At 62.2% G+C, this 57,671-nt stretch carries 45 protein-coding genes and 1 other RNA gene (2 of these 46 cut by a window edge); 22 read left to right on the top strand and 24 right to left on the bottom strand.

The features are described 5' to 3' along the window. From ligA to AC07XZ_RS18185, 4 genes are all read left to right on the top strand, one after another. Positions 1–717, top strand: the 3' end of a protein-coding gene (gene ligA, locus AC07XZ_RS18170; RefSeq protein WP_102686953.1) for an NAD-dependent DNA ligase LigA. Its footprint begins 1,641 nt before the window's first position; only the last 717 of its 2,358 coding nucleotides appear in the window; the start codon falls outside the window, past its left edge; it ends in the stop codon at positions 715–717. A 153-nt stretch (positions 718–870) separates the two neighbouring features. After that, a complete protein-coding gene (locus AC07XZ_RS18175; RefSeq protein ID WP_102686954.1) occupies positions 871–2,037 on the top strand; it encodes a zinc-binding metallopeptidase family protein in 1,167 nt (388 codons plus the stop codon). A 111-nt stretch (positions 2,038–2,148) separates the two neighbouring features. Continuing rightward, positions 2,149–2,245, top strand: an RNA gene (gene ffs / locus AC07XZ_RS18180) — signal recognition particle sRNA small type. Positions 2,246–2,475: 230 nt separating this feature from the next. After that, on the top strand, positions 2,476–4,431 hold the full coding sequence (locus tag AC07XZ_RS18185) for a hypothetical protein (RefSeq protein WP_102686955.1): 1,956 nt from the start codon (positions 2,476–2,478) through the stop codon (positions 4,429–4,431). A 9-nt stretch (positions 4,432–4,440) separates the two neighbouring features. Here AC07XZ_RS18185 and AC07XZ_RS18190 read toward each other — a convergent pair whose 3' ends face one another. Further along, positions 4,441–5,190 (bottom strand): substrate-binding periplasmic protein, encoded by a 750-nt coding sequence (locus tag AC07XZ_RS18190; RefSeq protein WP_102686956.1) that lies wholly within the window; start codon positions 5,188–5,190, stop codon positions 4,441–4,443. Positions 5,191–5,335: 145 nt separating this feature from the next. Here AC07XZ_RS18190 and dnaX point away from each other — a divergent pair, with 145 nt between their 5' ends. The 5 genes from dnaX to AC07XZ_RS18215 all read left to right on the top strand — a co-directional run bounded on the left by dnaX (position 5,336) and on the right by AC07XZ_RS18215 (position 11,030). After that, positions 5,336–7,420, top strand: coding sequence for a DNA polymerase III subunit gamma/tau (dnaX, locus tag AC07XZ_RS18195; protein ID WP_085747890.1), 2,085 nt, complete (start codon positions 5,336–5,338; stop codon positions 7,418–7,420). Positions 7,421–7,487: 67 nt separating this feature from the next. After that, a complete protein-coding gene (locus tag AC07XZ_RS18200) occupies positions 7,488–7,826 on the top strand; it encodes a YbaB/EbfC family nucleoid-associated protein (RefSeq protein WP_007951650.1) in 339 nt (112 codons plus the stop codon). A 280-nt stretch (positions 7,827–8,106) separates the two neighbouring features. Next, a complete protein-coding gene (gene curA, locus AC07XZ_RS18205) occupies positions 8,107–9,141 on the top strand; it encodes an NADPH-dependent curcumin/dihydrocurcumin reductase (protein WP_102686957.1) in 1,035 nt (344 codons plus the stop codon). A 66-nt stretch (positions 9,142–9,207) separates the two neighbouring features. Then, on the top strand, positions 9,208–9,810 hold the full coding sequence (recR, locus tag AC07XZ_RS18210; protein WP_007951652.1) for a recombination mediator RecR: 603 nt from the start codon (positions 9,208–9,210) through the stop codon (positions 9,808–9,810). A 71-nt stretch (positions 9,811–9,881) separates the two neighbouring features. After that, the gene (locus tag AC07XZ_RS18215) at positions 9,882–11,030 is read left to right on the top strand and encodes an acyl-CoA dehydrogenase family protein (RefSeq protein WP_102686958.1); all 1,149 of its coding nucleotides are present in this window, start codon (positions 9,882–9,884) and stop codon (positions 11,028–11,030) included. Between the two features lie 58 nt (positions 11,031–11,088). On the opposite strand, the gene AC07XZ_RS18220 is transcribed toward AC07XZ_RS18215, so the two are convergent. Beyond that, positions 11,089–11,637 carry an adenine phosphoribosyltransferase gene (locus tag AC07XZ_RS18220; protein WP_003223345.1) on the bottom strand — a complete coding sequence of 183 codons (549 nt, stop codon included), beginning with the start codon at positions 11,635–11,637 and terminating at the stop codon, positions 11,089–11,091. Between the two features lie 78 nt (positions 11,638–11,715). Further along, on the bottom strand, positions 11,716–12,450 hold the full coding sequence (gene fnr, locus AC07XZ_RS18225; RefSeq protein WP_039770035.1) for a fumarate/nitrate reduction transcriptional regulator Fnr: 735 nt from the start codon (positions 12,448–12,450) through the stop codon (positions 11,716–11,718). 155 nt (positions 12,451–12,605) lie between these two features. Between fnr and AC07XZ_RS18230 the strand changes: the two genes are divergently transcribed. After that, a complete protein-coding gene (locus tag AC07XZ_RS18230) occupies positions 12,606–13,088 on the top strand; it encodes a hypothetical protein (protein ID WP_102686959.1) in 483 nt (160 codons plus the stop codon). Here AC07XZ_RS18230 and hemN read toward each other — a convergent pair. The 6 genes from hemN to ccoG form a co-directional block, all read right to left on the bottom strand. Then, on the bottom strand, positions 13,085–14,467 hold the full coding sequence (hemN, locus tag AC07XZ_RS18235) for an oxygen-independent coproporphyrinogen III oxidase (RefSeq protein WP_011333280.1): 1,383 nt from the start codon (positions 14,465–14,467) through the stop codon (positions 13,085–13,087). The two genes, AC07XZ_RS18230 and hemN, sit on opposite strands and share 4 nt — an antisense overlap. Before the next feature lie 82 nt (positions 14,468–14,549). Next, on the bottom strand, positions 14,550–15,233 hold the full coding sequence (locus AC07XZ_RS18240; RefSeq protein ID WP_039770036.1) for a sulfite exporter TauE/SafE family protein: 684 nt from the start codon (positions 15,231–15,233) through the stop codon (positions 14,550–14,552). Beyond that, positions 15,226–15,438 carry a cbb3-type cytochrome oxidase assembly protein CcoS gene (gene ccoS / locus AC07XZ_RS18245; protein ID WP_102686960.1) on the bottom strand — a complete coding sequence of 71 codons (213 nt, stop codon included), beginning with the start codon at positions 15,436–15,438 and terminating at the stop codon, positions 15,226–15,228. Before ccoS ends, AC07XZ_RS18240 begins: the two co-directional genes overlap by 8 nt. Before the next feature lie 22 nt (positions 15,439–15,460). Next, on the bottom strand, positions 15,461–17,911 hold the full coding sequence (locus AC07XZ_RS18250; RefSeq protein WP_102686961.1) for a heavy metal translocating P-type ATPase: 2,451 nt from the start codon (positions 17,909–17,911) through the stop codon (positions 15,461–15,463). Between the two features lie 213 nt (positions 17,912–18,124). Next, positions 18,125–18,664, bottom strand: a complete 540-nt coding sequence (locus AC07XZ_RS18255; RefSeq protein WP_102686962.1) for a FixH family protein — start codon at positions 18,662–18,664, stop codon at positions 18,125–18,127. An 11-nt stretch (positions 18,665–18,675) separates the two neighbouring features. Then, positions 18,676–20,091: a cytochrome c oxidase accessory protein CcoG gene (gene ccoG / locus AC07XZ_RS18260; protein ID WP_085747882.1), complete on the bottom strand. Its 1,416-nt coding sequence runs from the start codon at positions 20,089–20,091 to the stop codon at positions 18,676–18,678. Positions 20,092–20,632: 541 nt separating this feature from the next. Here ccoG and AC07XZ_RS18265 point away from each other — a divergent pair. Together AC07XZ_RS18265 and AC07XZ_RS18270 are read left to right on the top strand one after the other, a co-directional pair. Next, on the top strand, positions 20,633–21,628 hold the full coding sequence (locus AC07XZ_RS18265; protein ID WP_102686963.1) for a metallophosphoesterase family protein: 996 nt from the start codon (positions 20,633–20,635) through the stop codon (positions 21,626–21,628). A 68-nt stretch (positions 21,629–21,696) separates the two neighbouring features. Beyond that, a complete protein-coding gene (locus AC07XZ_RS18270) occupies positions 21,697–21,954 on the top strand; it encodes a hypothetical protein (protein WP_085747881.1) in 258 nt (85 codons plus the stop codon). 75 nt (positions 21,955–22,029) lie between these two features. On the opposite strand, the gene ccoP (AC07XZ_RS18275) is transcribed toward AC07XZ_RS18270, so the two are convergent. The 8 genes from ccoP (AC07XZ_RS18275) to ccoN (AC07XZ_RS18310) all read right to left on the bottom strand — a co-directional run bounded on the left by ccoP (AC07XZ_RS18275) (position 22,030) and on the right by ccoN (AC07XZ_RS18310) (position 28,927). Continuing rightward, the gene (gene ccoP / locus AC07XZ_RS18275) at positions 22,030–23,013 is read right to left on the bottom strand and encodes a cytochrome-c oxidase, cbb3-type subunit III (RefSeq protein WP_039770046.1); all 984 of its coding nucleotides are present in this window, start codon (positions 23,011–23,013) and stop codon (positions 22,030–22,032) included. After that, complete coding sequence (locus tag AC07XZ_RS18280; protein ID WP_003175465.1) at positions 23,010–23,195, bottom strand: CcoQ/FixQ family Cbb3-type cytochrome c oxidase assembly chaperone; 186 nt, start codon at positions 23,193–23,195, stop codon at positions 23,010–23,012. Before AC07XZ_RS18280 ends, ccoP (AC07XZ_RS18275) begins: the two co-directional genes overlap by 4 nt. A gap of 5 nt (positions 23,196–23,200) precedes the next feature. Beyond that, positions 23,201–23,809 carry a cytochrome-c oxidase, cbb3-type subunit II gene (gene ccoO / locus AC07XZ_RS18285; RefSeq protein WP_007905434.1) on the bottom strand — a complete coding sequence of 203 codons (609 nt, stop codon included), beginning with the start codon at positions 23,807–23,809 and terminating at the stop codon, positions 23,201–23,203. Further along, on the bottom strand, positions 23,809–25,251 hold the full coding sequence (gene ccoN / locus AC07XZ_RS18290) for a cytochrome-c oxidase, cbb3-type subunit I (RefSeq protein ID WP_102686964.1): 1,443 nt from the start codon (positions 25,249–25,251) through the stop codon (positions 23,809–23,811). The genes ccoO (AC07XZ_RS18285) and ccoN (AC07XZ_RS18290) overlap by 1 nt, the downstream gene beginning before the upstream one ends. A gap of 481 nt (positions 25,252–25,732) precedes the next feature. Next, positions 25,733–26,686: a cytochrome-c oxidase, cbb3-type subunit III gene (gene ccoP, locus AC07XZ_RS18295; protein WP_102686965.1), complete on the bottom strand. Its 954-nt coding sequence runs from the start codon at positions 26,684–26,686 to the stop codon at positions 25,733–25,735. Further along, complete coding sequence (locus tag AC07XZ_RS18300; protein ID WP_085613303.1) at positions 26,683–26,880, bottom strand: cbb3-type cytochrome oxidase subunit 3; 198 nt, start codon at positions 26,878–26,880, stop codon at positions 26,683–26,685. Before AC07XZ_RS18300 ends, ccoP (AC07XZ_RS18295) begins: the two co-directional genes overlap by 4 nt. Positions 26,881–26,883: 3 nt before the next feature. After that, positions 26,884–27,492: a cytochrome-c oxidase, cbb3-type subunit II gene (ccoO, locus tag AC07XZ_RS18305; protein ID WP_039770055.1), complete on the bottom strand. Its 609-nt coding sequence runs from the start codon at positions 27,490–27,492 to the stop codon at positions 26,884–26,886. Positions 27,493–27,502: 10 nt separating this feature from the next. Beyond that, positions 27,503–28,927, bottom strand: coding sequence for a cytochrome-c oxidase, cbb3-type subunit I (ccoN, locus tag AC07XZ_RS18310; protein WP_007960356.1), 1,425 nt, complete (start codon positions 28,925–28,927; stop codon positions 27,503–27,505). An 86-nt stretch (positions 28,928–29,013) separates the two neighbouring features. Here ccoN (AC07XZ_RS18310) and AC07XZ_RS18315 point away from each other — a divergent pair, with 86 nt between their 5' ends. From AC07XZ_RS18315 to AC07XZ_RS18325, 3 genes are all read left to right on the top strand, one after another. Further along, positions 29,014–29,691, top strand: coding sequence for an alpha/beta family hydrolase (locus tag AC07XZ_RS18315; protein WP_102686966.1), 678 nt, complete (start codon positions 29,014–29,016; stop codon positions 29,689–29,691). A gap of 877 nt (positions 29,692–30,568) precedes the next feature. Next, positions 30,569–30,934: a DUF6124 family protein gene (locus AC07XZ_RS18320; protein WP_085609007.1), complete on the top strand. Its 366-nt coding sequence runs from the start codon at positions 30,569–30,571 to the stop codon at positions 30,932–30,934. Positions 30,935–31,021: 87 nt separating this feature from the next. Continuing rightward, positions 31,022–31,381, top strand: coding sequence for a DUF6124 family protein (locus AC07XZ_RS18325; protein WP_011333296.1), 360 nt, complete (start codon positions 31,022–31,024; stop codon positions 31,379–31,381). A gap of 526 nt (positions 31,382–31,907) precedes the next feature. Here the strand turns inward: AC07XZ_RS18325 and AC07XZ_RS18330 are convergent. The 3 genes from AC07XZ_RS18330 to inhA form a co-directional block, all read right to left on the bottom strand. Beyond that, complete coding sequence (locus AC07XZ_RS18330) at positions 31,908–33,473, bottom strand: methyl-accepting chemotaxis protein (RefSeq protein WP_064594745.1); 1,566 nt, start codon at positions 33,471–33,473, stop codon at positions 31,908–31,910. A gap of 102 nt (positions 33,474–33,575) precedes the next feature. Further along, positions 33,576–34,367, bottom strand: a complete 792-nt coding sequence (locus AC07XZ_RS18335; protein WP_102686967.1) for a CPBP family intramembrane glutamic endopeptidase — start codon at positions 34,365–34,367, stop codon at positions 33,576–33,578. Positions 34,368–34,598: 231 nt separating this feature from the next. Further along, positions 34,599–35,285 carry an isonitrile hydratase gene (gene inhA, locus AC07XZ_RS18340; RefSeq protein ID WP_102686968.1) on the bottom strand — a complete coding sequence of 229 codons (687 nt, stop codon included), beginning with the start codon at positions 35,283–35,285 and terminating at the stop codon, positions 34,599–34,601. Between the two features lie 90 nt (positions 35,286–35,375). Between inhA and AC07XZ_RS18345 the strand changes: the two genes are divergently transcribed. Further along, entirely contained in the window at positions 35,376–36,359 is a 984-nt protein-coding gene (locus AC07XZ_RS18345; protein WP_102686969.1) for a GlxA family transcriptional regulator, read from the top strand. On the opposite strand, the gene AC07XZ_RS18350 is transcribed toward AC07XZ_RS18345, so the two are convergent. From AC07XZ_RS18350 to AC07XZ_RS18365, 4 genes are all read right to left on the bottom strand, one after another. After that, a complete protein-coding gene (locus tag AC07XZ_RS18350) occupies positions 36,328–37,227 on the bottom strand; it encodes an alpha/beta fold hydrolase (protein WP_102686970.1) in 900 nt (299 codons plus the stop codon). The genes AC07XZ_RS18345 and AC07XZ_RS18350 overlap by 32 nt on opposite strands. Positions 37,228–37,238: 11 nt before the next feature. Further along, positions 37,239–37,628, bottom strand: coding sequence for a hypothetical protein (locus tag AC07XZ_RS18355; protein ID WP_102686971.1), 390 nt, complete (start codon positions 37,626–37,628; stop codon positions 37,239–37,241). Between the two features lie 307 nt (positions 37,629–37,935). Continuing rightward, positions 37,936–39,765: a glycoside hydrolase family 15 protein gene (locus AC07XZ_RS18360; RefSeq protein WP_102686972.1), complete on the bottom strand. Its 1,830-nt coding sequence runs from the start codon at positions 39,763–39,765 to the stop codon at positions 37,936–37,938. Then, a complete protein-coding gene (locus tag AC07XZ_RS18365) occupies positions 39,758–40,558 on the bottom strand; it encodes a glucose 1-dehydrogenase (RefSeq protein ID WP_102686973.1) in 801 nt (266 codons plus the stop codon). The genes AC07XZ_RS18360 and AC07XZ_RS18365 overlap by 8 nt, the downstream gene beginning before the upstream one ends. 208 nt (positions 40,559–40,766) lie before the next feature. Between AC07XZ_RS18365 and AC07XZ_RS18370 the strand changes: the two genes are divergently transcribed. From AC07XZ_RS18370 to AC07XZ_RS18395, 6 genes are all read left to right on the top strand, one after another. Beyond that, a complete protein-coding gene (locus AC07XZ_RS18370; RefSeq protein ID WP_007956351.1) occupies positions 40,767–41,939 on the top strand; it encodes an MFS transporter in 1,173 nt (390 codons plus the stop codon). Between the two features lie 71 nt (positions 41,940–42,010). Continuing rightward, complete coding sequence (locus AC07XZ_RS18375; RefSeq protein ID WP_039770083.1) at positions 42,011–42,751, top strand: thioesterase II family protein; 741 nt, start codon at positions 42,011–42,013, stop codon at positions 42,749–42,751. A 39-nt stretch (positions 42,752–42,790) separates the two neighbouring features. Then, on the top strand, positions 42,791–43,774 hold the full coding sequence (locus AC07XZ_RS18380) for a TauD/TfdA family dioxygenase (RefSeq protein ID WP_102686974.1): 984 nt from the start codon (positions 42,791–42,793) through the stop codon (positions 43,772–43,774). 187 nt (positions 43,775–43,961) lie between these two features. Next, a complete protein-coding gene (locus tag AC07XZ_RS18385; RefSeq protein WP_102686975.1) occupies positions 43,962–47,363 on the top strand; it encodes a non-ribosomal peptide synthetase in 3,402 nt (1,133 codons plus the stop codon). After that, a complete protein-coding gene (locus tag AC07XZ_RS18390; protein ID WP_102686976.1) occupies positions 47,360–55,195 on the top strand; it encodes a non-ribosomal peptide synthetase in 7,836 nt (2,611 codons plus the stop codon). Before AC07XZ_RS18385 ends, AC07XZ_RS18390 begins: the two co-directional genes overlap by 4 nt. A gap of 13 nt (positions 55,196–55,208) precedes the next feature. Continuing rightward, positions 55,209–57,671 carry the beginning of a non-ribosomal peptide synthetase gene (locus AC07XZ_RS18395; protein ID WP_102686977.1) on the top strand. It continues 9,873 nt past the right edge of the window, so the window shows 2,463 of its 12,336 coding nt (coding positions 1–2,463); the start codon lies at positions 55,209–55,211; its stop codon lies beyond the right edge, outside the window.

Raw genomic sequence — 57,671 nt, forward strand, 5'->3', positions numbered from 1 at the left:
GCGCGTTCGCTGGGGTCGCTGGAGCGTGTTCAGCAAGCCTTGCCGCAAGTGCTGACGTACCTGCCAGACATCGGCCTGGAAGTGGCGCACGAGATTCACAGCTTCTTCGAAGATGCGCACAACCAGCAGGTGATCACCGAGCTGCTGGGCCACGGTTTGCAGATTCAGGATCAGGGCGAGCTGGGCGCCGAGTTTGCCGCCAGCACCACGCTGGGCGGCTTCCTCGACAAGCTGCACATTCCTTCGGTCGGGCCGGGCGGGGCGCAGAAGCTGGCGGACAAGTTCGAAACGCTGGAAGGCGTGATGAACGCTGACTGGCTGGACATGCGCCAGGCATTGCCGGAAAAGCAGGCCAATTCGGTTCGCGAGTTTTTCGCCTTGCCCGAGCATCGTCAACTGGCTGAAGACGCCGAGAAGCAACTGCGCGATTTCGGCATGCACTGGCAGAGCGAAAAGAAAGTCGTCGAAGGCCTGCCATTGGCCGGGGAGACCTGGGTACTGACCGGCAAGGTCGAGCTGATGAGCCGCGACGTGGCCAAGGAACACCTGGAAAGCCTCGGCGCCAAGGTCGCCGGCTCCGTGTCGGCCAAGACTCATTGCGTGGTCGCCGGGCCGGGCGCCGGGTCGAAACTGACCAAGGCCAACGAACTGGGCGTGAAGGTCATGGATGAGGAGGCGTTCATCGCGTTCCTGAAAGGACACGGTATCAGCGCCTGATGATCGTTCCCACGCTCCGCGTGGGAATGCCGCCCCGGACGCTCCGCGTCCGCTGTGACGCAGAGCGTCACGGTATGCATTCCCACGCAGAGCGTGGGAACGATCTTTGGGCGGGAATGATCTAGTCTTGGCAAGCCCAAGGGAGAGATCGCCATGTACCGCTTTTTCGAGCAGCTCAGTTCCCGCATCGTCGCGCCGTTCATGGGCGAATCCTCGCGCAACAGCAAAATCTGGCCGTGCCGTTGCGGCCAGTCGCTGTTCTTTCGCAACAGTCAGTGCCTGGCCTGCAACGCGGCGCTGGGCTATCAACCGGAATACAGTCGGCTGACCTCGCTGCAACCGGGCCCGCAGGAGGGCACCTGGACGCTGGATGTCGATCCCGAGGCCGGGCTGTTCCGGCGCTGCGCCAACCTTGATACACCGGCAGCCTGTAACTGGCTGCTGCCCGCCAATGATCACGACACCCTGTGCGCGGCCTGTGCTCTGAACCGCACCATCCCCGATCTGTCCGTCCCGGAAAACCCCGAACGCTGGCGCAAAGTGGAAATCGCCAAGCGGCGACTGGTGGCGCAACTGATCAGCCTTGGCCTGCCGGTCGTCCCGAAAACCGTCGACGAAGCCACCGGCCTGGCCTTCGATTTCATCGGCGTTGATCTGCAAGGCAACGCGCCGATGACCGGTCACGCCAACGGCCTGATCACCCTCGATATCGCAGAAGCCGACGACGCCCACCGCGAACGGGTCCGGGCGCAGATGCACGAACCCTATCGCACGCTGCTCGGGCATTTTCGCCATGAGGTCGGGCATTACTACTGGGACCGCCTGATCGACAACGGCCCGTGGCTCGGTTCATTCCGCAACCTGTTCGGCGACGAGCGCGCCAGTTATGCCGAGGCGCTGGAGCGGCATTATCAACAGGGCGCGCCGGCGGACTGGCCGCAGCATTACGTCAGCGCCTACGCCACCATGCACCCGTGGGAAGACTGGGCGGAAACCTGGGCGCATTACCTGCACATGATGGACGCGGTGGATACGGCGCTGGGCTTCGGCATGAGTGCCCGGGAGATGGACCTCGACTACCAGCCGTTTCCGTCGAGCACGCTGTACGACCCCGAGCATCCTGGCGGCGCGGCGTTCCTGTCGTTCGTCAACGCGTGGATCGAACTGGCGGGGATGCTCAACGAACTGTCGCGCAGCATGGGCCAGCCGGATTTCTATCCGTTCGTCCTGCCGCCGGCGGCGATCGCCAAGCTGCACTTCATTCATCTGGTGATCCAGCAAGAGGGCGGCCGCGCGGACGAGGTGCTGCAAGCGCAATAGCAAGTGCTTGAAGCCCTTCATATTTTTAATCTTCAACCAGCGGTTGTAACTTCGTCTCAGATAGGTACAATGGCGCGGCTCGCCGACAGGCGAGTGTCGTTATGGTGACCCTATCGGTCCCCCCGCAACGATTACCCGTGAACCTGGTCAGAGCCGGAAGGCAGCAGCCACAGCGGGAACATTGTGTGCCGGGGTGTGGCTGGTAGGGTTACCACCTTAACGAACATCGAACGCGTCGACTGAACTGCATGGGTTTCGCCCACTGCGGTTTTTTTATGCCTGCGATTTGGCGGCTCGTACCCAAACCTCCTGCTCCCGAGTGCGCCGACACGGGGTAATCATTTCCCCTGCAATCGCGCATACTCGCAGCCACCGAAATAAATGAAGAGTCTGGCCAGGATTGACCTTGCAAGGTCCGCGCCCTGGCCGCGAGGTTTTATGCTCCCGGAACATTCCGATCTATCCAGCCCTGTGTTCTTGCCCGTCACGGATGAAACCTGCGCGAACCTGTTGCAGGCAGGTGGGGCCAAAACCCTCGAAAGCCTGACCGATCCGGAGTTGGCGGCGGTGCTGGTCATCCAGAATCTGGTGCAGACGAAAGAGCAGGATCTCGGCGCCGTGGCGGCAGAGAAAATTCTGGCCAAGCTGTTGGCGTGGGCTGTGGATACTCGTCAGGCAACGACCGCGGGCCTGCTGTCGGAAGCGCAGCGACTGTTCGATCCGCGCAAACTGTATTTCGGCCTGAAGGTCCTTAACCCTCTCAACCTGCGTTTTCTGCTGGCCGAAGAAATATCGGCACGCGACTACTTGTTGCCCGATGGCCAGTGGGATTTCGAATACAAAGTCCGGCGCCATCGCAGCCATGACCCGTTCACCCAGCCTATCGTGACGCCCCGGCAGCGCGAGCGCTGGTTGAGCCCGGCGCAGGACAAACTGGTCAGAACCTTCCGCGCCAACCTGGACGAAGACCTGCACGTTCAAGGTTACGCGGGGATCGGCAAAAGCCATCTGCTGGTCGCTTTGCTGGAACATCTACGCCCGGAAAAAAACCTGTTGCTGGCGCGCACCCCGGCCAAGCTGGAAGTCCTTCGTCAGCGCATGCTGGGGCCGAGCGAGAAGAAGGCCGGCAAGACCTTCCTGGCATTTGCGCAGTCGCTGATGCTCGGGCGCAGGCCTCAGGCGGAGGCGGGGCGAATCCCGACCCGTCAGGCGCTGGCGCAGGAACTGAATATCTTCGGTTTCCGCCACCACGACGGGCCGGCGACCCTTGAGCTCTGCCTCAAAGTGATCGAGCGCTACTGCCGCTTCCGCGATCACACGTTTTCGGCGAAGCATCTGCCGCATTTCAACCAGCCACTCTCCAGCGTCGACGCTCAGGTGTTGCTGGAGTATTCGAGCCGGGTGTGGGGCTACCTCGAGCTCAATCCAGCGTGGGGCAGCCAGACCGGGTTCGAAGCGCTGCTGATGATCAAGCGCGCCTGCATCGCCGGCTGCGTGGTGCCGGCGCGCTACACGCACGTGTTGATCGATGAGAGCCAGGACATTCCCGGATCCCTGTTGCAGATCATCGAGCGCGGTCGTCAGGTGCTGATCACCCTCGGCGACGAGTACCAGCAGGCCAGCGGTGTGCCGGTCAAACGGCACCGTGAGGTTCGCCAAAGCGATATCAGCTATTCCGTGCGCTCGGGTCGCAACGTCGAACGGCTGGTCAATCCGCTGATCGCCCGGCACTCGCAGAAGGGCAAGATTCCGTTCGAAGGCGCCAGTGACGCCGATGTTGTTATCAAGGAGTACCCGGAAGGTTTCGTACCGTCCGAGGGTTGCATAGTGCTGACGGCATCGCCGTGGGACAGCATGATCTGGGCTATCCACCTGCACGACTCCAACTGCAAGTTCAGATTCCCGGACAAGCGCACCCAGGATGAACTCAAGCATTTCATGGCCACCGCCATCGAACTGTTCAAACCTGACTTCTACCGTTCCGAATTCAGCGAAAACGGCGTGCATCCGTACTTCAGCGACCTGCCTGACTGGCAGGCCGTGTGCGACGCCAATCAGTTCGACGAGTCGTTTCTACGGGTCAAGGACAAGCTGGAAAACGGCTTCATGATTGCCGACCTGACGCGCCTGAACCGAATGATCGATAACGCCGGCAACGGCTGCCTGCTGATGCTCGCGGAAGAGGCGGGAGGCATGGAGTTCGACAAGGTGCTGCTGACGCCGGGGCTGCTGACCAACGAGAAATTCAAGGATGCCTACGCGTTCGATCAACGGATCTGCGCCGTGTACATCGCCATCTCCCGGGCCAGGCTGAAGCTATACGTGCCGTACGATGTGGTCGAGTGGGTGGAGTATCACGAGTACCAGCGGTTTCGTGATACGGCGGGGCATTGAGGGTCTGGCTTACGGCTCGCCGCCCGAGCCCCCGGTATACAACCGAATAATGTCATCAATCTCCCCCGACATTTTCATCCGCAGCAACGTCCTCAATATCCGCTGCACCGGCACGTTCGGATCATTGCGCACATAGCAGCCGACCTTCTGCTCCTGCAACACCGCCACCGCCTGCAGTTGCTGCCCCGGCAGCAGGCGCTGGTTGAACCAGTCCAGGGTCCATTGATTGCTCACGGCGTAGCGGTAGCGCCCGGCCAACAGTTTGTCGAGCACCTGCTCCTGATTGCGCGCGTCTTCGCGCCAGAGTCGGTCGGCGTCGAATATCGGTTGTAGCGTGGGGTAGCTGTAGCCGAGCACGGTGCCGATCGACTGGCGGGGCAGGTGGGCCGGATCGGCGCTGGGTGGTTGGTCCTGACGGCTGATCAGCAGGTCGCGCTGGAAGAACAGCGGGAGGCTCCAGATGTAATCGCCAGACAGGTTCGGCAGCCAGGATTGTGCGGCATAGCAGCGCACGTCGACTTCGCCGTGTTCCATGGCGTTCTGTACCCGGGCGCGGGGCAGGACGTGAAATTGTGCTGGCACGCCGATCTGGGTCGCCAGGCTGAGCATCATGTCGTAGAGGATGCCCTGGGTCGGGCGGCCGCGTTCGATCTGCACCATCGGCATCGCCCAGCTGTCGGCAACGACGAAGCGCAGCGGCGGTTGCGACGCCATTGCGTTCAGGCTCAATCCCAGTAATGCCCCCACGGCCCACCGCATAAACGCTCCGGTAATTCCCGATCCCGAGCCGACAAAAGCCCTCGCTCATGCAGCTTAGCCAGAATAGACGAGCACACCGGATGCAATTTTGCCCTTGCTCCGCTAGCATTAGCCGCTTCTGCTTCCTTTGCCGCGACGGTTTTCGATGAGTTATCAGGTTCTTGCACGTAAATGGCGTCCGCGCTCGTTCCGCGAAATGGTCGGCCAGACCCATGTGCTCAAGGCTCTGATCAATGCCTTGGACAGCCAGCGGCTGCACCACGCCTACCTCTTCACGGGTACGCGGGGCGTCGGCAAGACCACGATTGCGCGGATCATTGCCAAATGCCTGAACTGTGAAACAGGTATCACTTCAAGCCCTTGTGGCGAGTGTTCGGTGTGCCGCGAGATCGATGAAGGCCGCTTCGTCGACCTGATCGAGATCGACGCCGCGAGCCGGACCAAGGTCGAGGACACCCGCGAGCTGCTCGACAACGTGCAGTACGCACCAAGCCGCGGGCGCTTCAAGGTCTACCTGATCGACGAAGTGCACATGCTCTCCAGCCATTCCTTCAATGCGCTGCTGAAAACCCTCGAAGAGCCGCCGCCCTACGTCAAGTTCATCCTGGCGACTACCGACCCGCAGAAACTTCCGGCAACGATTTTGTCGCGATGCCTGCAGTTCTCCCTGAAGAACATGACCCCGGAGCGGGTGGTCGAGCATCTGACCCACGTTCTGGGCGCCGAAAACGTCCCGTTTGAAGACGACGCCTTGTGGCTGCTCGGCCGCGCGGCCGACGGTTCGATGCGTGACGCCATGAGCCTGACCGATCAGGCCATCGCCTTCGGTGAAGGCAAGGTATTGGCCGCCGACGTGCGGGCGATGCTCGGTACGCTGGATCACGGTCAGGTCTACGACGTGCTGCATGCGCTGATCGAAGGCGACGCCAAGGCATTGCTAGAGGCCGTGCGCCATCTGGCCGAACAGGGGCCGGACTGGAACGGCGTGCTCTCGGAAATTCTCAACGTGCTGCACCGCATCGCCATCGCCCAGGCCTTGCCGGAAGGTGTCGACAACGGTCACGGCGACCGTGACCGGGTGCTGGCACTGGCCCAGGCCTTGCCGGCCGAAGACGTGCAGTTCTATTACCAGATGGGCCTGATCGGTCGCCGCGACTTGCCGCTGGCGCCGGACCCGCGAGGCGGTTTCGAAATGGTGCTGCTGCGGATGCTGGCCTTCCGGCCGGCAGACACGGCGGACGCCCCGAGGCAACCGCTAAAGCCAGTGGGGATCAGCCAGGCCACAGTTGATTCCGCAAACTCAGTGGCTGCCGCGCCGAAACCTGCGCCGGTAGTTGCTGCGGCTGTTGCGCCCGCGCCAGCGCCGGTGGTTGCACCTGCGCCGGCTCCCGAGCCTGCACCGGTTGCCCCGGTGATTGCGCCTGAAACCGTTCCTGAGCCAGAGCCCGAGCCGGTCGCCGTTGAAGAAGTCGTCGACCTGCCGTGGAACGACCCGGTAGAACCGGCGCCTGTGCAGCAGCCAGCGGTCGAGCCGGTGCTGGAAACCACCGCCGAACAACCGGATTTGCCGCCGATGCCGCTGCCGACCCCGGACAGCGTCGTGCCGGACGCCCCGGAGTGGGCCGCCGCGCCGATCCCCGAGCCGTCAGTAGCCGAGGTCGATGCCGCCACGCCGGGCATGGACATGGACGACGAGCCGCCGCTCGACGAGGACTACATCGAGCCGGACATGGATTCGGCCTACAGTTACCTCGACGATCTGGCCAGCGAACACGCCGCAGAACCGGCCCCGGAGCCCGAGCCGGAACCTGCCGCCGCGCCGGCCACCGGTCTGGCCCTGCAATGGCTGGAGCTGTTCCCGCAACTGCCGATCTCCGGCATGACCGGCAGCATCGCCGCCAACTGCACGCTGATCGCGGTCGATGGTGACAACTGGCTGATGCACCTGGACCCGGCCCACAGCGCCTTGTTCAACGCCACCCAGCAACGTCGTCTCAACGATGCGCTGAATCAGTTCCACGGGCGCACGCTGACCCTGACCATAGAGCTGATCAAGCCCGAGCAGGAAACCCCGGCCCAGGCCGCTTCCCGGCGTCGTGCCAACCGTCAGCGCGAGGCGGAGGAATCGATCCACGGCGATCCGTTCATCCAGCAGATGGTCCAGCAGTTCGGTGCGGTCGTGCGACACGATACTATTGAACCTGTCGACGCCCTGGTCAGTCAGGGCTAATAACTGAGGGCGTCCGGCCTGTATGGCCGGGCGCTGTTTTGATCCAAGTACTTTTGAGGTGATTCCCATGATGAAAGGTGGCATGGCCGGCCTGATGAAGCAGGCGCAGCAGATGCAGGAAAAAATGGCCAAGATGCAGGAAGAACTGGCCAACGCCGAAGTCACCGGCAAAGCCGGTGGCGATCTGGTCACCGTGGTGATGACCGGTCGTCATGACGTGAAAAAAGTCAGCATCGACCCGAGCGTACTGCCTGGCCTGGACGAAGACGACCGCGAAGTGGTCGAGGATCTGGTGGCTGCAGCCGTCAACGCCGCCGTGCGTCAGATCGAAGCCAACAGCCAGGCCAAGATGGGCAGCATGACCGCTGGCATGAACCTGCCGGCCGGTATGAAACTGCCGTTCTGATTCGCCTTTGCGGGTTGGATGAGCTACAAAAAATGCCAGGCATCGCGCCTGGCATTTTTGTTTCCGCCCGATCGTTCCCACGTCGAACCGTCTGCGTGGGAATGCAGCCGGGGACGCTCCGCGTCCCAAATCCAACGCCGTACACGGAGCGTCCGTTAAGCTATTCCCGCGTGGGCAGATCGAGACCTCGAACGGGCAACGATTATCAAGCGGAACGCAGCATGCCCACCAAGGTCTGCTCCCTATACCGCCGAATTCACCATTCACAGGAGACGCTGACATGTCCGACCCTCTGACCCTCAATCAACGCTTCGTGCTGGCCTCGCGGCCGGTGGGCGCGCCAACGCCCGAGAACTTCCGTCTGGAGCGCGAGGCGCTGCCGGATCTTGAAGACGGCCAGGTGTTGCTCAAGACCCTGTACCTGTCGCTCGATCCCTACATGCGCGGGCGCATGAGTGACGCACCGTCCTACGCGGCGCCGGTACAAATCGGCGAGGTGATGACCGGCGGCGCTGTCAGCCGGGTCGAACAGTCGCGTCATCCGAAATTCCATCCCGGCGATCTGGTCGTCGGTGCCACTGGCTGGCAAAGCCACAGCATCAGCGATGGCCGCAACATCATCCCGATCCCGTCCGGGCTGCCGAGCCCGTCGATGGCGCTCGGGGTACTGGGCATGCCTGGCATGACCGCGTACATGGGACTGATGGACATTGGCCAGCCGAAAGAAGGGGAGACTCTGGTGGTCGCCGCCGCTTCCGGCGCAGTGGGTTCGGTGGTCGGTCAGGTCGCCAAGATCAAAGGCCTGCGCGCCGTCGGCGTGGCCGGTGGTGCCGAGAAGTGCAAATACGTGGTCGAAGAACTGGGCTTCGACGCCTGTATCGATCACAAGGCACCGGACTTCGCCGAGCAACTGGCCAAAGCCTGCCCCAATGGCATCGACATCTATTATGAAAACGTCGGCGGCCACGTTTTTGATGCCGTCGTGCCGCTGCTCAATCCCAAGGCGCGGATCCCGCTGTGCGGCCTGATTGCTGCCTACAACGCCTCGGAAGCGCCGAAAGGCCCGGATCGCTTGCCCGCCTTGCAACGGACCTTGCTGACCAAACGCGTACGGATTCAGGGCTTCATCGTGTTCGACGACTACGGTGACCGTCAGCCGGAATTCATCAGCGCCATGGTGCCGTGGGTACGCGATGGCAAGGTGAAGTTCCGCGAGGACGTGGTCGAGGGCCTGGAGCAGGCGCCTGAGGCGTTTATCGGGCTGCTGGAGGGGCGCAACTTCGGCAAACTGGTGGTGAAGGTCGCCCAGGACTGAGGATTTGACGCTGGCCGGAGGCGCGGGTATAAACCGCGTCTCGTTGTTTTGTCGGACTTTTTCCCCATGAGCTTCAGCCCTTTGATTCGCCAACTGATCGACGCCCTGCGAACTTTGCCGGGCGTGGGTCAGAAAACTGCTCAGCGTATGGCGTTGCAGTTGCTCGAACGTGACCGCAGCGGCGGTACGCGTCTGGCCCAGGCCTTGAGCCAGGCCATGGAAGGGGTCGGACACTGCCGCCAGTGCCGCACGCTGACCGAAGACGATCTGTGCCCGCAATGTGCCGACACCCGCCGCGACGACACGCTGCTGTGCGTGGTGGAAGGGCCGATGGACGTTTACGCGGTCGAGCAGACCGGATTTCGCGGTCGCTATTTCGTGCTCAAGGGGCACCTGTCCCCGTTGGACGGGCTCGGCCCGGAGGCCATCGGCATTCCGCAATTGATGGCGCGGATCGAAGAGGCGGGCACCTTCACCGAAGTCATCCTCGCCACCAACCCGACCGTGGAAGGCGAAGCAACCGCCCACTACATCGCCCAGTTGCTGCAGAACAAAGGCCTGATCGCCTCGCGCATCGCCCACGGCGTACCGTTGGGTGGCGAACTGGAACTGGTGGACGGCGGCACGCTGGCTCACTCGTTTGCCGGGCGCAAGCCGATTTCCCTCTGAGCCACACAATCCTGTTGAAAACCAAGCAAGCGCTCGGTTAAGTTCGGCGAACCCTTCCATGGAGTTCGCCGATGCCCGCCTTCCAGGAATACTTCGACCCCAGCCACCAAATGGTCCGCGACAGCGTCAGACGTTTCGTCGAACGCGAGATCCTGCCGGACATTGATGTGTGGGAAGAAGCCGAAAGCTTTCCCCGTGATCTGTACCTCAAGGCCGGTGCGGCCGGGATCCTCGGCATCGGTTACCCCGAAGCGCTGGGCGGCAGTCACGAAGGTGATCTGTTCGCCAAGATCGCCGCCAGCGAAGAACTGATGCGCTGCGGCTCCGGCGGGCTGGTGGCCGGGCTTGGTTCGCTCGATATCGGTTTGCCGCCGATCGTAAAATGGGCCCGGCCTGAAGTCCGCGATTGCGTCGTCCCCCAAGTGCTCCGCGGCGAGAAGATCAGCGCCTTGGCCGTCACCGAGCCGGGCGGCGGTTCCGACGTCGCCAACCTGCAGACCCGCGCCGTACGCGACGGCGACCATTACCGGGTCAGTGGCAGCAAAACCTTTATCACCAGTGGCGTACGCGCCGACTACTACACCGTCGCGGTGCGTACCGGTGCGCCCGGTTTTGGTGGCATCAGCCTGCTGTTGATCGAGAAGGGTACGCCGGGTTTCACCGTCGGCCGGCAACTGAAGAAAATGGGCTGGTGGGCGTCGGACACGGCTGAATTGTTCTTCGACGATTGCCGGGTGCCTGTGGGAAATCTGATCGGCGCGGAGAACATGGGCTTTGCCTGCATCATGGGCAACTTCCAATCCGAGCGTCTGGCCCTTGCGTTGATGGCCAACATGACCGCGCAACTGGCGCTGGAAGAAAGCCTGAAGTGGGCGAAGGAGCGACAAGCGTTCGGCAAACCCATCGGCAAGTTCCAGGTGATCAAGCATCGCCTCGCGGAAATGGCCACGGCGCTGGAAGTCTCGCGGGAGTTCACCTACCGGCAGGCGGCGAAAATGGCGGCGGGGCAGAGCGTGATCAAGGAAATTTCCATGGCCAAGAACTTTGCCACGGACACTTCGGATCGCATCACCAATGAAGCGGTGCAGATTCTTGGCGGGTTGGGTTATATGCGCGAAAGCCTGGTGGAGCGGCTGTACCGGGATAACCGCATCTTGTCGATTGGCGGCGGGACGCGGGAAGTGATGAACGAGATCATCAGCAAGCAGATGGGACTGTAATCTTCGGTGTTTGATCGTTCCCACGCGGAGCGTGGGAACGATCGAGGCGCGGGGCTGATTATTTATCAGTCAACGCAAACTGCGTCAGGCAGAACGTCGGAATCCCCATGTCCTCAAGACGCTGCGAGCCACCCAGCTCTGGCAGATCGATGATCGCCGCCGCTTCATGAACGCGGGCGCCCATGCGGCGGATCAGGTTGGCCGCTGCGATCAGCGTGCCGCCGGTGGCGATCAGGTCATCGAACATCACCACCGAGTCGCCTTCGCACAGGCTGTCGGCATGCACTTCGAGGAACGCTTCGCCGTACTCGGTCGCGTAACCTTCGGCCAGCACGTCCGCCGGCAGCTTGCCCTGCTTGCGGAACAACACCAGCGGCTTGTTCAACTGATAGGCCAGTACCGAACCGATCAGGAAACCACGCGCATCCATCGCACCGATGTGGGTGAAGTCGGCTTCGACATAGCGGTGGGCGAAGCTGTCCATCACCAGGCGCAGAGCCTTGGGCGACTGGAACAGCGGGGTGATGTCGCGAAAGATCACACCCGGTTTCGGGAAGTCGATCACGGGGCGGATCAGGGATTTGATGTCGAAGGAGTCGAAGACCATCGTCGAGGTGTCCTGGCAGGGCTGCAAACGGCGCAGTATACCCGCGGCTGAAACGATTCGCTCGGCCGCGGGTCGAGATCAGACTTCGAGCGAGCCGCCGGCCAGGGCGCAGAGCTGGATCGGGTCGAGGATGTGGATTTCCTTGCCTTCGGCGGCGATCAGTTCGTTCTGCTGGAAGCGGGTGAAGACCCGGGACACGGTTTCCACCGCCAGCCCCAGATAGTTGCCGATTTCATTGCGCGACATGCTCAGGCGGAACTGGTTGGCCGAGAACCCGCGAGCGCGGAAACGTGCCGACAGGTTGACCAGGAAGGTGGCGATGCGCTCGTCGGCGGTTTTCTTCGACAGCAGCAACATCATTTGCTGGTCGTCGCGGATTTCGCGGCTCATCACGCGCATCAACTGGCGGCGCAGCTGCGGCAATTGCAGGGCCAGCTCGTCGAGGCGTTCGAAGGGGATCTCGCAGACCGAAGTGGTTTCCAGCGCCTGGGCGGAAACCGGGTGTTTCTCGGTGTCCATGCCGGACAGCCCGACCAGTTCGCTCGGCAGGTGGAAGCCGGTCAGTTGCTCTTCGCCGGTGTCGCTCAGGCTGAAGGTCTTCAGAGCGCCGGAGCGTACTGCATAAACGGAATCGAAGGTGTCGCCCTGGCGGAACAGGAACTCACCCTTTTTCAACGGGCGACCCCGTTTAACGATTTCGTCCAGCGCTTCCATGTCTTCCAGATTCAGCGAAAGTGGTAGGCAGAGAGGGGCCAGGCTGCAATCCTTGCAATTAGCCTGGTTGTGAGCGCGCAGTTTAACTGGCTCGGACATTTCTTAAATCCTTGTGGGAAAACACACATAAGGCGTAAGGGTAACCCAGCGGAGGACATTCAGGCCAGCCTGTGGCGAGATTGCCCCCACGGCATAAAGCCGCAGGGATGACGGCCGATAAACAGGTATCTGACGGCATGCAAGGAACCGCTTCGATGACTGCTATTGGTACGCTGACCCCCGGTAACAGTGGCGTTGCGTCGTTGCTGGAAAGTGCTGAAACCTCCGTTGACGATGAGTCCGGCACAGACGCGGCATCATTGGGAAGCCCGACCTTGGTCGAGGGCGTCAAAGTGTCGCTGTCCGGTGCCGCCATTGCAAAATCCGCCGGTGCCGGCGGGAAAAACCGCGATATCGAAGAAAGCGGTTTGCCTGAAAACGTCCAGCAATTGCTGAAGATGATCCGCAAGTTTCGCCAGCAGATCGCCGAGAAGAACGCCCAGATCAACGCGCTGATGGCCAACAAGACCCTTTCCAACGAAGAGCGGTTCGCCAAGATCGCTGCCCTCAAAGGCGCCATCTCCGCCCTCAACAACGGTCTGATCACCGCCAATCTGTCCCTGGCCAAGGTCATCGACCAATCAAGCCTGACCGCTGACCAGAACCTGAAAACCAACTCGCTGCTGATGAAGAGCTAAATCACCCGCGAAAAACGCTGGCGGTTCTGCTGTTCCAGATACGCGTCGAACACCATGCACACTGAACGCACCAGCAGGCGCCCGGCCGGCAGCACGGTGATGCGCTCGCGATCCAGTTCGATCAGCCCGTCCTGCGCCATGCCTTGCAGTTGCGGCCAGAGCGCGCCGAAGTAGCCCTGAAAATCGATGTTGAAGCTGCGCTCGATCTCGGCGAAATCCAGGCTGAAATTGCAGATCAGTTGCTGAATCACCGCGCGGCGCAAGCGGTCGTCGGCGTTGCACACCAGGCCTCGGCTGGTGGCCAGTTGCGCGCCGGCGAGGGTGTTCTGGTAGTGATTGAGGTCGCTGCTGTTCTGGCAGTACAGGTCGCCGATCTGGCTGATGGCCGACACGCCCAGGCCGATCAAGTCGCAATGGCCGTGGGTGGTGTAGCCCTGGAAATTGCGTTGCAGGGTCGACTCTTCCTGAGCAATCGCCAGTTCATCGTCGGGCAGGGCGAAGTGGTCCATGCCGATGTAGCGGTAGCCGGCGGCGGTCAGTTGTTCGATGGTGCGCTGGAGCATTTCCAGTTTCTGCGCCGGGCTCGGCAGTTCGTTGCCGTTGATCCGCCGCTGCGGCATGAAGCGTTCCGGTAGGTGCGCGTAGTTGAACACCGAGAGCCGGTCCGGTTGCAGGCTGATGACTTCCTCGACGGTGCGGGCGAAGTTGTCCGGGGTCTGCTTGGGCAGGCCGTAGATCAGGTCGATGTTGATCGAACGAAATTGCAGTGTCCGTGCTGCATCGATCACCGCACGGGTTTCTTCCAGGCTTTGCAGGCGATTGACCGCCCGTTGCACCGCCGGGTCGAGATCCTGCAGGCCGATGCTGACCCGGTTGAAGCCCAATTCGCGCAGCAGGCCCATGGTCGACCAGTCGGCTTCGCGTGGATCGATTTCGATGCCGTAATCGCCGGAATCGTCATCCAGCAGATTGAAATGTTTGCGCAGGTGCGCCATCAACTGGCGCAATTCGTCGTGGCTGAGAAAGGTCGGCGTGCCGCCGCCGAAATGCAGTTGTTCGACTTTCTGCGCCGGGTCGAGGTGGCAGGCGATCAGCTGGATTTCCTGCTCGAGCCGTTGCAGATAGGGCAGCGCACGGCCGCGATCCTTGGTGATGACCTTGTTGCAGGCGCAGTAGTAGCAAATGTTCGCGCAGAACGGCACGTGCACGTACAGCGACAGCGGGCGCAGGGCCTTGCGGCTGTCGCGCAGGGCGTGGAACAGGTCGAAGGTGCCGACCTGACTGTGAAATTGCACGGCCGTCGGGTACGAGGTGTAGCGCGGCCCCGCCAGGTCGTAGCGGCGGATCAAATCGGTGTCCCAACGAATGGCGTCGAGCATGCGGGCATTCCCCCGGATAGGCTGGCAGTGTGCCGAGTCTAGGGGAGGGCACAAAAAGGCATCTTGATTTGCATCAACGGGATCAGTGGCCCATCAGCCAGTGCTGGTGCGGCCCCGGCAGGGTCCAGATGCCGAACAGGATCACCAGCAAGCCGCCGGCCATGCGCACGCTGCGTTTGCGCAACAGTGCCGTGACCCGCTCGGCCGCGAGGCCGGTCGCCAGCAATACCGGCCAGGTGCCGAGGCCGAAGGCCAGCATCAGCAAGGCGCTGTCGAGTGCATTGCCCTGACTGGCCGACCACAACAGCGTGCTGTAAACCAGCCCGCACGGCAGCCAGCCCCACAGCGCGCCGAGCAGCAAAGCGCGAGGCAGGCTCGACACCGGCAGCAAGCGGTTGGCCACCGGTTGAATGTAGCGCCACAGTCCGCGACCGAGGCTCTCAATGCGGGTCAGGCCGCTCCACCAGCCTGCCAGATACAGACCCATGGCGATCAGCAGCAACCCCGCGAGTACGCGCATGAACAGCGCAGCAGGACTGTTGGCAACAGCCCATCCCGCCAGTCCGATCAGCAATCCCGCCGTGGCATAACTGAGAATCCGCCCGAGGTTGTAGGCCAGCAACAATCGAAAGCGTCGGCTGCGTTGTTCCTTGGGAATCGCCAGGGTCAGTGCGCCCATCAAGCCTCCGCACATGCCCAGGCAATGGCCGCCGCCGAGCAGGCCAAGGATCAACGCAGACACCAGCAGCGGCGCCAGTTCAAGCATGGGGTGGCGCCTTGTCGTCCGGTTTGGTCGGGTTGGCTTCGTCCACTGCGGCGGTGTGGTTCGGGTCCTGATCGTCGAACAGGATGCTGTGGGCCGGACCATCGAGGTCGTCGTACTGGCCGCTGTCCACCGCCCAGAAGAAGATGTAGACGGCGATGGCCACGATCAGCAGCGCGGCCGGAATCATCACGTAAAGAGCTGGCATCTGTACTCCATGCCCGCGCGGCTCAGGCCGGCAGCGGGCGGGTTTCTGACGTGGCGCTGACGGCCGGCGCACTCGGCAGGCGAGTCAGGCGCAGGGCGTTGAGCACCACGGTCAGCGAACTGATCGACATGCCGACGGCGGCCCATGCCGGAGTGATCCAGCCGAGGGCGGCGAACGGCAACATGAGGCCATTGTACAGCGCGGCCCACAACAGGTTCTCGATGATCACCCGACGGGTGCGGCGGGCCAGCGTGAAGGCCTGCACCAAAGCGTCGAGCCGGTTGGACAGCAGCACTGCGTCGGCGCTGGTTTTCGCCAGATCGGTGGCCGAGCCCATGGCCACGCTGATGTCCGCAGCGGCCAGCACCGGCACGTCATTGACGCCGTCGCCGAGCATCAACACCTTGCGGCCGTCCCTGTGCAGTTGTTGCAGCACTTGCAGCTTGTCGTCCGGACGCAGACCGCCCCGGGCCTCGTCGATACCCAGTTCGGCAGCGACGCTGGCGACCATCGGCGAACTGTCGCCCGACAGCAGCAGTGTGCGCCAGCCGCGCGCCTTGCAGGCGGCGAGCAGGACCGGAGCGTCGTCGCGCAGACGGTCGTCGAGGGCGAACCAGGCCAGCGGTCCCTGGAGGTCACCGAGCAGCAGCCATTGCCCCGGCTCCTTCGGCATCGACGGCACAGGCGCGGCGCTGAGATCGCAGACAAAATCCGCCTGACCGATGCGCAAACGTTGTTCGCCGACCAATCCTTCAAGCCCCAGGCCCGGCGTGCTGTGGACATCTTCGGCAGCCAGCGGTGCGCGACCGAAGGCGCGGGCGATCGGGTGTTCGGAACGGTTTTCCAGGGCGGCGGCGAGGCTCAGGCATTGATCGCTGTCGAGGGCGCCAAGCGGGCGGATCGAACGCAGCACCAATCGGCCTTCGGTGAGGGTGCCGGTCTTGTCGAAGATCACCGTGTCGATCTGGTTCAGGCCTTCCAGCACATGGCCGCGGGTCAGCAGCAGGCCGAGTTTATGCAGGGTGCCGGTGGCGGCGGTGAGGGCGGTCGGCGTCGCCAGCGACAGCGCGCACGGGCAGGTTGCAACCAGCATCGCGAGGACGATCCAGAACGCTCGCGACGAATCCAGCTCCCACCACAGCAGGCCGATGGCGGCGGCTGCGATCAACGACAACAACAGGAACCATTGCGCGGCGCGGTCGGCGATTTCCGCCAGCCGTGGTTTTTCCGCCTGGGCGCGATCCAGCAGGCGAACAATGGCCGAGAGTCGCGTGTCCTGACCGAGCGCCTGCACTTCGACGGTCAGCGCGCCTTCCACGTTCAGCGTGCCGGCGGTGACGGCGTCGCCCTTGGCGCGCGGTTGCGGCAGGTATTCGCCGGTCAGCACCGATTCGTCGATGCTCGATTGACCGTCGAGGATCTTGCCGTCCGCCGGCAGCACCGAACCCGGTTGCACCAGCACGCGATCACCGAGGCGCAGTTCGCTGAGCAGGATGCGTTCGCTCTGGCCGGCGTCGTCGAGGCGCAGGCACGAGGCGGGCAACAGATTGACCAGTTGTGCGGTGGCAGCGGCGGTGCGCTCGCGGGCGCGACGTTCGAGGTAGCGCCCGGCGAGCAGGAACAGGGCGAACATGCCTACCGCGTCGAAGTACAGCTCGCCGACCCCGGTGATCGAAGTCCAGATCCCGGCGACATAAGCCGCGCCGATCGCCAGTGATACCGAGACGTCCATGGTCAGGTGACGGGTGCGCAGGTCGCGCATGGCCCCTTTGAAAAACGGCGCGCAGCTGTAGAACACGATCGGCGTGGTGAGGAACAGCGCGACCCAGCGCAGGATCGTGTGCAGTTCCGGGCTGAGGTCGATGTTGAATTCCGGCCAGGTCGCCATGGTCGCCATCATCGCCTGAAACCACAGCAGCCCGGCGACCCCGAGTTGGCGCAGGGCAAGGCGGTTTTCGCTGGCCAGTTGTTCGCTGGCGCGGTCGGCCTGATACGGGTGTGCGGCGTAGCCGATGTGGCGCAGTTCGCCGAGGATCTGGCTCAGCGGCAACTGAGTGTCTGCCCAGCGCACATGCAGGCGATGGTTGGACAGGTTCAGCCGCGCCTCGGCCACAGCGGGCAGGGTGCGCAGGTGTTTCTCGATCAGCCAGCCGCAGGCGGCGCAACTGATGCCTTCCATCAGCAACGTGGTTTCGGCCAGTTCACCTTCGTGACGGACGAAAGGTTGCTGCACGTCGGCGCGGTCGTACAGCTCAAGCTCATCGACCAGTTGCACCGGCAGCGCTTCGGGGTTGGCCGAAGCTTCGCTGCGGTGCTGGTAATAGCTTTCCAGGCCGCCGGAGACGATGGCTTCGGCCACGGCCTGACAGCCGGGGCAGCAGAACTCGCGGGACTCCCCGAGCACGACGGCGGTGAAGCGGCTGCCGGCCGGGACGGGCAGGGCGCAGTGGTAGCAGGGGAGTGGAGTGGTCATGGCATTGTCGAGGGAATAAACCCTTGGAATCGAGTGGTCCGCTTGCCCTCACCCCAGCCCTCTCCCGGAGGGAGAGGGGGCCGATCGGTGGTGGCCGGATTAATGGGTTCAGTCAGCGACATCGTCACTGGCATACATGGCACGTGCAAGCGTCCGAGAACAGTTCCCTCTCCAGGGGGAGAGGGCCAGGGTGAGGGGGCACTTGCAGGCTGCTTAATTCTTCAGGTCTTCTGCACCCTGCAGCGGCTCATCACCCAGCAACAAATCCTTGTCATGGCTGACCAGCTCTTCTTCGAACATCCGCCACACGTGATCGTCCTCAGTACCCAGCAACTCCACAAAACGCCGGCCTTCGATCTTGTCGCTCAACTGGCCGATGTAACGACCCGTTTCAGTCTCGCTGCGCGCCAAGACGATCTTGCGATCCTTCTCCGGCTGGGTCGGCGAGATCAGGTTCAGTTCCAGGGTTTTCGGCTGGCTGTCGCCGCTCAGGCGCAGGTCGACTTCGCCGGTCACATCATCCAGATGCACGGCAGCGCGCATCTTCAGGGTCTGGGCCAGCAGTTCGCGATCCAGCGAACGGTTGATGCCTTTGCCGGCCTCGTAGTAGTTGTCGTTGACCAGGTTGTCCGGGTTGTTCACCGCGATGGTCACCATGGACAGCGTCAGGGTCACCGAACAGGCCAGAATCCCGATGATGATCCATGGCCAAAGCTGCTTGTACCAGGGACTTGCGGCGTTTGCTGCGGGCATGTTCAGTTCTCTCAACGATTTTGTGGGCCGATGAACCGGCTCTTGGCTTCTACGTGGACGCTGTCGTCATCGGCATCCTTGAGGATGAATTTCACCTCGTTGGTGCTCGATGGCAATTGTTCAGGCGCGCTCGACAGCTCGACCGGCATGCTGAAGATTTCCCCGGCCGGCACCTTGATCTCGCGCTTGCCTTGCAGGCGCAGATCCGGCAAACCGGCGGCTTCCAGCACGTAGGTGTGGTCGCGCTGATCCTTGTTCATGATCTTCAGGCTATAGACGTTTTCGATCCGGCCTTCAGCGTTTTCGCGGTACAGCACGCGGTCCTTGCTGACGTCGAAACCCACCAGCGAACGCATGAAGAAGGCTGTCACCAACAGGCTGATCATCGCCAGCAGCACCACGGCATAACCGATCAGGCGTGGACGCAGTTTATGGGTTTTCTGCCCGGACAAGTTGTGTTCGGTGGTGTAGCTGATCAGCCCGCGCGGGTAATCCATCTTGTCCATGATGCTGTCGCAGGCGTCGATGCACGCGGCGCAGCCGATGCACTCGATCTGCAGGCCGTCGCGGATGTCGATGCCGGTCGGGCAGACCTGAACGCACATTGTGCAGTCGATGCAGTCGCCCAGGCCTTGGGCCTTGTAGTCGACGCCTTTCTTGCGCGGGCCACGGCTTTCGCCGCGACGCGGGTCGTAGGAAACGATCAGGGTGTCCTTGTCGAACATCACGCTCTGGAAGCGCGCATACGGACACATGTAGATGCACACCTGCTCACGCAGCCAGCCGGCGTTGCCGTAAGTGGCGAGGGTGAAGAAACCGACCCAGAAATACGACCAGCCATCGGCTTGCCCGGTGAAGAACTCGAAGACCAGTTCGCGGATCGGCGAGAAGTAGCCGACGAAGGTCATGCCGGTGACGAAACCGATCAGCAACCACAGCGCGTGCTTGGCGAATTTGCGCAGGAATTTGTTGGCGCTCATCGGCGCCTTGTCGAGCTTGATGCGCTGGTTGCGGTCGCCTTCGGTGACCTTTTCGCACCACATGAAAATCCACGTCCACACGCTTTGCGGGCAGGTGTACCCGCACCAGACCCGGCCGGCATACACGGTGATGAAGAACAGGCCGAACGCCGCAATGATCAGCAGCCCGGAAAGCAGAATGAAATCCTGCGGCCAGAACGTGGCGCCGAAAATGAAGAACTTGCGTTCCGGCAGGTTCCACCACACCGCCTGATGGCCGCCCCAGTTCAGCCACACCGTACCGAAATACAGCAGGAACAGCGCCGCGCCGCCCATCATCCGCAGGTTGCGGAACAGGCCGGTGAAAGCACGGGTGTAGATTTTTTCTCGAGAGGCGTAAAGGTCGACGCTGTTGTTCGCGTTCTTGTTGGGGGGCGTGACGTCGTGTACCGGAATCTGGTTGCTCATCATTGCATCCCACGGCAGTGGAAAAATGCCTCGGTCGATACGTGCCGGCCGGGGTCAAAAAGGGGTGTTGCAGTGGCCCAATGATACGCCTGTCATACCGACGAACGGGTGCGACCTTTGGTCGCGTTGGGGAAAAATCATGGATGGTGTAGCGAATGTAACAAAGCGTGATGCAGATCAATTGACTTGTTGAGTATGGACGGTTTTTTCCGGGTGGCGAGCCGAATCGTCCAACACGCCTGGGGGGCAGCCCTGGCTCAGGATGCCGTTTGCTTCAGGGGCATCCGGCGGAGTTATTGCAGGTCTCAAGCTGAAAAGCGCTGGAAGGTTTAACTTTTTATAGAATCGATTGAATAGTTAAGTTGGGTTGTGTGTTGTGGGTATTAGTTGTTGCATGAGGTGTTTTGCTCGGGCTTGAAATATATAAAATCAATTGCTGCTTGTCGGGCATTTGAAATAAACATCGTTCTCGAATAGTTTGCGTCTGCGGCTGTTCGCAGCTGAGTTTATCTATTATTTATATGAGCAAGGATTGAGTTGTATGTTTATCAAGGAAGTAACAAGGCTGGTGGCGTGTCTGTGTGTATTGTTTGCACCGTTCGCGCTGTCCAGTGAAATGATGCCGCGGCATATGGTTTTCGCATCGGACCCTCAGTACCCATGGACGGACAGAACGGATAGTGGCCAGGCAGAGTCGGATGAGGATTTTGAAAAGCGCGCCAAATGGCTCGTGGATAGCCAGTTTGCGAGCATTGTGGAGTTTCGCAGCAAAATGGGTGGTCAGGCTGAAGTGCCATTGATGATCAACGGCGATATCACGGCTTTCGGTCATCCTTATCAGATTTCATACATGAAGTCCGCGCTGAAAAAATACTTTGGCAGTGATTATTTATATGGATTGGGGAATCATGACTATCAGAATAACGTCGATGATTGTCTGGGTAATCGCTGCGCCGTAAACAGCGTCGTCGAATACCATGAACATCATGCTGGCAAGGTCGATGATTTTGATGTGCGTGTGACGGGTGGCGGATTTGGCAAACAGTATGATGGCAGTCTTGCCTACTCGAAGAATATCGGTCAGGTGCACCTTGTTCAGTTGAACAATGAGCCTACTTACGAAGTTCAACTCAAACATCCGTTGCACGACATGAAAATCAGCCAGTCCCTGGATTGGCTTGATAAAGACTTGAGGGTTGCGCGGGCTCAGGGTTACGCAATCATCATCAATATGCACAAGCCCGATGACTGGGAGGGCGATGCGCAGCAGTGGCAGCGTTTTCAGGACATGATCGAAAAGTATGAGGTCACGGCCATTTTTGCCGGCCACTACCACACGCGGGGAGGCTCCAGAAAATGGTGGGGTAAAGTCCCGGTTTTTCTCAGCGGCGGGACTTCCCAACAGACCTACCTGACGGCGAGCTTCACCGAGGATGGCAAGCAAATGCACGTCAACCTGGTCGAGAACAATGAGTGGCAAAAGCCGCGATTCGTGCACACGGTTCCGGTGAAATCCATCTGGGCCAGTCGCCCGTAAATCATTGCCTGGGCATCGCTTTTATTGGCGTTGCCCGGGACAGCTGACACTTTTCAAGGATGAAACGTATGAACAAAAGCAAGATCAAGGCACTCGGCATTACTCAGAAAGAAATCGATGCATTGGACGTCATTCTCAATAGCGCCATTCCGGGGGCTTCCCTGGCCGTCGCGTACCTGCAAGCGGCTTTGGGAACGATTGAGTCGGCTGAAGATGGAGAGGGCACGAAGCAGCCGGGTGGCCCGAACAGCAACCGGCCTGATGACGCTGGCAAGCAGCGCAAGCCCTCAGGCCTGGACAGTCTCGGTGGAGGCAACATTCTTTGAATCAGCACTGAGGTGAAACAAAACGGCCCCGCCAATTCTCATGGGCGGGGCCGTTTTTTGCTTCAAGCGTTGGCCTTACTGGGCCTCGGCTTCCGCTGGTTTTTCACCGTGGGACAGGCTGTAAACATACGCCGCCAGCAGGTGAACCTTGTCGTTGCCTTGCAGTTGTTCCTGGGCAGGCATCTGGCCCTGACGGCCGTAACGGATGGTCTGCTGCAGTTGGGCGAAGCTCGAACCGTAGATGAACGCGGCCGGGTGGGTCAGGTCAGGTGCGCCCATGGCTGGCGTACCTTTACCCGCCGGGCCGTGGCACGCCACGCAGTTGGCGGCGAACAGTTTCTGGCCGTTGGCCGGATCTGCCTTGGTGCCTTCCGGCAGCTTGCGGCCATCCAGATTGGTCAGCACGAACGCGGCCACGTCGGCCACGCCTTGCTCGCCGATCACTTCAGCCCAGGCCGGCATCACCGCGTGACGACCGCCCATGATGGTGGTCTTGATGGTTTCCGGCTCGCCGCCCCAGCGCCAGTCGGCGTCGGTCAGGTTAGGGAAACCATAAGCGCCCTTGGCGTCGGAACCGTGGCAGACCGAGCAGTTGGAGGCGAACAGGCGGCCACCCATCTTCAGGGCTTGCGGATCCTTGGCCACTTCTTCGATCGGCATGGCGGCGAACTTGGCGAAGATCGGACCGAACTTGGCGTCCGAGCGAGCCATTTCCTTTTCCCACTCGTGAACGCCGGTCCAGCCGGTCTGGCCGTTGGCGAACGCGGTCTGCTTCTCGGTATCGAGGTAGTTGTAACCCGGCAGCAGGCCTTTCCAGTTGCCCAGGCCCGGGTACAGCACCAGATAACCCAGAGCGAAGACGATGGTGCCCACGAACAGCATGAACCACCATTTCGGCAGCGGGTTGTCGTACTCCTCGATTCCGTCGAAGGAGTGGCCCACTGTCTCGTCCGTCTGTTCGCTGCGCTGGCCCTTGCGGGTCGACAGCAACAGCCAGGTCAGGGAAAAGATCGTACCGAGACTGAGGACTGTGACGTACAGACTCCAGAATGTAGTCATTCTTTGTTACTCCTAGAAGCTTGCTCGACGTGCTTGATGGCTTCGGGATCATCCGCGAAGGGCAGCAAGGTCGCGTCTTCAAACTCCGACTTGCGCTTGGGGCTGAACACCCACAACGCCAGGCCGATGAAGGCAACCATCACGACAACGGTGCCCAGGCCTCGAATCATCCCGATATCCATCTAGATCACCGTTTGCTTTTGATGATGGTGCCCAGGCCTTGCAGATAGGCCACCAGCGCGTCCATTTCGGTTTTACCCTTCACAGCGTCTTTTGCACCGGCAATGTCTTCGTCGGTGTAAGGGACGCCGAGCGTGCGCAACACTTCCATTTTCTTGGCCGTGTCTTTGCCGTCGAGCTTGTTTTCCACGAGGAACGGGTAAGCCGGCATTTTCGACTCAGGCACGACGTTGCGCGGGTTGTACAAGTGCGCACGCTGCCAGTCATCGGAGTAACGACCGCCGACACGGGCCAGGTCCGGACCGGTACGTTTGGAACCCCACAGGAACGGGTGATCCCAGACGCTTTCACCGGCGACCGAGTAGTGGCCGTAGCGTTCGGTTTCGGCACGGAACGGACGGATCATCTGCGAGTGGCAGCCGACACAGCCGTTGGCGATGTAAACGTCGCGGCCTTCCAGTTCAAGGGCGGTGCGCGGCTTCATGCCTTCGACCGGCTTGTTGGTGACGTCCTGGAAAAACAGCGGAACGATTTGGGTCAGGCCACCGACGCTGACGGCGATGACCATGAAGAAGGCCAGCAGGCCAATATTCTTCTCGACAGCTTCATGCTTCATCAGTGAGCTCCAACTACGGCGATCTTGGCGGCGGCTTCGGCTTCAGCCGGGTTCGAGGCGCGCACGGTGCGCCATACGTTGTAAGCCATCAGCAGCATGCCGCTGGCGAAGAACGCACCGCCCAGAGCTCGGACGATGAAGCCAGGGTGGCTGGCCTGCAGCGCTTCGACGAACGAGTAGGTGAGGGTGCCGTCGTCGTTGATTGCACGCCACATCAGGCCCTGAGTGATGCCGTTGACCCACATCGAAGCGATGTACAGAACGGTACCGATGGTTGCGAGCCAGAAGTGCGCGTTGATCAGGCCGGTGCTGTGCATCTGCGCACGGCCGAACAGTTTCGGGATCATGTGGTAGATCGCGCCGATCGAGATCATCGCTACCCAGCCGAGTGCGCCGGCGTGTACGTGGCCGATGGTCCAGTCGGTGTAGTGCGAGAGCGAGTTGACGGTCTTGATCGCCATCATCGGACCTTCGAAGGTCGACATGCCGTAGAACGCCAGCGATACCACGAGGAAACGCAGGATCGGGTCGGTGCGCAGCTTATGCCAGGCGCCCGACAGGGTCATCATGCCGTTGATCATGCCGCCCCAGCTCGGTGCCAGCAGGATGATCGACATCGCCATGCCCAGCGATTGTGCCCAATCCGGCAGCGCGGTGTAGTGCAGGTGGTGCGGGCCGGCCCAGATGTACAGGGTGATCAGCGCCCAGAAGTGCACGATCGACAGACGATAGGAGTAGATCGGACGTTCGGCCTGTTTCGGCACGAAGTAGTACATCATCCCCAGGAAGCCGGTGGTCAGGAAGAAGCCCACGGCGTTGTGGCCGTACCACCACTGGATCATCGCGTCGGTGGCGCCCGAGTAAGCCGAGTAGGACTTGAACAGGCTGACCGGCAGCGACATGTGGTTGACGATGTGCAGCATCGCGGTCACCACGATGAACGCACCGTAGAACCAGTTACCGACATAGATGTGCTTGGTCTTGCGCTTGGTGATGGTGCCGAAGAACACCAGTCCGTAGGAAATCCAGACAATGGCCAGCAGAATGGCGATCGGCCATTCCAGTTCCGCGTATTCCTTGGTGGTGGTGTAACCCAGCGGCAAGGTAACGATCGCGCCGACGATCACCGCTTGCCATCCCCAGAAGGTGAAGGCCGCGAGGCTGTCGGAAATCAGTCGCGTCTGGCAGGTTCGCTGCACGACATAGTAGGAAGTGGCAAACAGTGCACAACCACCGAAGGCGAAAATCACCAGGTTTGTGTGCAACGGGCGCAGGCGTCCAAAGCTCGTCCACGGCAGACCGAAGTTCAACTCCGGCCAGACCAGTTGCGAGGCGATGAAGACACCGAGCCCCATGCCAAGGATCCCCCAGACCACCGTCATGATGGCGAACTGGCGGACTACCTTATAGTTATAAGCAGTCGGACTGATTGCTGTGCTCATTCTAAGGTTCCACGGTTTGGGTGTTTTATTAGGATTAAAATCGGCCGCAAGTATGTAGAAAGCAGGGGGTCAATGCAACGCGCCATGACCTGGGTCAATGCTTTCCAACGCTGATTCTGCGGCCTTTCCATGCGCCGCGTAAGGACAAAATTGCCCTCGGGCAAAATGTCGCAGCGGACGAAAAAAGCGAGGGGTCCCGGTCGGATGTAACGGGGTGTGTTCGAACGCTCGGTTCGGGTGACGGACGGTAATTGGCACGACAGCCGGTATCTACCGGCCTTTGCGGCCATGTCAGTCAGCCGATTCGTTCAACGCCTCGCTCGGGGTCGACCTGGAACCGGCACGGGCCAGTCCGCATCGAGCAAGCGTAGACCCGAATCCGGGTAACCGAAAGGAGAGCGGGTGAAGGGGTGCGACAATGCGTCGCAAAGGGGCTGGAAACTGCCGCACTGGAAACGTGCGGCAGACTTGTGCGCAATGATTACTTTTTATTGTCCTCAGTAATCAGTTTTTCTGTATTCAATCCATTGCTCAGGCTGTACACATAAGCGGCCAGTAATTGCACTTTATCGTTACCCAGCAGCTCGTTCTGAGCGGGCATGTGGCCTTGACGGCCATGGCGAATGGTCTGCTCGAGCTGGGTCAGGCTGGTGCCGTAGATGAAACCGGCCGGGTGCGTCAGGTTCGGCGCGCCCATGGCTTCGGTGCCTTGGCCGTTTGCCCCGTGACAGGCGGTGCAGGTTATGCTGAACGCCTGCTGACCCGCTTGGAGATCAGCCTTGTTGTCCGCCGGCAGTGGCTGCCCCGCCAGTTCATGACGCACATAGGCGGCGACGTTTTTCACGCCAGTCTCGCCCAGCACGTCACCCCACGCCGGCATCGCCGCCATCCGGCCACCCATGATGGTGGTCTTGATGGTGTCGGCGCTACCGCCCCAACGCCAGTCCTTGTCGGCGAGGTTAGGGAAACCGAACGCGCCCTTGGCGTCCGAGCCGTGGCACACCGAGCAATTGGAGGCGAACAGACGGCCACCCATTTTCAGCGCCTGCGGATCCTTCGCCACTTCTTCCACCGGCATCGCGGCGAATTTGGCGAAGATCGGCCCGAATTTGGCGTCAGCCTTGCTCATTTCCTTTTCCCATTCGTGGACGCCGGTCCAGCCGTCCTCGTAGCCGGGCAGGATGCCTTTCCAGTTGCCCAGGCCCGGATAAAGGATCAGATAACCCACGGAAAACACCAGCGTGCCGGCGAACAGCATGAACCACCACTGCGGCAGCGGGTTGTCGTACTCCTCGATGCCGTCGAAGCTGTGGCCCATGGTCTGGTCGACGCTGCCCTTGGTTTCGCCCCGACGGGTGCCGACCAGCAGCCAGGTCAGGCCGATCAGGCTGCCGATGGTCAGTACGCAGATCCACGTACTCCAGAAGGTGGTCATGGCCGGGTACTCCTTGTTTCATTAACTTGGGTAGTGTCGGGTTGCGGCTCGTCGGCAAACGGCAGCAGGCGCGCTTCGGCGAATTCCGGCGTGCGCTTGCGGTTGAACACCCACAGGGTCAGGCCGACGAAGGCCACGAACACCACGACCGTGCCGAGGCCGCGAATCAGCCCCGCGCTCATTTCAATGACCATGGCTCACCTCTTGCTCTTGATCGCAGTGCCAAGCACTTGCAGGTAGGAGACGAGGGCGTCCATTTCGGTCTTGCCCTTGAGGCTGGCCACCGCGCCGCTGATGTCGTCGTCGGTGTACGGCACGCCGAGGGTGCGCATGGTCTTGAGCTTGGTTTCGGTGTGGCTGCTGTCGACCGGTTGGGTGACCAGCCATGGGTAGGCCGGCATTTTTGATTCCGGTACAACGTTGCGCGGGTTGTACAAGTGCGCGCGGTGCCAGTCATCCGAGTAGCGCGCGCCGACCCGGGCCAGGTCCGGACCGGTACGTTTCGAGCCCCACAGGAACGGGTGATCCCACACGCTCTCGCCGGCCACCGAGTAGTGCCCGTAGCGTTCGGTTTCGGCGCGGAACGGACGGATCATCTGCGAGTGGCAACCGACGCAGCCTTCGCGGATGTAGATGTCGCGGCCTTCCAGTTGCAGCGCGGTGTAGGGCTTCATGCCTTCCACCGGTTTGTTGGTCACGTCCTGGAAGAACAGCGGGACGATCTGGGTCAGGCCGCCGATGCTCACGGCGAACACCATCAGCAGCATCAGCAGGCCGACGTTCTTTTCAATCGTTTCGTGTTTCATGGCGGACTCCTCAGGCCATCTGCGCGGCAGCAACGACGTCAGCAGGCTGCGAGGCCCGCACGGTGCGCCAGGTGTTGTAAGCCATCAGGAACATGCCGCTGAGGAAGATCGCCCCGCCAATCAGCCGCACGACGAAGCCTGGGTGGCTGGCCACCAGGGTTTCGACGAAGGAGTAGGTCAGCGTGCCGTCCTCGTTCACTGCACGCCACATCAGGCCCTGGGCGATGCCGTTGACCCACATCGAAGCGATGTAGAGCACGGTGCCGATGGTCGCGAGCCAGAAGTGCGCGTTGATCAGGCCGATACTGTGCATCTGCTCTTTGCCGAAGATTTTCGGGATCATGTGGTACAGCGCGCCGATGGAAATCATCGCCACCCAGCCGAGCGCGCCGGCGTGTACGTGGCCGATGGTCCAGTCGGTGTAGTGGGAGAGGGCGTTTACCGTCTTGATCGCCATCATCGGACCTTCGAAGGTCGACATGCCGTAGAACGCCAGCGACACCACCAGGAAGCGCAGGATCGGGTCGCTGCGCAACTTATGCCAGGCGCCCGAGAGGGTCATCATGCCGTTGATCATGCCGCCCCAGCTCGGCGCCAGCAGTACCAGCGACATCACCATGCCCAGCGACTGCGCCCAGTCCGGCAGCGCGGTGTAGTGCAAGTGGTGCGGACCGGCCCAGATGTACAGGGTGATCAGCGCCCAGAAGTGCACGATCGACAGGCGATACGAATACACCGGACGTTCGGCCTGTTTCGGCACGAAGTAGTACATCATCCCGAGGAAGCCGGCGGTGAGGAAAAAGCCTACGGCGTTGTGGCCGTACCACCATTGCACCATCGCGTCGGTCGCACCGGCATACACCGAGTAGGACTTGGTGAAGCTCACCGGTAACTCAAGGTTGTTGACGATGTGCAGGATCGCCACGGTGATGATGAACGCGCCGAAGAACCAGTTGCCCACATAAATGTGCTTGGTCTTGCGCTGCATGATCGTGCCGAAGAACACGATCGCGTAGGCGACCCAGACGATGGTGATCAGGATGTCGATCGGCCATTCCAGCTCAGCGTATTCCTTGGAACTGGTGTAACCCAGTGGCAGGCTGATGGCCGCCAATAGAATCACAAGCTGCCAGCCCCAGAAGCAGAAGGCGGCGATTTTCGGCGCAAACAATTGCGTCTGGCAGGTGCGCTGCACCGAGTAGAACGAACTGGCGAACAAGGCACAGCCGCCGAACGCGAAGATCACCGCGTTGGTGTGCAGCGGGCGCAGGCGTCCGAAGCTGGTCCACGGCAGGTTGAAGTTGAGTTCGGGCCAGACCAATTGAGCCGCGAGAAAAACCCCGAGCCCCATGCCGACGATGCCCCACACCACCGTCATAATGGCGAATTGGCGGACCACCTTGTAGTTGTAGGCGGTACTGATAGAAGTGTTCATGGTTCCCCATCCACGGTTCAGCCGAAGTGAGCGCCGACAGCGCGTCCTTCGCCTGGAGTTATAGGCAGACTAAAAGCGAGGCAAGCATGGACAAACAGCACAAGGCCAGTATTGACGGGGATCAATGGGCGCAGTGCCTGCGGGATCACGGGTGGCTTTGGGATGGCGCTGTTGGGGAGGCTTCGGCGACTCTCATTCTTGCCCATGGTGCCGGGGCGCCGATGGACAGTGAGTGGATGACGGATATGGCTGGGCGCCTTGCTGGGCTTGGGGTGAATGTGTTGCGGTTTGAGTTTCCTTATATGGCGCAGCGGCGGGTTGACGGGGTCAAGCGGCCGCCGAATCCTGCGGGGAAATTGCAGGAGTGCTGGCGTGAGGTTTTCGCTGAAGTGCGACGTCATGTCGCTGGGGTTGTGGCGGTTGGCGGGAAGTCGATGGGGGGGCGGATGGCCAGTCTCCTGGCTGATGAGTTGGGGGCTGATGCGTTGGTTTGCTTGGGTTATCCGTTTTATGCGGTTGGGAAACCGGAGAAGCCTCGGGTTGAGCATTTGGCTGGGTTGAAGACTCGGACGTTGATTGTTCAGGGGGAGCGGGATGCGCTTGGCAATCGGGACGCTGTTGAGGCTTACGATCTATCGCCGAGTATTGAGGTGTTTTGGTTGGCCTCTGGGGATCATGATTTGAAGCCGCTCAAGGTTTCCGGGTTTACGCATGAGCAGCATTTGGCTTCGGCGGCGGAGAGGGTTGCCGGGTTTCTTCGTTGAGGCTTTTTTTGGGGGCATATCCGTTGCTGCGGTTATGGCCGCTTAGGGTTCCGCCCTTACGGCGGGTCACTTTTGGCAAACGCCCCAAAAGTAACCAAAAGGTCTAGGCCCCGGCGTTCGGCCCCTCGCTGAGGCTCGGGGTTCCTTCGTTCCGGGATTCGTCCGGGGGGCATCGCCTACGGTTTGCTTCGCTGCACCTCCTCTCGATGTGTTTGGCTTCGCCAAACGGTCGCTGCGCTCCCACCCCCGGACGAATCCCTCCACTCAGCCTGCCGAAGGGGCCCGAAGATCAAAAGCTTTACTCGAGCTAACGCTCATCGTGTTGAGTGCTTAGAAGCGGGATGTTTGCTTTTTAAGGCCAGAGTTCACCTCGGTATTTCACGTCGGCGTACCTCGCCCAGACACCTCGGTCAGTCCCCTCTCCCTCGGGGAGAGGGCTAGGGTGAGGGGGAAGGTTTCACTGACACACCACCAAAACTGAAAGCTCCCCCAGCCCGGCATTTCCAGCGAATAAACACGATCGCGTGCCGACGTTTAAAGTACACGAACCGTTACGCCATAAGGGCTACAACACCTTGCGTCGTTGCCTACGCGTACGCCAGAATCCGCCGGCTTACGCAGCTTGGAGGGGGCTATATCGTTTCCCTGTCACTGAAAAGTGGCTGGGTTTGGTAGCCCGATTCGAGTTGTGGTTATTGCGACACCTTCAATGCTGTCTCTTTTCTGAGGTGCAGCTTTGTATGGTGGGCATGCGTGGGGCTCATTCGTGAGCGCCGGGTTTCCCAATTCGACCGGTCTACCAACCCGCGCATGGCCGCCACCCGCCGTTTGGTAGCGAGGGTGATGGCTCCTATTTTTTCGAATTGGAGTTCTATCTATGTTCAAAGCCACACCAAACCCGCCAGAAACCGATTCAATCCCCTACGACGCCGCACTCGAAGCCGAAAACATAAAAACGGCCACCGAGCGGGCGATCAATCATTACCTCGATCCTGGGGCGCAGAAGACGTCCAAACCATCGCGCAAGCCCGGCAAGATCTATCTGGTCAATCCAACAATGGATGACGAAACGCTGCTGGTCGAAGCGTGCGAAACGCTGTCGTCGGCCAGTGACATGGCTCGGGACCTCGGCGACACCGTCGATCCGTCGCAGCGCAAGGCGATGCAGATTCTGCAGCAGGTCATCATGCTGAGTGAGCTGCTGGTCAATCGTGTGCTGGATAACCATCACGTCTCGCGGTAGTTGCCGCCTCGGTGAGGGGCTTGTCCCCTCGCTGCCTGGCAGCCATCTATAAAAAACCTCAAGCGACTCTTTCCGGAGTTCCAGCTGATGTCCAAGACCGTCATTCCACCGTTAGAAGATCCGGTGTCCCCCTACGAATTTCCCGATTCAAGAAAACTCCACGACGCCGCCGAACGCGCCCTCGACTATTACCTGACCCCCGCAGCCCAAATCATGGCCACGCCCTACACCCCAAACGACATGTTCATGGTCAACCCGCAAACCGACACCGAGTCCTTGCTGGCCAATGCCTGCGAGTCCCTCGCGTCAGCCACGGTCATGCTCGGTGACTTTGCCGGCCTGCTGGAAGGGCCGAATCGCAAGACCCTGTTGGGCATTGCGCAAGTGGTGATGTTGGGCGAGTTGGCGGTGAATCAGGCGTTGGATAACCTCGTGCCGAAGGAGTAAGCGGCACAAAAAACCGGAAGCGTTTGGCTTCCGGTTTTTTCATCGATATCAAAAGGTCACAGCCTGCCAGTGATCAAAAATTTATCGAATGCTTTCTGTCCATCACGTGCCGCTCGCCGCACATCAAGGGATGTCAGTTCACCCCGGACTTCCTTTCTCACAGGTTTGTCAGTCCTGATCATCGGATTCTGCGTAGGTGATGTATTCATGTTGGCTAGCCCCGTGTGAATAGGTTTGAACGACAAAGTAGAGCCGGGCTTCAACGCGTGCCAGTCAGTTGGGTCTGATTCAGTTGTAGGCACTGTCCGCGCTTTTTGAATGAGATTTTCGCCGGCAGACTGGGCCTCTTCGCGGGCAAGCCCGCTCCCACAATGGGTGGTGGTGTTGCGAGATCTTGTGGCCAATGCGAAACCCTGTGGGAGTGGGCTTGCCCACGAAGAGGGCGGTTCTGGCGACATCCATTTCAGACAGGCAATAAAAACCCCGGAAGCTTTCGCTCTCCGGGGTTTCTTTATTGCCAGAACAATCAGCGGTTAAACCGCTCCACCAACGAGTATTGCGTGTTGGCAGTCTTGGTCAGCTCTTCACTCAGCAACGCCGAGTTATGCGCCTGTTCCGAAGTCTGGTCCGCCAGTTCCGAGATGTTGCTGATGTTGCGGCTGATTTCTTCAGCCACGGCACTTTGCTCTTCGGTTGCGGCGGCGATCTGGGTGGTCATGTCGGTGATGTTGGCCACCGCTTCGCTGATGCCGACCAAGGCCTGGTCCGCTTCCAGAACCCGCGCTACACCTTCTTCCGCCTGGCGATGCCCGGCTTCCATGGTTTGTACGGCGCTGGACGCAGTCTGTTGCAGTTTGGCGATCAGGGCGTGGATCTGGCCTGTGGATTCGCTGGTGCGTTGCGCCAGCTGGCGGACTTCGTCGGCGACCACGGCAAAACCACGGCCCATCTCGCCGGCACGCGCTGCTTCAATGGCAGCGTTGAGCGCGAGCAGGTTGGTCTGGTCGGCGATGCCTTTGATCACGTCGACCACGCCACCGATTTCGTCGCTGTCCTTGGCCAGTTGGGTCACGGTCAGGCCGGTTTCACCGACCACGACCGACAGGCGCTGGATGGCTTCGCGGGTTTCGCCGGCGATGTCGCGGCCGCGACCGGTCAGGCGGTTGGCTTCCTGGGTGGCGTCGGCGGTGCGTTGGACGTGGCTCGCCACTTCTTGCGTGGTGGCGGCCATCTGGTTGACGGCGGTGGCGACCTGTTCGGTTTCCACGCGCTGACGTTCCAGACCGCTGGAGCTGTTGTGCGCCAGGGCGTCGGATTGCTTGGCCTGATCGGTCAGGTGCTCGGCGGTGTCCTGCAGACGGGTCAGGCAGGTTTTCAGGCGCGCTTCCTGGCTGAGGATCGACATTTCCAGACGCGCCTGGGCGCCACGGCTGTCGGTGTACATCTGCGCGATCAACGGGTCGGAGGTGGTCTGCTCGGCCAGACGCAGCAGGCGCTTGAGCCCGCGTTGTTGCCATTGCAGGCCCAGCAGGCCCAGCGGCACCGACAGACCGGCGGCGAGGGCGAAGCCCCACTGCGAGTTGAGGGTGGCGCCGATCATGAAGCTCAACTGGCTGACCAGAATGAACGGCAGCCAGTCCTGCACAATCGGCAGCCACTTGTCGCTCGAAGGAATCGCCGACTTGCCCTGGTTGATGCGTTGGTAGAGCGCTTCGGCACGGCGGATCTGTTCGGCGGTGGGTTTGACCCGCACCGACTCGTAACCGACCACCTGATTGCCGTCGAACACCGGCGTTACATAGGCGTTCACCCAGTAGTGATCACCGGTCTTGCAGCGATTCTTGACAATGCCCATCCATGGCAAGCCTTGTTTCAGTGTGCCCCACATGTGCGAAAACACCGCCGCCGGCACGTCAGGGTGACGAACCAGGTTGTGCGGCGCACGGATCAGTTCCTCACGCGAAAACCCGCTGATTTCGACGAAAGCGTCGTTGCAGTAGGTGATCACGCCCTTGGCGTCGGTTGTGGAAATCAACCGTTGCTGAGCCGGGAAAGTCCGTTCGCGTTGTGTAATGGGCTGGTTGTTACGCATGGTTTTTCAATCCGCAAGGCTTTGAAAGGTTGTCGGCGGGGTCGGCCATTTATTGAAATTTTTTTTCATTTATAAGTACGGCGTCGCAAAACGGCCCTTGCTTCAACCCGCGAGCATCGGATAGGTGAACAGGCCGAAATGCAGCAGGTTCAGGCCAAAATGCGTGGCGATCGCCGCACCGAGCCCGCCAAAACGGTAGGCCAGACCATAGCCGACACCCGCCAGGCTCGCCAGCAACACCCATTGCCAGCCAGCGCCCACATGCACCAGGCCGAACAGCAGGGACGCCAGCAGCAGCGCGAGGTTTTCGCCGTAGGGCAGGTGTTTGAAACGTCGGCTCAGGCCGCCCTGGATATAGCCGCGAAACAGCGCCTCTTCGACCAGCGTCACCAGCAGCAGATTGTTCAGCACCCACAGCCACGCCTGATCCGGCCATTTCGGCGCCCAGGTGATCATGTCCAGCAACACCGCACCGCCGAGCGCCAGAATCACACTCAACGTCAGTGCCAGCGCGGTGGCGTAAACCGTCAGGCGCAACGAACGACGCGCGACGATCCATGGGCAGACCAGTAGCAGCCAGAAACCAATCAGCGGTTTGTCGAGATTCAGGTACATCGAGAACGGCACGGCGTTGTCGGTGAAGCGCTGCGGCTCGATGGCCCGGCCGTTGTAGAAACCCGGCAGCCAGTGCAGGGCCAGCGCCAGAGCCAGCACGATAAACAGGCCATGGCCGAGATAGCGCCCGACCGGCACGGTTTGCTGGCGCACGGCGTAACCGGCGAAAACCAGCAGTGCAATGGAGATCAGCGCCAGCCAGCCGAGCTGGCCGAAACTCAGCGCCAATCCGTAACCAAGGCTGAGAAGCCCGAGATAGAGCCATGGCAGAGCTGTCATGGAAAGTCCTTGTGCACGATTTGTGGACAGGCTTTCTACACGGGTGGGGGCGAAGGGACAAGTGAAGGTGTGGCGAGAAACCGGGACAACACGCAAACCTGTGGCTGACACTGAGACCTGTGGGAGCTGGCTTGCCAGCGATGGCGTCTGCACAGTCGACATCTTCATTAACTGACTCACCGCTATCGCTGGCAAGCCAGCTCCCACAAGTTCTCGGGTGTGGCTGAAATGTCAGCGCAGGTTGAGCTTTGCCGCCGCACGCTCGGTGATTTCAGTACGCAACTTCAGCGAAGGCGCCGCACGCTTGCGGGCTTCATCGACAACAGCACTCGGCGCCGTGTCCGGGCTGCCCGAATCAAACGGCGGCGCCGGCGCATATTCCAGCTGCAACTGCACCAGTTGTGCCGTATCGACTCCCACCAGTTCCTGCGCCAGGGTCAGAGCAAAATCGATCCCCGCCGTGATACCGCCCCCGGTAAACAGATTGCCGTCTCGCACCACCCGATCCTTCACCGCGATCGCGCCCAGTGTCGGCAGCAGATCGTGATAGGCCCAGTGCGTGGTCGCCCGTTTGCCCTGCAACAGGCCCGCCGCCCCGAGCACCAGCGAACCGGTGCACACCGACGTCACGTACCGCGCCTGCGCCGCTTGCGCCTTGATGAACGCCAGCGTCTGTTCATCTTCCATCAACGGCCCGACCCCGGCGCCACCGGGTACGCAGATTACGTCCAGAGCCGGGCAATCCTCGAAGGTGGTGGTCGGTTTCAGCACCAGCCCGGTGCTGGCGGTGACCGGCACCAGATCCTTCCAGATCAGATGCACCTGCACGTCCGGCAATGAGGCCAGCACGTCGTACGGGCCGGTCAGGTCGAGTTGCTGCACTTGGGGAAACAACAGAAAACCGATCTGCAACGCCATGGTTCTTCTCCGTGAAAAGGGGGGTAGACGGCTTCACTGTAGGCGCGTAGGTTTTGGCGCATACGCCAATCAGCCCACGAATTACGCCAAATGCCGAAAACCATCCACGTACTCGCGTTCGCCAATGTGCAATTGCTCGATGTCACCGGGCCGTTGCAGGTCTTCGCCTCGGCCAACGACATCGCCCGCCAGCAGGGTTTGCCTGCGCCGTACGCGCCAACGGTGATTGCCAGCGGTGGCGGGGCGGTGAACTCGTCCGCCGGGTTGGCGATGTTGGCCGAGCCGCTGCCGCCGCAGCCCAGCGATACGCTGATCATCGCCGGCGGCTGGGGCGTTTATGCCGCTGCGGAAGATGCCGAGCTGGTGAGTTGGGTGCGTGAACATGCGAGCGGCTGCCGGCGCGTGGCTTCGGTCTGCACTGGCGCATTTCTACTGGCCGCCAGCGGCTGGCTCGACGGTCGCCGGGTCGTCACCCACTGGACCCGTTGCGAACAACTGGCGCAGCAGCACCCGCAATTGCAGGTCGAGCCCAATCCGATCTTCATCAACGATGGCCCCGTCTGGACCTCGGCGGGCGTCACCGCCGGCATCGACTTGGCGCTGGCCATGGTCGAAGACGACCTAGGTCGCGACATGGCCCTGGACGTCGCCCGGCAACTGGTGGTGTTCCTCAAACGCCCGGGCGGGCAGTCGCAATTCAGCGTGACGCTGTCGCTGCAAAAACAGGGCAACCGCTTCGATGATTTACACGCGTGGATTGCCGAACACCTGACTTGCGACCTGGGCATCCCGACCCTCGCCGAACAGGCCGGCATGAGCGAGCGCAGCTTCGTGCGCCACTATCGCGCCGACACCGGCCAGACCCCGGCCCGCGCCATCGAACTGATCCGCGTCGAAACCGCCCGCCGATTGCTGAGCGATACCGGATTGCCGATCAAACGGGTCGCGGCCAATTGTGGATTTGGCAGTGAAGAGACGTTAAGACGCAGTTTCCTGCGAGCCATGGGCGTGACGCCGCAGGCTTATCGGGAGCGGTTTTCGGTCAGCGCTGGAGCAGATCCAGTAATGCCTTGAGCGTTTCGCCCGGCGCTTCCTCGGGAATGTTATGCCCGACACCCGCCAGCACCCGCCGCTCGTAAATCCCGGTGAAGTGGTGGGCATCTTCATCGTCTTCCGGCGCCGGGCCAACGCCATCATCCGCACCGCACAGCGAAATCGTCGGCACGCCGATCGCCGGTTGTTTCTCCAGCGCCTGCTCCATCCACTCCAGCGCCGGATCGCCCGGCGCATACATGAAGCGATGGCGATAAGAGTGAATCACCACCTCGACGAAGTCCGGGTTATCGAACGCCGGCGCGCTCAGCGGATAACGCTCGGCGTTCCGCGCCCAGGTCGGTGACCACAACTGCCAGAGCAACTCGCACAGCGCCCGCCGGTTTTGCGTCAGCCCTTCAACGCCACGGGGCGTATGGAAGTAGTACTGATACCAGTAGCGATGCTCGCTCTGCGGATCCAGCGGCTGGATCGAATTCGGAATGTCTTGCAGGTTGTAGCCGTCGCCCGTCACCAAACCGCGCACACGCTCGGGAAACAGCGCCGCCACAATGCACGCCGCCCGACCGCCCCAGTCGTAACCGCACAATGTCGCTTGTTCGATCCCCAGTGCATCCATCAGATCCAGCAGATCCTGCGCCAGCGCCGCTTGCTGGCCGGAACGCGGCGTGTCCGGGCTGTTGAAACGGGTCGGGCCGTAACCGCGCAAGTACGGCACGATCACCCGGTAGCCCAGGGCAGCGAGGGGCGGGGCGATTTCGTCGTAGGCGCGGGGGGAGTAGGGGAAGCCGTGGAGGAGGATGACCGGCGTGCCGTTTTCCGGGCCGTGATGCTCATAGCCGATGGTCAGGCTTGGGGTGTGGCTGAATCGGATTTCGGCACGGGTCATGGAAAGTCTCCTTACACCTCGGCTTCCGCCACCTGATTAAAATACTTGCTCCGATCCGGCGTAAACGTCACCACCATTTTCGTCCGCGAGCAGGTCATGACCCGTTCGGCAGCCAGATCAATATCCAGATCTTCCCCACGCAACCCCTGCCACTGGGCGAGGTATTTCAGTGATCCGTATTTTTCATTCTTCTTCAGGCTGCGACTGACCCCGCCTTTCCAACCCAGCACCGGCAGTTCATCGGCGCTGCAGCGTTGAGCGAGGTCGGGGAAGCGGGTGGCGCGCTGGCGGCCAATTTCCCAGCATTTGATCAGGCCTTTGTCGGCGGCTTCCCACAGTTCGTCGCGCTTGAGGCCGGTGCGTAGTGGGGTATCGATCTGGCGGTGGATGCGTTGGCTCATTCTGGTTCCTTGAATCGGGTTTTTATTGGACAGCTCCGCTGTGCCCGTTGCGGTGGATGGTAGGGGGCGATGTAACAGCTGGCAACAAGGTATTTCGGGGTGTAAGTGTGAGTTGTGGGCCAAGCGTTAACGGGGTTGGCAGGTTTCTGTAGGCCGTGCCATCAACAAGTTGTATCGAAAGGAATCGATTGTGTGGGCCAGCCCTTCAACCGCAAGGCTCGGGGGTGTTTGCCGTTCGTAGGTAGTCATCCTACAAACGGCGATCGGAGTTGAGATCTTTCTTACAGGCACTAGCGAAGAAGGATGACTACGGCTGCCAGTAATTCTTCTCCCCACTCAACTTGCGATCCAGAAAACTCGCCGCGCTGATCAGCGCCAGATGCGTCAATGCCTGTGGTGTGTTGCCCAGATGCCGGCCTCGGTTGTCGAACTCTTCCGCGTACAACCCCAGCGGATTGGCGTAGCGCAGCAATTGTTCGAATTCCAGGTGGGCCTTTTCTACTTGCCCGGCGCGGGCCAGACATTCCACGTACCAGAATGAACACGCGGCGAAGGCGCCTTCGGTGCCGGACAATCCGTCGATACCCGCATCGTCATTGCGATAGCGATAAACCATGCCGTCACGCACCAAGTGTTTTTCGATGGCTTCCAGCGTCGCCAGCCATTTCGGATCCTTGGCGCTGACGAACCTCACCAACGGCATCAGCAACATCGAGCCGTCCAGCGCCGTGCCGCCCTGGTACTGCACGAAATGCCCGCACTCTTCGTTCCAGAAGTTGTCCCAGATGTCGGCATGGATCGCCTGACGGGTCTGGTCCCAGCGGGCGAACGGCGCTGGTAGCGAGCGTTTCGAGGCCAGGCGGATCGCCCGGTCCAGCGCCACCCAGCACATCAGTCGCGAGTGCAGGAAGTGATGTTGCTCACCGCGCATTTCCCAGATGCCCACATCCTTGGTCTGCCAGGTCTCACAGACCTGATCGACCACTTCCATCACATGTTTCCAGCCTTCGTGGGAAATCGCGTCGCCGTACTTGTTGACCAGATAAACGGCGTCCATCAGTTCGCCGAAGATATCCAGTTGAATCTGGTCGTAGGCGCCATTGCCGATGCGCACCGGTTTTGCACCGCCATGTCCCGACAAATGCGTGAGTTCGGTTTCCGGCAGTTCCTGACGGCCGTCGATCGCATAGAGGATGTTCAGCTTCATCGACGACTGGCCGCTGCAATCGCTGACCCGCCCGCGCAGCCAGCGCATGTAGGCGTTGGCTTCGTCGACAAAGCCCAGGCGCATGAAGGCGTAAACGGTGAAGGAAGCGTCGCGGATCCAGGTGTAGCGGTAGTCCCAGTTACGTTCGCCGCCGGGTGTTTCCGGCAGGCCGAAGGTGGCGGCAGCGAGGATTGCGCCGTGCTGGCGCGAGGTCAGCAGCTTCAGGGCCAGGGCCGAACGGTTGACCATTTCTCGCCAGCGACCGCGATAGTTGGACTGGCCGATCCAGTCGCGCCAGAACTTCAACGTGCGTTCGATGCACAGCTGCGCGGCGCCTTCGGCAAAGCGCGGATCGTCGCTGGCGCCGAGCATGAACGCTGCCGTTTGATCCTGCTTGAGGGTGAACTGTCCGACTGCCGCAGCGTTATCGACGCTCAGGGTTTGATCCGAGGCCAGTCGCAGCGTCGGCTGCCCGCTGGCGCTGAACAGCACATCCTTTTTATCGATGACGGCGCGCGTTTCAGCGCGGGCATAGTCATGCCGAACGGCGCAGCGCAGATGAAACGTCGCCTGCCCGCTGACCACCCGCACCCGGCGCATCAACAGCGGCAGGGCATCGTCGTTGTCGCCGATGGGCAGCAGGTCGGTGATTTCCACCACGGCGTGATCGCTGAGCCAGCGGGTTTGCAGGACGTTGGTGTCCGGCAGGTAAATCTGCTCGCGTCGGGCATCGGGCAGATCCGGAGCCAACTGGAAAATCCCCGCGTCGGGGGTATCGAGCAGCGAACAGAAGATCGACGGACTGTCGAACTCCGGCCAGCAGAAGAAATCCACGCTGCCCTTGTCGTTGACCAGCGCGGCGCTGCGCATGTCGCCAATGATGCCGTGGGCGTCGATGGGGCTTTGTCGTTCGGATTGATGCTCAGCCATTGCCACGGAACTCCGGATAGAGGCTCATGCCGCCGTCGATGAACAGGGTGGTGCCGACGATGTAGTCGGAGGCATCGGAGGCGAGAAACACCACCGCGTTGGCCACGTCCTCGACATCGCCGATGCGACCGTAGGGGATGAGTTTGAGCAGGTCCTTTGCGGCGTCGCCTTCGGTGGCGTCCTTATTGATGGCCGTGCGGATCGCCCCCGGTGCGATGCCGTTGATGCGGATGCGCTGGTGGCTGACTTCCTGGGCCAAAGTCTGCATCAACTGATCGACGCCGCCCTTGGACGCTGCGTAGTTAACGTGCCCGGCCCAGGGAATGCGCTGGTGCACCGAGCTCATGTGGATGATCTTGCCGGCGGCTCGCGACACGCCTTCGCGCACGCCCTGGCGGTTGAAGATCCGCAGCGCGGCGCGGGCGCAGAGGAACTGGCCGGTGAGGTTGACGCCGATCACCGCATTCCAGTCGGCCAGCGACATATCCACAGCCGCCGCGTCTTTTTGCAGGCCGGAATTGGCCACCAGAATGTCCAATGTGCCGAAGGCGTCGAGGGTCTGCTGGAACAGACGCTCCACGTCTTCTTCCTTCGAGACATCGGCGCCGATGGCGATGGCCTGTCCACCGTCGGCGACGATCTGCCGGGCCAGCGCTTCGGCGGGTTCGGCCTGACGGTTGTAGTTGATGACCACGGCAGCACCGGCGGCAGCCAGGGCTTTGGCGGCGCCGTGGCCGATGCCGGAACTGGCGCCGGTGACAAGAGCCACTTGGCGGGCGAGGGAAATCTGCATGCAGGGTCGCGCCTTGGGTTGAGAGCTTATTTAGCTGACTGATGGGCGGCGGCGAGAGTTCATCCGCGTACATGAAATCATCGACAGCTTTATGCGGCAGCGATTGGCCCTGCACGCCACAGGGACTTCACATTCCACCAACAATTCCTCGCTTCCCCGGCCGTCAGGCTTTGTGGCAACTTGGCCGCCCCTGATGAGGCTGCATCCGATGGCAAACCCTTACCGCGAACTGTTCAACGCCCCCGGCGCCCGGGCTTTTGTGATTGCCGCGATGATCGCGCGCATGCCGATTTCCATGACCGGCATCGGCGTGATCACCATGCTTTCGCAATTGACCGGCGGCTATGCGTTGGCGGGTGGGGTGGCGGCGACGTTTGCGTTGGCCACGGCGTTTTGCGCACCGCAGGTGTCGCGGCTGGTGGACCGCTTTGGTCAGGGGCGGGTGCTGCCGGTGGCAGCGCTGATCGGCGGGGGAGCGCTGCTGATGTTGCTGTTGTGCACCCGCTTGCAGGCGCCGACCTGGACGTTGTTTGTCTGCGCCGCACTCGCCGGTTGCATGCCAAGCATGTCGGCGATGGCGCGGGCGCGCTGGACCGAAATCTATCGCGGCCAGCCGCAGTTACAGACCGCTTATGCGCTGGAGTCGGTGCTCGACGAAGTCTGCTTTATCGTTGGCCCGCCGCTGTCGGTAGGCTTGTGCGTCGGCGTGTTTCCCGAGGCCGGGCCGCTGGCGGCGCTGTTGATGTTGGCTATCGGCGTCACGGCGTTCGTCGCCCAGCGCAGCACTGAGCCGCCGGTGCATCCGCACGAATCGCAGCATCAGGGTTCGATCATTCGTTCGACCGACGTGCAATGGCTGCTGGCGTTGATGCTCGCCATGGGCGTGATTGTCGGCGTGGTGGATGTGGTCAGCGTCGCGTTCGCCCAGCAGCAGGGTCAGCCGGCGGCGGCCAGCATCGTGCTCTCGGTGTACGCCATCGGTTCCTGTCTGGCCGGTATCGCCTTCGGCGCGATGCGCTCGAAGTTGCCGTTGCCGCGGCTGTTTCTCTACGGCGGTCTGGCGACGGCGGTGACCACGCTGCCGTTGTTGCTGGCGAGCAATATTTTCGGGTTGGCCGTCGCGGTGTTTATCGCCGGGCTGTTCTTCTCGCCGACCCTGATCGTGGCGATGGCGTTGATCGAGCGTATCGTGCCGCCAGCCAAACTCACCGAAGGCCTGACCTGGCTGGTGACCGGTCTGAGCATCGGCGTGGCCATCGGCGCCGCCGGTTCCGGCGCGCTGGTGGACGCATTCGGTGCGCGCAGCGGCTTCTGGCTGGCGATTGCCGCCGGGGCGGTGGTGCTGGGCTCGGCGGTGCAGAGTTTCCGTCATTTGAAGTGATCGTCACCCGGACTAATTCCCGTCGTGCCTCATCCGTTCTCTTTTACAGATAACCCATTGAGGTAAACGCGGTGACAAAGCTGACACTGCTGTGCCTGCCCTATTCGGGCGCCAGCGCCATGGTCTACAGCCGCTGGCGGCGCCAGCTGCCGTCGTGGATGCAACTGCAACCGGTGGAGTTGCCCGGACGCGGCGCGCGCTACGACGAACCCCTGCAAATCGACATGCGGGCCCTGGCCCGGCAACTCGCTCGCGAGCATAAACCTTCGCTGCAAGCGCCCTATGCGCTATTCGGGCATAGCCTGGGCGCGCTGCTCGCGTGCGAGCTGGCCCACGCCTTTCGCGATCTTGGAGCCCCCGAGCCGGTGGCGCTGTTCGCCTCCGGCACCGCCGCCCCGAGCATGCGCAGCGATTACGACCGAGGTTTTTCCGAGCCGCGCAGCGACGAAGAGCTGATCGAACAGCTGCGCACCTTTCAGGGCACCAGCGAAGAAGTACTGGCCAATCAGGAGCTGATGAGCCTGACGCTGCCGGTCCTGCGCGCCGATTTCATGATGTGCGGACGCTTCACGCCGATCGAGCGGCCACTGCTCAATTGCCCGGTGCATGTGCTGGGCGGCAAGGAAGACCGGGCGACCACCGAACAGTTGATCGGCTGGAGCAAAGAGACGCTGGGCAGTTTTTCGGTGGACATGATGACCGGTGGGCACTTTTTCATTCATGAGCATGAAGCCCGGGTCATCCGCACGCTCAAGAATCACCTGGAAGCCCATCACCGGCGCCATGCGCTGTCGGCGGCACCGGCGCTGTAAAGCGCGGTTCACCAATCGAGTGTTTTGAGGAGGCCAGTCATGGCTGTTGCTGAGGGATTTTCCGTCCGTCCGTTGTTGCCGCATCGCGGTCGCCTGCCGCTGCTGGTGGAGGCGAGCGACGCCGATACCGACTTGCTGGCGGTGTTCGACGAATTGAAAGAGTTGGTCGATGAGCATCTGCTGCAAGACGGCGGCGTGCTGTTTCGTGGATTCCGGCTGGAGGGCGCGGAGCGCTTTCGCGAGTTTGCGGCGAGCTTCGGCCATCCATTGCTGAACTACGAGTTCGGCTCCACGCCACGGACCAACGTGACCCAGGGGGTGTACACCTCCACCGAATACCCGGCGCACCAGAGTATTCCGCTGCATAACGAGCAGGCCTACTCCCGGGACTGGCCGATGAAGATCTGGTTCTACAGCATGATCGCGGCCAGATCCGGTGGCGAAACGCCGATTGCCGACAGTCGCGAAGTGTATCGCCGGATCCCGGTGGCGATCCGCGAGCGCTTTGTCAGCAAGGGTCTGATGTATGTGCGCAACTTCGGCAACGGCCTGGATGTGGCCTGGGAAGATGTGTTCAACACCGAAGACCAGGCCGAAGTCGAGGCCTATTGCCAGGCCCACGGCATTGTCTGCGAATGGAAGGACGACGGCGAACTGCGTACCCGCCAGACCTGTCAGGCAGTGGCCCGGCATCCGGTCACCGGGGACATGGTCTGGTTCAATCAGGCGCACCTGTTCCACATCTCCAACCTGCAACCGGAGGTGCGTGAGAGCCTGCTGGACATCGTCGATGAAGAGGACCTGCCGCGTAACGTCTACTACGGTGACGGTTCGCCCATCGAGGATGAAGTGTTGAGCCAGATACGTGCGGTGCTCGACGAATGCGCCATCAGCTTCCCGTGGCAGGAGGGCGATGTGCTGATGCTCGACAACATGTTGTCGGCCCATGCCCGCTCGCCGTTCGAAGGCCCGCGCAAGGTGATCGTGGCCATGGCCGAAGGTCACTCCCAGGACGCACTCTGACCCGTCGCAGCAGGTGAGCGGGTGGTTGTCGAAGCCGGTCGAGAGCCGGCTTCGGCGTTTGTGCGCCAGTCCCGGCGACCGTCGGCCGGGGAATGTCCGGCCCCGCTAAATCATGGCGTTTGTCATTCGTTCTTGTTGATACGACCGGGCCTCCTGGTCACGCCGCCGATCAGCAAGGACCCAATGCATGAATGCCGCAGACGCACAGAAACTAGCCCGCCGCTTTATCGAATTGCCTCAGGACAAACGTCGTTTGTTCCTCGCCGGCATGGCCCGTGAAGGGATCAATTTTGCGCAGCTGCCCATGACCGCCTGCATCGGGGCCGCCGAGCGTGACGGCTTGTCCTATGCCCAGCAGCGGATGTGGTTTCTCTGGCAGATGGATCCGCAAAGCGCCGCCTACAACCTGCCAATGGCCGTGCGCCTGAGCGGTGAGTTGCAGCCCGAGGCGCTGGAGCAGGCGTTCAGTCTGCTGGCGGCGCGGCATGAGTGCCTGCGCACCACGTTCGGTCAGGAGGGCGAACAAGCTTTCCAGAAAGTCGCCGAACCGCAGCCCGTCAAGCTGACCCTCACTGACCTGAGCGCGTTGCCCGAGGATCAGCGCTGGCCGCTGGCCCGTCAGCACATGATGGCGGAGGCCACGCAAGCCTTCGATCTGGAAAGCGGGCCGTTGCTGAGCCTGCGTCTGCTGCGGCTGGACGCGCAGGAACACGTGCTGTTGCTGACGCTGCACCACATCATTGCCGACGGCTGGTCGATGAACATTCTCATCGATGAATTCATGCGCACCTACGATGCGCTGGTGGCCGGGCGCGAGCCACAATTGCCGGCGATCACCGTGCATTACCGCGACTATGCGCTGTGGCAACGCAGCTGGCTGGAGGCGGGCGAACGCGAGAGGCAGCTCGACTACTGGCGCGCGCAGCTGGGCGATGAACATCCGGTGCTTGAACTGCCGACTGACCGCGCTTACCCGGCGCAGGCCAGTCACCGCGGCGCGCGTCTGGAAACGGTCATCGACGCCAGCCTGCGCCAGGATCTGAAAAACCTCGCCCAACGTCAGGGCGTGACCCTGTTCGTGGTTCTGCTGGCGGCGTTCAAGACCTTGCTGCATCGCTACAGCGGCCAGACCGACATTCGCGTCGGCGGCCTGATCGCCAACCGTACCCGCAGCGAAACCGAAGGCTTGATCGGCTTCTTCGTCAATACGCAGATCCTGCGCAGCGTGGTCACCGCCAACAGCCGTTTCGCCGATCTGTTACAGAGCCTGCGCCAGTCTGCGGCCGGCGCGCAGTCCCATCAGGATCTGCCGTTCGATGCCTTGATCGAAGCCCTGCAACCGGCCCGCAGTCAGAGCCATAACCCGCTGTTCCAGGTGATGTTCAACCATCAGCCGCTGGTGACCGATTTGCAGCAGGCGCAGTTGGCGTCAGGCTTGCGGGTCGGTTACCTGACCGAGGAACAACTGACCGGCAGCGGCCGCGAACATGCGGCCACCAGCGATCTGATGCTCGACACCCGTGAAGAGGGCGAGCAACTGTTCGCCGCGTTCACCTACGCCACCGATATTTTCGACGAGTCCACCATCGCCGCGCTGGCCGGGCACTGGCGCAACGTGCTGGTGTCGGTCTGCCGTGATCCGCAGCAGTTGATCGGCAACCTTTCGATGCTGGACGTCGCCGAGCAGCAGGGCTTGATCCAGATCGCCGAAACGAGCCCGCGACTGGCCAGCTTTCAGACCCTGTTCGAAGCGCAAGTGGCCCGTACCCCCGAGGCGCCGGCGGTGATTCTGGCGAGCGAGCCGTCACCCTCGATCAGCTATGCCGAACTGAACCGGCGCAGCAATCGCCTGGCCCATCAACTGCGCGCCCGGGGTGTCGGCCCAGATGTGCTGGTCGGCGTGGCGCTGGGGCGTTCGCTGGAACTGGCCGTCGCCTTGCTGGCCGTGCTCAAGGCCGGCGGCGCCTATGTGCCGCTGGATCCGCAGACGCCGGGCGAGCGTTTGCGCCATGTGCTCGACGACAGCGGACTGAACCTGTTGCTGACCGACCGGCAGACGCTGGCCGTTCTGCCGGCTCTCGACGGTGTGCAAAGCCTGTGCCTGGACACGCTGCCCGACGATGGCGCCAGCGACAATCTGCCGGTGACGGTCGAGCCGCAAAACCTCGCCTACGTGATCTATACCTCCGGCTCGACCGGTCGGCCCAAGGGCGTGGCGATCAGTCATGCCGCGCTGAGCGAGTTCATCGAGCGCGCCATCGACTACAGCGACCTGCGCGAAGGCGACCGGGTCTTGCAGTTCGCGACCAGCAGCTTCGACGGGTTCGTCGAGCAGTTTTTCCCGCCGCTCTGTCACGGCGCGAGCGTCGTGCTGCGCGACGCGCGTCTGTGGGACAGCGCGACATTGCATCAAGTGATCCTCGAACACGGCATCACCCTGGCCGACTTGCCGGCGGCGTACTGGTACTGGCTGGTGCAGGAATACGCTGCCAATCCTCCGGCGCATTTCGGTGCCCTGCGCCAGATTCACGTGGGCGGCGAGGCGATGGCGGTGGACGGTCTGCGCCTGTGGAAGCAGGCCGGATTGGGTCATGTGCGCCTGCTCAATACCTACGGGCCGACCGAGGCCACCGTGGTGTCGACGATCCACGACTGCTCGGCGCTGACCCCTGACGCCGTGTCGTGGCGCGGCATTCCGATTGGTCACGGTCTGGCCGCACGTCGCCTGTACGTGCTGGACGATGATTTGAACCTGCTGCCGCAAGGCGCGGTGGGCGAGTTGTACATCGGCGGCCCGGGCCTGGCGCGCGGCTACCACCGACAACCGACCCTGAGCGCCGAGCGTTTCATAGCCGACCCGTTTGCCAGCGGCGAGCGCCTGTACCGCACCGGCGACCGCGCACGTTTGCGCGCTGACGGCGCGGTGGAATACGTCGGTCGCGTGGATCATCAAGTGAAGATCCGCGGTTTCCGTATCGAGCTGGGTGAAATCGAATCGCGCCTGCAGCAATGCCCGGGCATCCGCGAGGCCGTGGTGCTGGCCTTGCCGCTCAATGGCAGCCTGCAACTGGTGGCGTATCTGGTGGCCGATCAGGACGTGCTGGACGGGGTGGCCGCTCAGTCGGCGTTCCGTCAGCAGGTCAGGGCTTCGCTGCAGGCCAGGCTGCCGGACTACATGGTGCCGGGCCATCTGCTGCTGTTGGCGGAGTTGCCACTGACGCCGAGCGGCAAGCTCGATCGCAAGGCCTTGCCGGCGCCGGACATGGACCAATTGCAGGTCGATTACCGCGCCCCGCAATCGGACATCGAAAAAGCCCTGGCGCATATCTGGGCGGATGTGCTGCAAGTGCCGCGCGTCGGTCTGGACGATCACTTCTTCGAGCTGGGCGGCCATTCGCTGCTGGCGGCGCAAGTGATCGGCCGGATCAAGAAACAGCTGAACGTGGTGTTGCCGCTGCGCAACCTGTTCGAAAAGCCGCTGCTCGGTGAACTGGCCCAGGCAGTGGCGCAGTTGGCCGACGGTGCAGCGGATAACGACTGGTCCGACATGGACCTGTTCATGAATGAATTGGAAGGAGAAGAAGTATGAGCGGCACCATGGCGGAGCGTATCGCTAAAAGATTCGTCGGCTTGCCGCTTGAGCAGCGTCGGCTGTTTCTGGCCAAACTGCGCGAGGAGGGCAAGGATTTCAGCCTGCTGCCGCTGCCGGTCAGCCGGCACGACTGCGCGCAGATTCCGCTGTCGTTCGCCCAGCAGCGTTTGCTGTTTCTCTGGCAGCTCGAGCCGCAGAGCGCCGCGTACAACATGGCCGCCGGCCTGCGCCTGAAAGGACGGCTGGACGAAGCGGCGCTGACCCGCTCGTTCGATCACCTGCTGGCGCGCCATGAAGTGCTGCGCACGGTGTTCCGCACCGACGGCGACCAGCCGCATCAAGTGATCCTCGACCCGCAGGGCGTTGCGCTGGAACGCATCGACTTGACCGGTGTTGCCGCGCAAGAACGCGAGCAGACGCTGGCCGAGCACGTGCAGAAGGTGACGGCGCAGCCGTTCGATCTGCGTCACGGCCCGTTGCTGCGCGCCAGTCTGTTTTGCCTGGCGGACGATGAGTTCGTGCTGGTGGTGAGCATGCACCACATCGTCTCCGACGGCTGGTCGATGGACGTGATGGTCAAGGAATTCGTGCAGTGCTATCAGGCGTTCAGCCTGCAGCGCGAACCGCAGTTGCCGGCGCTGGCCTTGCAATACGCCGACTACGCCATCTGGCAGCGGCGCTGGCTGGAAGCGGGCGAGGGCGAGCGTCAACTCGATTACTGGCGCCAGCAACTGGGTGAGGAGCATCCGCTGCTGGAAGTCGCCCCGGACTTCGCCCGGCCGCTGACCCAGAGTTTTGAAGGCCAGACTCTGAGCTTCGATTTCGGCGCGGATCTGTCGCGTCAACTCAACGGCTTTGCCCGTGCTCAAGGCATCAGTCTGTTCATGCTGGTGCTCGCAGGGTTCTCGCTGTTCCTCTCGCGTCAGGCCGGAGAGCGTGACATCCGCGTCGGCGTGCCCAACGCCAACCGCAGTCGCGCCGAGGTCGAAGGGCTGATCGGCTTCTTCGTCAATACCCAGGTGCTGCGCTGCGAGGTGGATGAGCGAGGCAGTTTCGAGGACTTGCTGGCGCGGGTGCGCGAGGCGTCATTCGGCGCGCAGGCCCATCAGGAGCTGCCGTTCGAGCAACTGGTGGACGAGTTGGTCGCCGAGCGTACGTTGGGGCACAACCCGTTGTTCCAGGCCAAGTTCAACCAGAACGTCGGCATGCAGAAGCAGCGCTCGATGGCGTTGCCGGGCCTGACCGTGGCGGAGTATCCGCTGGACAAGGACGGCACGCACTTCGATCTGGCGCTGGACATCACCGACGACGGCACGTTGATTCACGGGCAGATGACCTACGCCAGCGACCTCTATCGACACGCAACCGTCGAAGGTTTTGTCTCGGCCTTGCTCGGTCTGTTCGGTGCGCTGCTGAAAGCGCCACAGGCGCCACTGCACACCGTGGCGACGGCATTGCCGAGCGCGCTCGCGGCACCGCGTGAACCGGCACAGTCGGTGTTGCAGCACTGGGAACGCGAAGTCGCGCGCCAGCCGCAAGCGCTGGCAGCGCGGGATCTGAATGGCGGCTTGAGCTTCCAGGCACTGGATCAGGCTGCCAATCGCCTCGCGCATCATCTGCTGGCCCAAGGCGCGATTGCCGGTCAACCGGTGGCGGTGCTGATGGAGCGCTCGCTCGACTGGCTGACGTGCGTGCTGGCGATCATCAAGGCTGGCGCGGTGTACATGCCGCTGGACGTCAAGGCGCCGATGGCGCGCTTGCAACAGATGCTCGGCGCCGCGAAGGCTCGGGCAGTGGTGTGTGCCGAGGGTGATTCGCGGGTTTCGGAACTGGCGGTCGCCGGTTGTCAGGGGCTGGCATTCGATGCGCAGCAATGGCAACAGCAGCCGGCGACGGCCCCGGCCTGTGAGTTGTCGGCGCAGTCGCCGGCCTATGTGATTCACACCTCCGGTTCCACTGGACAACCCAAGGGCGTGCTGGTCAGCCACGGTGCGTTGGCCAGTTACGTGCGCGGTGTGCTGGAGCGTCTCGATCCGGCGCCGGACACCAGCATGGCGCTGGTCTCCACCATCGCGGCGGACCTGGGTTTCACCGTGCTGTTCGGCGCGCTGTGCTCGGGCCGGTTGCTGCATGTATTGCCGGAAGAGCTGGGCTTCGATCCGGATCGCTTCGCCGAGTACATGGCCGGGCACCGGGTGGGCATGCTGAAAATCGTTCCGGGACATCTGGCGGCCTTGTTGCAGGCGTCGCGTGCAGCCGATGTGCTGCCGGAGCAGGCGCTGATTGTCGGCGGCGAAGCGTGTTCGCCGGCGCTGGTGGAGCGTGTGCGTCAGCTCAAGCCGGGTTGCCGGGTCATCAACCACTACGGCCCGAGCGAAACCACCGTCGGTGTACTGGCCCACGAAGTCGGTTCGCTGGAACCGGGGGCTCGCAGTGTGCCGGTCGGCACGCCATTGGCCGGGGCCCATGTGTATGTGCTTGACGATGTACTCAACAGCGTGGCCGATCAGGTTGCGGGCGAGCTGTACATCGGCGGCGACAGTGTTGCCCTCGGTTACCTTGGGCAGCCGGGGCTGACGGCCGAGCGCTTCGTTCCCGATCCGTTCGGGCCGGCCGGTGCGCGGGTCTATCGCAGTGGCGACCGGGTGCGTCGCAATCGCCAGCAGGCGGTGGAGTTCATCGGGCGCGCGGACGATCAGGTCAAGGTGCGCGGGTATCGGGTTGAGCCGGCGGAAGTCGCCCGGGTGCTGCTCGGCCTGGACGGTGTCAGCGAAGCGGCGGTACTCGCGTTGGCGCTGGATGACGACCCGGCACGCCTGCAATTGGTGGCCTGGTGCGTGCCGGCGGCAGATGCAGCGCTGAAGGCGGAAACACTGCGCGAGCAACTGCAAGCCCGTCTGCCGGATTACATGGTGCCGGCGCAGATTGTACTGCTGGAGCAATTGCCGCTGACCGCCAACGGCAAACTGGACAAGCGCGCCTTGCCGGTGCCGGGCGTGGTGACGCAGCGCTTCGTCGCGCCGGTGGGCGAGGTCGAGGAAAAACTCGCGGCGATCTGGGCCGATGTGCTCAAGCTCGAGCGTGTGGGCAGCACCGACAATTTCTTCGAACTGGGCGGGGACTCGATCCTCAGCCTGCAAATCATTGCCCGGGCCAAGCGCCAGGGCATCAAGCTCAGCCCCAAGCAATTGTTCGAGAAGCAGACCGTGGGCCAGTTGGCGGCGGTGGCCAAACTGATCGAAGCCAAACCCGTGGCGGCAGCGCCGCAGAAGGTCGGCGGGCAGCTGGCTTTGCTGCCGATTCAGGCGCGCTTTTTCGAAACACCGATTGCCCGGCGAGAGCACTGGAACCAGTCGGTGATGCTGCAACCGCAGGCGCCGCTTGATGCCAGTCATCTGCAAGCCGCACTGGCGGCACTGATCGAGCAGCATGATGCACTGGCGTTGAACTTCCAGGCGTCGGGCGATGTGTGGCAGGCAACGTTCCAGACGCAACGCGACCCGGAGCTGTTGTGGGTGCGTGATCTGGACAGCCTGGATCAACTGACGGCGCTGGCGGATCTGGCCCAGCGCAGTCTGGATCTGCAACAGGGGCGACTGTTGCGGGCGGTGCTGGCGAATCTGCCCGGCGGTGAACAGCGTCTGTTGCTGGTGATCCATCACCTGGTGGTCGATGGCGTGTCCTGGCGCGTCCTGCTGGAAGACTTGCAGCTCGGTTACGCCGCACTGGCCTCGGGCACGCCGCTGGTGTTGCCGGGCAAGAGCAGTTCGTTGCAGAGCTGGGCCGAGCGTCTGCACCGTTATGCCCAAAGTGAAACCCTGGGCCGCGAGCGCGAGTATTGGCAGGCGACCCTGAGTGCCGATGGCGTGGAGTTGCCACGGGACTTTGCACAGGACGTGCAGACTCAGGAGCAGGCGCAACGCGTCAGTTCGCGCCTGAGCCAGGCACTGACCCACAAGTTGCTCAAGGTTGCCCCGGCCGCGTATCGCACGCAGATCAACGATCTGCTGCTCACGGCGCTGGCGCGGGTGTTGTGTGACTGGAGCCGACAGCTGTCGGTGCTGATCCAGCTTGAAGGCCATGGTCGCGAAGACCTGTTCGAGGAACTCGATCTGAGTCGTACGGTGGGCTGGTTCAGCAGCCTGTTCCCGGTGCGTCTGACACCGCAGGCAGGGCCGGGCGAATCGTTGTGCGCGATCAAGGAGCAACTGCGCGCCGTGCCGGGAAAAGGCATCGGTTACGGCGTGCTGCGCTACCTGACCGGTGCCGCCGAGCTGCGTTCGCTGGCCCCGCCACGGGTGACCTTCAACTATCTGGGCCAGTTCGACGGCGACTTCAGTGCCGCCGAGGGCGCCCTGTTCGTGCCGTCCGGCGAAAGCACCGGGGCCAATCAGGACGCCACGGCACCGTTGGGCAACTGGTTGAGCATTGACGGTCAGGTGTATGGCGGCGAGCTGGAACTGACCTGGACATTCGGTTCGGGCATGTACCGCGCCGATACGGTGCAGGCGCTGGCCGAGGCTTATCGCCTGGAGCTGGAACGGCTGATCGAGCACTGCTGCGACAGCGGCGAGGCCGGCGTCACGCCGTCCGATTTCAGTCTGGTGAGCCTGACGCAGGCGCAACTTTCGGCACTGCCGATTCCGGCCCGGGAGATCACCGATCTGTACCCGCTGTCGCCGATGCAGCAAGGCATTCTGTTCCACAGCCTCAACGACCCCGACAGCCCGGCTTACACCAACCAGCTGCGGGTCGACGTGCAACATCTGGAGGCCGAGCGTTTCCGTCAGGCCTGGCAGCAGACCCTCGACGCCCACGACATTCTGCGTACCGCGTTTGTCTGGCCGAGCGACGCCGCTGCAGCGGTGCAAGTGGTTCGCCAGAGCGTGCAAATGCCGTGGAGCGTGCAGGACTGGCGGGGTCGAACCGACCTCGACACTGCGCTGGAACAACTGGCCGGCGATGATCTGGCCAACGGTTTCGAGCTGACGGGCGCGCCGCTGTTGCGGGTTTCGCTGGTGCGTACCGATGATTCGACGCATCACCTGATCTACACCTGCCATCACATCCTGATGGATGGCTGGAGTACCTCGCAGTTGTTCGGTGAAGTGCTGCAGCGTTATGCGGGCCTGACTCCGGTTGCTGCCCAGGGACGTTATCGCGACTACATCGAATGGCTGGGTCAGCGCGATCAGCCAGCCAGTCGGGCGTTCTGGAAGCACGCGCTGGCCGAGCTCGAAGAGCCGACGCGTCTGGCCAGTGCCGTGCCGACGCAGACGTCCGGCGTCAGCGGTTATGCCGATCACCAGCATCTGTTCAGCGAACAGCTGACGGCGGATCTGAACCGTTTCGCCCGGGAGCAGAAAGTCACCCTCAACACCCTGGTGCAAGCGGCGTGGCTGGTGCTGTTGCAGCGTTACACCGGTCAGGACAGCGTGGCCTTCGGCGCTACGGTGGCCGGACGTCCGACCGATCTGCCCGGCGTCGAGCAGCAGATCGGCCTGTTCATCAACACCTTGCCGGTCGTGGCGGCGCCGTCCGCCGAGATGCCGGTCGAGCGCTGGTTGCAACACGTGCAGGGCCTCAACCTGGCGCTGCGCGAGCATGAGCACACGCCGCTCTACGAGATTCAGCGCTGGGCCGGACTCGGTGCGGGAGCGCTGTTCGACAGCATTCTGGTGTTCGAGAACTACCCGATGGCCGAAGCCCTGCAACAGGGGCCGGATACCGGTCTGGTGTTCTCGGCGATCCGCCGTCAGGAGCAGACCAACTACCCGCTGACGCTGGTGGCGGTCACCGGTCGCGAGCTGAGCCTGGGCGTCAGTTACGATCAGGCCCTGTTCGGTGCTGCGACGATCGTCGGCCTGAGTCGTCAGCTCGAAAGTCTGTTGAGCCAGTTCCTCGGCAACGCCACGCAACCGTTGGGCACCTTGCAATTGCTCGACGAGCCGCAGCGCAAGCAAGCGATCGACTGGGGCAAGGCCGGCGTCACGGCGACCGATTCGCGCACGGTGCTCGAGTTCATCGAGTCCCGCGTTGCACTGCGACCGGATGCAGCGGCGGTGATCTACGCCGAACAGCAGATCGACTATCGCCACCTCGACCTGCGGGCCAATCGTCTGGCGCACAAACTGCAAGCGCTGGGCGTGGGGCCGGAGGTGCGGGTCGGTGTGTGCATGCGCCGTACCCCGGACATGCTGGTCGCGCTGTTGGCAATTCTCAAGGCCGGTGGCGCCTATGTGCCGCTGGACCCGGATTACCCGCAGGAACGTCTGCTGCACATGCTCGACGACAGCCGCGCCGCGGTATTGCTGACCGAGCCGGCAGCGCAGGCGATGCTGCCTGACGCGTTGAGCGCTCAGGTGGTGCTGGTGGAGGAGGGCGAGCAATCGCTGGCCGGGTATCCAACCACCGCGCCGGTGGCCGGGATCAGCGGGCAAAACCTGGCTTATGTCATTTACACCTCGGGTTCCACCGGCAAGCCCAAGGGCGTGGCCGTCAGTCACGCCAACCTCACTGCGCTGATCCAGTGGTCGCAAGGGGTGTACCGCGAGGAGCAACTGCGCGGTGTGCTGGCGTCGACTTCGATCTGCTTCGACCTGTCGGTCTGGGAGATCTTTGTCACCCTGGCCAGCGGTGGCTGCATGGTGCTGGCGGACAACGCGCTGGCCCTGGCGGAGTTGCCGGCCCGCGAGCGGGTCACGCTGATCAACACGGTGCCGTCGGCGATTGCCGCGCTGCAACGGGCCGGGCAGATTCCATCGTCGGTCGCGACCATCAATCTGGCCGGCGAGCCGCTGAAACAGAGCCTGGTAGACACGCTGTACGCGACCCCATCGGTCAGGCAGGTCTACGACCTGTACGGTCCGTCGGAAGACACCACGTATTCGACATTCACCCTGCGCACCGCGCACGGTCAGGCCAACATCGGCCGGCCGCTGGACAACACCGTGGCGTACCTGCTCGACACGCAACTCAATGGCTTGCCGGCCGGTGTGGCGGCCGAGTTGTACCTGGGCGGCGCCGGCGTGACCCGGGGCTATCTGATGCGTCCGGGGCTGACTGCCGAACGCTTCGTGCCCAACCCGTATGCCGGCAACGGCGAGCGGCTTTACCGCACGGGGGATCTGGTGCGCCAGGGCGCGGATGACAACATCGAGTACCTGGGCCGCGCCGACCATCAGGTGAAGATCCGTGGTTTCCGTATCGAGCTGAGCGAGGTCGAAGCGCGCCTGCTGGAGCAGGACGAGGTGCGCGAAGCGGTGGTGCTGGCGCAGGACGGCGCGGCGGGCAAGCACCTGCACGGCTACGTCGTGGCGGCGCAACAGGCGAGCGACCCGGCGGCGCTGACCGAGCGCCTGCGCGCCGCATTGGCCAGTCGTTTGCCGGCGCACATGGTGCCGGGGCATCTGCATGTGATCGAGGCGGTGCCGCTGACCCCGAACGGCAAGCTCGACCGCAAGGCGTTGATGGCATTGGGCGAGAGCCCGACGCAGCAGCAGTACGAAGCGCCGCAGACCGACTTGCAATGGGAGGTGGCGACGGTTTGGCAGGAAGTGCTGGAAGTCGAGCGCGTGGGCCTGGCGGACAACTTCTTCCAGCTCGGCGGCCATTCGTTGCTGGCGACGCTGGTGGTGACCCGGATCAAGGAGCGGCTGGGCGACAAGGTGCCGCTCAAGGAGCTGTTCGAAGCCGATACGCTGAAAGCGTTCTGCAACCGGATCGAGGCGCTGCGCGTCGAAATGTCGCCCGTTCAGGATGAATTGGCTAAATCCCTGGAGGCCCTCAAACGTCTATCCCTCGATGATCTGGAAAAACTGATTTCTTGAGAGGGAAAAACGCGTGCAAGAGTTAATCGAGTCGGTAGGACAACTTTCGGCTAAGCAAAGAAAGGCTCTGGCGGTTCTGCTCAAGCAGAAAGGCGTCAACCTCTTTGACATTGCCCCGGTTTTCAAGCGCACGGCCGAAGAGCCGCTGCTGCTGTCCTACGCCCAGCAGCGCCAGTGGTTTCTCTGGCAGTGGGCGCCGCACAGCGCGGCCTACAACATTCCGACGGCCCTGCGCTTGCAGGGTCCGCTGGATGAGTCGGCGCTGGAGCGCAGCCTTCAGGCGCTGATCGAACGACACGAAACCTTGCGCACGGTGTTCTCCCAGGAAACCGAACAACCGCTGCAAACGATCCTGCCGCCAGGATCGTTTGCGCTGGAAACCTACCCGTTGAGCCCTGAGCTGGCGAGCGACCCGGATGCTTCGATCCAGGCGTTCGTCCAGACTCAGAGCCAGAAGACTTTCGATCTGCAGCAAGGCCCGCTGCTGCGCGCGGCCCTGTTGCAGGTCAACCCGAACGACCATGTGCTGGTGCTGACCTTGCACCACATCGTCTCCGACGGCTGGTCGCTGCAAGTGATGATCGAAGAACTGGTGCAGCTCTACGCCGGTTTCAGCCTCGGTCACGATGCCGGTCTGCCGGCCCTGCCGATTCAATACGCCGACTACGCCCTGTGGCAGCGCCAGTGGATGGAAGCCGGCGAGCAGGCGCGGCAACTGGCCTACTGGCAGGAAAAACTTGGCGGCGAACAACCGGTGCTGGAACTGCCGCTCGACCGCGCGCGCAGTGTCGATCAGAGCTTTGCCGGGGCCAGCCACAACCTGATTCTCGATGCGCAGCTGAGCCAGGGCCTGAAAGCCTTTGCGCGGCGAGAAAACGTCACGCTGTTCGTCTTGCTGCTGGCGTCTTTCCAGGCACTGTTGCACCGCTACAGCGGGCAGTCGGACATCCGTGTCGGCGTGCCGGTGGCCAACCGTGGCCGGGTGGAAATCGAGCGTCTGATCGGTTTCTTCGTCAACACGCAGGTGCTCAAGGCCGACGTTGACAGCCAGACCTCGTTTGTCGATTTGCTGCGTCAGGTCAAACAGACCGCACAGGAAGCCCAGGCCCATCAGGACTTGCCTTTCGAGCAACTGGTGGAAGCCCTGGAACCGGGTCGCAGCCTGAGCCACAGTCCGCTGTTTCAGGTCATGTTCAACCATCAGGCGGAACGCCGCAGCAGTGTCGAGACGCGCCTCAACGGCCTGAGCATCGAGCCGCTGGAATGGCAGAGCCAGACCGCCCAGTTCGACCTGACGCTGAACACCACCGAACAGGCCCACGGCATCGAAGCGGTGCTCAAGTACGCCACCGATCTGTTCGATGCGGCGACCATCGAGCGTCTGGCACAGCACTGGACCGCGCTGCTGCAGGCGATCGTCGCCGACCCGTCGCGCAGCATCGGGCAGTTGCCGATGCTCGATGACGCACGTCAGCAACAACTGCTGAGCCAATGGAATCCGACACGGGTCGAGCACCCGGTCGAGCAGTGCATTCATCAGGCCATCGAAGCCCAGGCGGAACGTCATCCCGAGGCGGTCGCCGTGACCTTTGCCGGGCAACGGCTGACCTACGCCGAGCTCAATCGCCGGGCCAATCAGTGGGCGCACCGGTTGATCGCGAACGGCGTCGGCCCGGATGTGCGGGTCGGTGTGGCGGTCGAGCGTTCGCTGGACATGATCGTCGCCATCGTCGCCGTGCTGAAAGCCGGCGGTGCCTACGTGCCGCTGGATCCGGGCTACCCGCAAGATCGCCTGAGCTACATGATCGAGGACAGTGGCATCGGTCTTCTGCTGACCCAGGGTCACTTGCAGGCACAGCTGCCGATTCCGCCGGGCCTCACCTGTCTGGACCTGAGCCAGACACTGGAGCCGGGCAACAGCGAAAACCCGGCGTGCCTGACCACGCCGGACAACCTGGCGTACGTCATCTACACCTCCGGTTCGACCGGCAAACCCAAAGGTGCATTGCTGCCGCACAGCAACGTCATCCGCCTGTTCAGCGCCACCGAACACTGGTTCGGTTTCGGCCCGGACGACCGCTGGACCCTGTTCCATTCCTACGCGTTCGACTTCTCGGTCTGGGAAATTTTCGGCGCGCTGCTGTACGGCGGAAAACTGGTGGTCGTACCCCACGACGTCACCCGTTCCCCGGAAGATTTCTACACCCTGCTGTGCGATGAACACGTCACGGTGCTGAACCAGACGCCATCGGCGTTCAAACCGCTGATGCAACTGGCCAGCGAATCCTCGCGCGACCATTCGCTGCGTTACGTGGTGTTCGGTGGCGAAGCGCTGGAAGTGCAGAACCTGCGGCCATGGTTCGAGCGTTTCGGCGACCGTGCACCGACGCTGGTGAACATGTATGGCATCACTGAAACCACCGTGCACGTGACGTACCGTCCATTGTCGATGGCCGACCTTGAGCAAAGTCACAGC

This window comes from Pseudomonas sp. GW458-11-26-14-LB4, assembly GCF_059423925.1.

Excerpts from the sequence above, each read along its gene's own strand:
- AC07XZ_RS18325 (WP_011333296.1), top strand. The coding sequence starts at position 31,022 with ATGTCCAAGACCGTCATTCCACCGTTAGAAGATCCGGTGTCCCCCTAC.
- AC07XZ_RS18250 (WP_102686961.1), bottom strand. The coding sequence starts at position 17,911 with ATGACCACTCCACTCCCCTGCTACCACTGCGCCCTGCCCGTCCCGGCC.
- AC07XZ_RS18335 (WP_102686967.1), bottom strand. The coding sequence starts at position 34,367 with ATGACAGCTCTGCCATGGCTCTATCTCGGGCTTCTCAGCCTTGGTTAC.
- ccoP (WP_102686965.1), bottom strand. The coding sequence starts at position 26,686 with ATGACCACCTTCTGGAGTACGTGGATCTGCGTACTGACCATCGGCAGC.
- ccoS (WP_102686960.1), bottom strand. The coding sequence starts at position 15,438 with ATGCCAGCTCTTTACGTGATGATTCCGGCCGCGCTGCTGATCGTGGCC.
- AC07XZ_RS18240 (WP_039770036.1), bottom strand. The coding sequence starts at position 15,233 with ATGCTTGAACTGGCGCCGCTGCTGGTGTCTGCGTTGATCCTTGGCCTG.
- AC07XZ_RS18315 (WP_102686966.1), top strand. The coding sequence starts at position 29,014 with ATGGACAAACAGCACAAGGCCAGTATTGACGGGGATCAATGGGCGCAG.
- AC07XZ_RS18270 (WP_085747881.1), top strand. The coding sequence starts at position 21,697 with ATGAACAAAAGCAAGATCAAGGCACTCGGCATTACTCAGAAAGAAATC.
- AC07XZ_RS18230 (WP_102686959.1), top strand. The coding sequence starts at position 12,606 with ATGACTGCTATTGGTACGCTGACCCCCGGTAACAGTGGCGTTGCGTCG.
- ccoN (WP_007960356.1), bottom strand. The coding sequence starts at position 28,927 with ATGAACACTTCTATCAGTACCGCCTACAACTACAAGGTGGTCCGCCAA.
- AC07XZ_RS18350 (WP_102686970.1), bottom strand. The coding sequence starts at position 37,227 with ATGACCCGTGCCGAAATCCGATTCAGCCACACCCCAAGCCTGACCATC.
- AC07XZ_RS18215 (WP_102686958.1), top strand. The coding sequence starts at position 9,882 with ATGCCCGCCTTCCAGGAATACTTCGACCCCAGCCACCAAATGGTCCGC.
- dnaX (WP_085747890.1), top strand. The coding sequence starts at position 5,336 with ATGAGTTATCAGGTTCTTGCACGTAAATGGCGTCCGCGCTCGTTCCGC.
- ccoP (WP_039770046.1), bottom strand. The coding sequence starts at position 23,013 with ATGACTACATTCTGGAGTCTGTACGTCACAGTCCTCAGTCTCGGTACG.
- ccoG (WP_085747882.1), bottom strand. The coding sequence starts at position 20,091 with ATGAGCAACCAGATTCCGGTACACGACGTCACGCCCCCCAACAAGAAC.
- AC07XZ_RS18300 (WP_085613303.1), bottom strand. The coding sequence starts at position 26,880 with ATGGTCATTGAAATGAGCGCGGGGCTGATTCGCGGCCTCGGCACGGTC.
- AC07XZ_RS18175 (WP_102686954.1), top strand. The coding sequence starts at position 871 with ATGTACCGCTTTTTCGAGCAGCTCAGTTCCCGCATCGTCGCGCCGTTC.
- AC07XZ_RS18200 (WP_007951650.1), top strand. The coding sequence starts at position 7,488 with ATGATGAAAGGTGGCATGGCCGGCCTGATGAAGCAGGCGCAGCAGATG.
- recR (WP_007951652.1), top strand. The coding sequence starts at position 9,208 with ATGAGCTTCAGCCCTTTGATTCGCCAACTGATCGACGCCCTGCGAACT.
- AC07XZ_RS18360 (WP_102686972.1), bottom strand. The coding sequence starts at position 39,765 with ATGGCTGAGCATCAATCCGAACGACAAAGCCCCATCGACGCCCACGGC.
- AC07XZ_RS18265 (WP_102686963.1), top strand. The coding sequence starts at position 20,633 with ATGTTTATCAAGGAAGTAACAAGGCTGGTGGCGTGTCTGTGTGTATTG.
- AC07XZ_RS18370 (WP_007956351.1), top strand. The coding sequence starts at position 40,767 with ATGGCAAACCCTTACCGCGAACTGTTCAACGCCCCCGGCGCCCGGGCT.
- ccoO (WP_039770055.1), bottom strand. The coding sequence starts at position 27,492 with ATGAAACACGAAACGATTGAAAAGAACGTCGGCCTGCTGATGCTGCTG.
- AC07XZ_RS18255 (WP_102686962.1), bottom strand. The coding sequence starts at position 18,664 with ATGCCCGCAGCAAACGCCGCAAGTCCCTGGTACAAGCAGCTTTGGCCA.
- ccoO (WP_007905434.1), bottom strand. The coding sequence starts at position 23,809 with ATGAAGCATGAAGCTGTCGAGAAGAATATTGGCCTGCTGGCCTTCTTC.
- AC07XZ_RS18380 (WP_102686974.1), top strand. The coding sequence starts at position 42,791 with ATGGCTGTTGCTGAGGGATTTTCCGTCCGTCCGTTGTTGCCGCATCGC.
- hemN (WP_011333280.1), bottom strand. The coding sequence starts at position 14,467 with ATGCTCGACGCCATTCGTTGGGACACCGATTTGATCCGCCGCTACGAC.
- AC07XZ_RS18385 (WP_102686975.1), top strand. The coding sequence starts at position 43,962 with ATGAATGCCGCAGACGCACAGAAACTAGCCCGCCGCTTTATCGAATTG.
- fnr (WP_039770035.1), bottom strand. The coding sequence starts at position 12,450 with ATGTCCGAGCCAGTTAAACTGCGCGCTCACAACCAGGCTAATTGCAAG.
- inhA (WP_102686968.1), bottom strand. The coding sequence starts at position 35,285 with ATGGCGTTGCAGATCGGTTTTCTGTTGTTTCCCCAAGTGCAGCAACTC.
- AC07XZ_RS18220 (WP_003223345.1), bottom strand. The coding sequence starts at position 11,637 with ATGGTCTTCGACTCCTTCGACATCAAATCCCTGATCCGCCCCGTGATC.
- AC07XZ_RS18390 (WP_102686976.1), top strand. The coding sequence starts at position 47,360 with ATGAGCGGCACCATGGCGGAGCGTATCGCTAAAAGATTCGTCGGCTTG.
- AC07XZ_RS18190 (WP_102686956.1), bottom strand. The coding sequence starts at position 5,190 with ATGCGGTGGGCCGTGGGGGCATTACTGGGATTGAGCCTGAACGCAATG.
- AC07XZ_RS18320 (WP_085609007.1), top strand. The coding sequence starts at position 30,569 with ATGTTCAAAGCCACACCAAACCCGCCAGAAACCGATTCAATCCCCTAC.
- AC07XZ_RS18345 (WP_102686969.1), top strand. The coding sequence starts at position 35,376 with ATGCCGAAAACCATCCACGTACTCGCGTTCGCCAATGTGCAATTGCTC.
- AC07XZ_RS18365 (WP_102686973.1), bottom strand. The coding sequence starts at position 40,558 with ATGCAGATTTCCCTCGCCCGCCAAGTGGCTCTTGTCACCGGCGCCAGT.
- AC07XZ_RS18355 (WP_102686971.1), bottom strand. The coding sequence starts at position 37,628 with ATGAGCCAACGCATCCACCGCCAGATCGATACCCCACTACGCACCGGC.
- curA (WP_102686957.1), top strand. The coding sequence starts at position 8,107 with ATGTCCGACCCTCTGACCCTCAATCAACGCTTCGTGCTGGCCTCGCGG.
- AC07XZ_RS18330 (WP_064594745.1), bottom strand. The coding sequence starts at position 33,473 with ATGCGTAACAACCAGCCCATTACACAACGCGAACGGACTTTCCCGGCT.
- AC07XZ_RS18280 (WP_003175465.1), bottom strand. The coding sequence starts at position 23,195 with ATGGATATCGGGATGATTCGAGGCCTGGGCACCGTTGTCGTGATGGTT.
- ccoN (WP_102686964.1), bottom strand. The coding sequence starts at position 25,251 with ATGAGCACAGCAATCAGTCCGACTGCTTATAACTATAAGGTAGTCCGC.
- AC07XZ_RS18185 (WP_102686955.1), top strand. The coding sequence starts at position 2,476 with ATGCTCCCGGAACATTCCGATCTATCCAGCCCTGTGTTCTTGCCCGTC.